A 57,671-nucleotide genomic window follows, 5' to 3' on the forward strand; every position below is an offset into this window, starting at 1 on the left:
TCCTTTTTTGTCAAATCAAGAAATTGATTTCCAACTTTCACCTCCTTTTTATCTGTATCAATCAAAATTTTATCTAATTCAATTACGTTGCTGCTTTCTTGCTTTCTAGTTCTGTAAATCGCTTTTAATCTGGAGGCTAATTCGAGTAGGTGAAATGGTTTCCCCAAATAATCATCTGCACCTGCATCTAGTCCTCGAACTTTGTCATCAATAGAATTTTTAGCTGATAAGATTAATGTACCGATACTTTTTCTGTTGGCTCTTAATGAATAAAGTAAATCCATTCCATTTCCATCTGGTAACATTAAATCAATGATGACCACATCATATTCATAGGCCGCCAATTTATCGGTAGCCGTAAAGAAATCTGGGGCAACACTTGTTTGAAAGCCTTCTTTTTTAAGGTATTCTTCAATATTCTTTGCTAGTTCTATCTGGTCTTCTACAATTAATACTTTCATTTTCCTTTTTGTAGTCTTTAAAACTACTCTAATTTTTATAATTAGAATACGTAAAGTCTGTAAAATCTATATATAAATTACTTTTTTTTGACTTATTATATCCGTTTTAAATGTAAAATTAGGTCTGAATTCTGAAGCAAATTTGAAGATACTAATGTATTAAATATCACATAAGCAAATAGTTACAAAAAATTAAATGGTAAAACAATTGAATAAATCAAAATAAAGTAAGAATTTAATGCTAGAATAGGGAAAAATGAAAGCAAACGATTTATCCATTGCTCGTGAACTGGAGGAAAGCAACCAACGATTACTAAAAGCGCAGCAATTAGCTCAAATAGGAAATTGGGAAGCCAATGTAAACTCTGGTGACATCCACTGGTCTGCTGTTGTTTTTGATATTTTTGAATGTGATCCTACCTCCTATCAACCCACCATTACTTCGTTTAAAGAAATGGTTCATCCTGAAGATGAGGCTATCGTTTATGAAGAAGATGTAAAAGCTTTTAAAACTGGTTATTTTAATCTTGTTCATAGAATCATTACTAAAAAGGGAAATGTAAAATATGTTCATGAGATTGCTTCTAAGGTTGAAAGTGGTAATGAACTCATTTATAGAGGCACCATCCAAGATATAACTCAACTTAAAGAAACTGAAAATGCCCTAGCTAAAGAAAAAAAGAGGTTGGACCTGATTATTTCTAGTAGTAACCTCGGAACTTACGACTGGGACAACACTAAGGCGTCATATATCATAAATGAATATTATGCAAATGCGCTAGGATATAGCTATGATGAATTAAAGCAACTTAGTTTAACTAAGTGGTCTGATTTGGTACACCCTGAGGATATGGATGTAATGACTAATTTTTTTGATAATCAGAAAGATAAACCCGTTATCCATTATGAATTTGAAATCAGGCTAAAGCATAAAGAAGGACATTGGATTTGGGTTTTAAATAATGGAAGAGTAGAAGGTCTGAAACCGGGACTGATGCCAATCTATCAATCTGGTATCATACTGGAAATTTCTGAACGCAAAAAAGCCGAAAAAGAATTAGATAGAACCAAAGCTTTACTTTTACAAACCAATTCAATAACCAAAACCGGGGGCTGGAGTTGGAATTTAATCACAGGCGAAATCGAATGGACTGAAAATACAAGAAGTATTTGTGAAGTAGAAGAAAACTACCAGCCAAGCTATGAAGGTGTGTTCGATTTCGTAGTAGATAGTGCTAGGGTAGAAAATCTTAAATCAACGCTGGAGGAAAGTTTTCAGAAGCATCAACAGTTCGATTTAGAATTGCAAGTGCGCTCAGGAAAAGGAAATGTATTTTGGGCCCGAATAATCGGAATTCCAGAAATTTCTGATAATAAGGTTCAAAGACTTTATGGGACAATTCAAAATATTGATGACCAAAAGAAGAACGAATTTCAATTACAGGAGAAAACGAAGCAGTACAATGAACTAGTTGAGAATATTCCCATTGGGGTTTACAAACTCAATAGAAATGGGGAGCTGAACTATATGAGTCCACCCTTTAAGAAGATGATTGGAGTTGAAGGCAGAGATATAGATACCAATGATTTTGCCCACGATATAGTACACCCAGAGGACTTAGAATTATTTTTAAAAGCGAATAATTATGCTTTAGACAACTATCAATATTTCAATTTAGAGTTTCGCATTGTTGTAAAAGGTCAAACCAAGTGGGTAAAGGCAACTTCACAGCCTAGCAAAGACCTAGATGGAAACTGGTATTGGTTCGGAACGCTGTCTGATATTACTCAAAGGAAAAACACAGAACTCAAAGTTCAAGAAAATGAAAGGCAATTACAGAACATTATCAGTTCAATGAATGAAGCTTTGCTATTTTACGATAGCAAAGGAATTATTCGCTCCATGAATGACAGTGCAGCCAAGATTCTTGAACTAGACAAGTTTGAAGTGGTGGGCAAACGTCTAATGAGTACTCCAATTAAACTTTTAGATGTTAATGGAAATTTTATTTCAGCTGAACAGCATCCAGTAGCAATTGCATTAGAAGAAAAGAAATCACTTAATGATGTTACAGTTCAACTACTCAATACGAAAACTGAAAAAACAATATGGATAGCTGCAAACATCAAGATAATAGAAGAAGAAGATGCGCAGTGGGCTCTTGTTACTTTCAATGATATTAGCAATAGAGTAAAGTCTGAAAAACAACTTTTAGAAGCTAAAAAATCAGCAGAAGCTGCTAATCAAGCCAAATCTACATTCTTAGCCAATATGAGCCATGAAATCAGAACTCCCCTAAATGGCGTAATTGGTTTTTCTGATCTTTTGAGGAAGACTAATTTAAATATTCTCCAAACTGATTATACCCAACATATTTATAATTCAGCGCATTCGCTCCTCGGCATTATCAATGATATTCTGGATTTCTCAAAAATAGAGGCAGGAAAATTAAAACTGCAAATGGAGGAAATCAATGGCTTAGAGCTGGTAGAATCAGCCGTCAGTTTTATTACATTTCAAGCCTCACAAAAAAACCTGGAACTTTTGATTGAGTACGACCCTGATGTCCCAATCTATTTTGAAGCAGATGAATTGAGACTTAGACAAATTCTAATCAACTTATTGGGAAATGCTGTCAAATTTACAGAAAGTGGCAACATCGCGCTCAAAGTAACTAAGCTTCACAAAGAGGACAAACTGAAGTTTGAAGTAATAGATACAGGTATTGGCATTTCAGCGAAACAGCAGAAAAATATATTTCGCGCATTTGAGCAAGCAGATGTTTCCACTACGCGGAAATTTGGAGGTTCTGGTTTGGGGCTCACTATTTCAAATAAATTATTGAAAATGATGCAGAGCCGATTGCATCTTGAAAGTGAAGTGAACAAGGGAAGTAATTTTAGTTTTTCAATCGCTGTAACAAAATCAGCAAAAACCTTAGAGCAGAATAAAATTGAGAAGCCCCTTAGAAAGCTTCAAAAGCTACTAGTGGTAGATGATAACTTACTGCAAATTCGAGCTTTCAAGAAGATTTTGAATGCTTTAAATGTCAAAGTAGACTACTGTCAATCAGCAGTTGAGGCGCACAAAAAAATATCGGATAAAAAGGACTATGATCTGATTATTATTGATGAGGAGATGCCCAATATTAATGGTCTTGAATTACTTAGCATGTTGAAGGAGCGAAATTTGTTAGGAAACTGCTCTGTAATTTTTTTACATAAACATATTGAAAGTGAATTCTTCTATTCTAAATATGTAGATGAACCAGATATGTTTAAACTGCCTAAACCCGTGCTCCCATCTAAACTATTGGAATTAATATATCAGATAGATACAGGAGTTTTACGTGGAGATGCGTTGATAGAAGAAGATTCTACACCGGAATTAGGCTTTCATTTGAATAAAATTCTAATTGCAGAGGATAATGAAGTCAATAAATTTCTAATATTTAGAATACTGGAAAATGCTTTACCGGAGTCTGAATTAATCCATGCTGAAAATGGGGAGAAAGCTATTGAGGAATTCAAAAAGCACCGTCCCGACTTGGTGTTAATGGATATTCAAATGCCAGTTTTAAGTGGAATTGAAGCAAGCGAGATTATCAGAACGCTTGAAGATCCTGATACTAAAACACCTATAATAGCACTTTCAGCGGGCGTTCTGAAGGAAGAGAAAGAAAATGCTTTAGCAGCCGGGATAGACGATTTTCTAGAAAAACCTTTAATTCAGGATGATTTATTGAAAACATTAGAAAAACTCAAGCTAGGCGGAAGAATCAAAAGTAAACAGCCCGTGAAAGAACAATCTCATAAGCTGATGATTTTTAATAAGGAAGAGTTATTGAAACGCCTAAACCACAATGACGCCCATTATATTAGTTTCATCACCTTGGCTCAAGAAAATATGAAAACTTTTGAGCGACAGGTGAATGAAACTATTGAAATTGAAAATTTACAAGCTTTAAGAAATGTATTGCACAAACTAAAAGGTACTGCATTGGCAGCATGCTTTGAAAATCTAGCGCTATTGATTGACCAATTTGATAGGCCGAGCTTTTATAACAAGAAAGTAACCCAATATATGAAGTCCAAAATAATTCCTGAGCTGCACAAATTGATCAAGATTTTGCAAGAGGAGAAATGAGCTTAAAATGGAATCTATTTATTTGCAAGATCGAAAGCTGCAGCATAGAGAATTTAACTAAATAGCTAACTACAATACACTTTCATGTAGATCTTAGTCTACCAAAACATTCGAAATATAAGTGGTCTTGGTCAGCATCCATAACAGAAAAAAAACAATCGCCCATTTCAGGTAAACATCATAATAATCTTTAGTGTTTTTGTATCGAGTTTCTTTGATTTCTGCTTTTTCGTATTGGTCAATTATACTGAATACTTCTTCCAAAGCTTGATTATCTGTTGCTCTATAAAATTGCCCCTCACCTATCTTGGCTATATTTTTAAGTCCTGTTACATCCATTGAATTTTCAATGTAACGGGTTCTCCCGAAGAAATCTTTTCCATAAGGCACTTTACCCTCCTTGCCAATTGCAATGGTATAAATTTTAATACCATAAGCATTGGCCAGTTTTGCAGAAGTTTCAGGATCAATATTTCCTGCATTGTTATCGCCATCACTTAATAAAATCAAGACTTTGGATTTTGAATCAGATTCACGCATTCTGTTTGTTCCCACAGCCAGCGCACTTCCAATTGCAGTGCCTGAAGCTTCCATCATTTTAAAATCAATATCCGTAATCTGATTTTTCAACATTTTATAGTCAGTAGTTAATGGAGATAAGGAGTAAGCTTCACCACTGAAAATGGTCAATCCTATTCTATCTTGAAACCTACCATCTATAAAATCATTGGCTACTTGCTTAGCTGCCTCCAAGCGATTAGGCGTGAAATCCTGAATCTTCATAGACTCTGAGATATCCAATACCAACATAATATCAATACCTTCAGTCCATTGCTCTACACGCTCGTTGGTTTGTTGCGGGCGTGCTAAGGCTAACAACATTAAAAGTGCTGAAAATAATAGTAGAATTAAGGGAATAAATCGGAGAATAGAAGAAAATTGAAAGCCTATTCCTTCACCTCTAAAGGCAACCGGTACTTTGGGACTGAATCTACTTTTTAACCATTCTACCAATAAATATATAATGGGTAGAGCAATCATGGCATAAAAAGCCATAGGAAATTCATATTCAAAAGCCTTAAGTCTTTCAGGAGAAAACCAATCTAAACTAAACCAATTATTACTTTCCATCTGCTATAGCTTTAATTCTTTCTTCTAAAATTACATCAGCATAACTCAATAGGAATTGGAAAGCTTCTGTAGCATTCTCCCTTCCTTTTGAAGAATAAATCGTTCTGTCAATGGACTTTAAATTCTCATATAACTCTTCATTTTGTTTCATTTGGTTGATTTCTTTACTAGTAAGCTTAGCATAAGGCGATTTGGAAATAAATTCAGCATGCTTTTTCCAGGTATAAAGCAATTTTTCGATTTTCCCTACAGGCATTTCTCCTACCGCGGTTAATTTGCTTTCAAATGAAATCCTAAACTTTTTATGTCGTTTATTCAATCGCCAGACTTGCCATTTCTTTCTTAATTTTTTACCAAAGATTATAATTACTAGTAGAATTATAATACCAAGTGCAATTAGAAAAGCAATTAAATAAGGATAATTGAAGTCTTTATCTAGCCGAGTGATGATCGCATCAGTTTTCATTTGCAGAGTGTCGCTCACTGCTTGAATCTGCTCTTGCAAATAGATGGAATCCATTTTGGCATAAACTGCAGTGCTATCATTGCCTTCAACAATAAATACGGGCAGTTTGAGGTTTTGTACTTTATCAATTTCAAATGAGGTTAAAATATAAACTACACTATCAAAGCTTTGAATGCTATCAGATTTCGTTGGAAAAAACTTCTTGCTTGTATACTCGAAAGGAGCATAATCATATAGAGAATCAGGCATTAAAACCTGAAAGTTCGCTGGGTAACGAATACTCAAACTATATTTTACTGGCTCTCCAATCGCCATACTGTCTTGAAGGAATTTTCCTTTCGGCTCGATTTGTTGCCCGAGTAAATTTATGATAAATGCAAGACTGAAAATTAAGCTCAACCCGTATTTCTTCATGCTTTTTTCTTGCTTAAATTCCTGATTTTAAATAGTTTAATTAATTTGGATGTATAGTCTTCCTGCGTGTCAATAAGCAAATAATCTGCTTGATTTCTTTTACAAATATCCTTTAATTCCGCAGAATGATCTTTATTTTTTTGCTGAAAATGCTTTTTAAATGTTGCACTTGAAGTATTCACCCATCGGGTCTTGCCTGTTTCTTTATCTTTGATAGGCACGATGCCCAACATAGGCAAATCAGTTTCCAATTTATCTTTGATATGAATGACAATTAAGTCATGCTTACGAGCCAACGCTTTTAAATGATGCTCATATCCTTCATCTACAAAATCACTGATCAAAAATATAACGCTTCTTCTTTTAACCAATCCCAATAAATAGGAAAGACCTTTATCTAAACTGGTCTTTAAGGACTGTGGTTTTAAGTCAAAAAGTCTTGTTATGGCATAATAACCATGCTTTTGACCTTTACCAGGTTTCACATAAAGCTCCCTTTGATCGGAGAAGCCTACCATCCCAACCTGACTCCCTTCTTTTAAAGCAGAAATGCATAAAATACCAGCTATTTCTTTAGCGATATCAGATTTCTGCTTTCCCTCAAGGCCAATTTCCTGTGATGCACTTACATCTATCAGGAAATAGACATTCTGTTCTTTATCTTCCTTAAAAGTTTTTACAAAGGTCCCATGTCCCTTAGCAGAAACATTCCAATCGATGGTTCGCACATCATCTCCATATTGATATGGACGTACATCATCAAATTCCAAACCTGAACCTTTAAATACAGAATGAAAATCTCCCTGCATTTGGTTGTTTACGGCTTTTCGAATTTTTATTTCATATTTTCGAAGCTTTTTAAAGAGCTCCCTCATAATAGGTCTTTTAAATTGTTAATTTTGCAATCCATAAAACTCAAACGAAAAAGATAACGATAATTGTCATTATCAGTTTACAAAAATATAATTGGCAACGAATTTGATGAAGCCAATTGTAATATTAAGTATAAAAATGAGAAAACTTAGCTACATCATCGCAATATTAATAATAGTTTCCTGTAGTGGAAAAGAAGAGCGGCCAAAAGGCGTAATTCCACCAGAAAAAATGGCCATAATTCTTTCAGATATTTATTTGGCTGAACATAAAGCAAGCAATATTGCTGTGAGACAGGATTCTTCAAGAATAATTTTACGACACTATGAATTGAAAATATTTGAAGATCACGATACCAATGATTCTATCTACAAAGAGAGCTTTAAATACTATTTAGAGCATCCTGAGCAACTGGAAACAATTTACGATATCGTAATTGATACTGTTAGCTTACGGAATCAAGTTAATGAAGCTAATAACTTGAGAAAAGACAGTAATAAAAAATAAACCTCCAATGATTTTATGATATTACCCCTTGATTTTGAACAAAGGATTGGATTTGATAAAGTAAGAGATTTGATTTCTGCTGAGTGTAGCAGTAACTTGGGGCAAGAAATCGTGGAGAAAATGGGCTATATTCGAAAATTCGATAAGCTAGAACCGCTCCTACTTCAAACCGATGAATTTCTTAAAATCTTTCATTCTGGAGAATATTTTCCTTCAGGGAATTTCATTGATGTTAGCCATTTTATAAAAAGGGCTAAAGTCAACGGGGCTTTTCTAACTGAAGAGGAATTTTTTGATTTAAAGTTAAGCCTTAAAACCATCTTGGATTGTATTTCTTTCTTCGATGAATTTGAAGAGGAATATCCTTATCTTTTTAACTTGCGAAAGGCGGTAAATCTAGAGCCTGATTTATACAAAGCCATAGATGCTAAAATAGATGAAAGAGGCAGTTTAAGAAATAATGCTAGTTCAGCTTTACAGCAGATTAGAAGCGATATTTTCAGAGCTCAAGCCCAACTTAGAAGACAAGTTGAGAAGATCTATAAACAAGCATCTGCCAACAAATATACCCCAGAAGATGCTTCTATCACTGTTCGTGACGGGAGGATTGTAATCCCCGTTTTAGCGGAATATAAAAGAAGGGTGAAAGGATTTATCCATGATCAATCTGGTACAGGTCAGACAGTTTATATTGAACCTACAGAAGCCTTAGAATTAAATAATGAGGTAAGAGAGCTGCAATATGCAGAACGTAGAGAAATCGTTAAGATTTTGACCCAATTGACTGCTCTCGTAAAACCTGAACTGGAAAACCTGGAAAAAGCTTATAAATTCTTAGCCATCGTGGATTTCATAAGAGCCAAGGCTCGGTTTGCTCAGAAAATTGGAGCTGTTTTTCCACAACTGGAAAATTCAAGAATAATTGAATTTAGAAATGCAGAACACCCTTTATTAAAACTTAGCCTTGCTGAACAAAATAAAAAAGTGATCCCGCTTTCCATCCAATTGAAAGGGGATAAAAGGATATTGATCATTTCTGGGCCCAATGCAGGTGGTAAATCAGTAGCATTGAAAACGGTGGGACTTTTGCAATTTATGCTGCAATGCGGATTACTCATTCCTGTCCACCCTGACAGTAAATGTGGAATTTTTGCCAATCTATTTATTGATATTGGCGATCAACAAAGTATTGAAAATGATTTGAGTACGTACAGTTCTCATCTCCAGAATATGAAAAACTTCCTTTTGAATTCTAATAAACAAACCTTGTTTTTGATTGATGAATTTGGAACAGGAACAGAACCTAGATTTGGTGGAGCTATTGCAGAATCTATTTTAGAGGAATTGTATAGCCAGAAAGCGTTTGGTGTGATTACCACTCATTATGACAATATCAAAAATTTTGCAGTAAAAAACCAGAATGTCATTAATGGTGCTATGAAATTTGATGAGCGAAATCTGGAGCCACTTTATGAATTGGAAATAGGTAAGCCAGGAAGTTCATTTGCTATTGAAGTAGCGGAGAAAATGGGCATCCCTCCCACTATTTTGAATAAGGCCAAAGGGAAAATTGGTACAGAGCGCGTGAATTATGACAAGCTTCTAAATCAGCTAGGAAAGGAAAAACGAGAACTAGAAGCCAAGATTAAGGAAATTCAGAAAAGAGAAGAGCATCTAGAAAAAAGTGCTCAGGATTATGATGAACTCAATGAGTTTCTAAAAACCCAAAAGAAACAAATCATCACAGAAGCAAAGCAAGAAGCGAAATCTATCATTAAAGAGGCCAATAAAAGAGTTGAGCAAGCGATCAGGGAAATAAAAGAATCTCAAGCAGAAAAGGAACGGACCAAAAAGGCTCGTAAACAGTTGAGTGATTACGATCAAAAGATGGAGCCCCTTGTCGAGAATAAACCCGCTAAATCATCAAAACCAGTCTTCAAAACTGCTGAAGGGGAAATCAAAGTGGGTGATTATGTGAAAATTAAGGGCCAGGATACTATCGGTGAAGTTTTATCATTGGGACAAAAAGAAGCCGAAATCATGCTGGGAGAGCTTAAATCAAAAATTAAGTTAAACCGACTGGAAAGAATGTCTAAAACAGCTATTAAGAAAGAGAAAAAGAAAAGTTTTTCTGGGACTTCCACTGGCATGATAGAACGCAGCACCAATTTCAAGCATCAGATTGATGTAAGAGGAATGCGAGCAGAAGAAGCCATTCAGGCAGTAGACAGATTTATAGATGATGCTATGGTGTTAGGCTATAATGAAGTCAGCATTTTGCACGGAAGAGGCGATGGCATCCTTAGGAAATTTATCAGAGACTACTTAAAGCAGTATAATTATGTGAAGTCATTAAAAAACGAACATGAGGAAAGAGGTGGTGATGGGATTACTTTGGTGGGATTGAGTTGATATGTCAAGTCCTAAAATAGGGTTGCAGTTTTACAATACAAAAATAATTAAATAGCATCAGGAATTTTCTTGATGCTATTTTTCATATTTATCTCTATACTTTAAAGAGATATAAATTACCGTATTAAGCTTTGAATATATACAGGCGGTCTTCCACACAAAATAAGCCTCCTCTTTTTTACTCAGACATGGTAGATAATTGAATCCAGAATTCCTCTATCTGAAGTATTGCTTTTAAAAAATCATCCATATCTAAGGGCTTTTTGACATAACTATTAGCATGGCTTTCATAAGCCTTATCTATATCCTTGGGATTGGAAGAAGTAGTTAACATTACCACAGGTATCTTTTTCAAGACTTTATCCTCTTTTATGCTCTTTAAAACCTCATGGCCATTATAAATAGGAATATTAATATCAAGAAGAATTAGGTCGGGCCTTACTGCATGGGAGTATTCTCCTCTTTGAAAAACATAATCTAAAGCTTGCTCTCCATTTTTAACAACATTAATTTCTGTTTTTATTTTGCTTTCTTCAAATGCTTCTAATGTAAGAATTATATCCCCCTCATTATCTTCTACTAACAAAATATTGGCTTGCTTCATTTTGATTGGAATTATTACGATTCATAAAATATCAAAGCTGTATCAATAAAAAAATTGATTCAAGCAACATAGTTGCGATTTGCATTTCGCGACCTAGTCTATTTCTTATGCTCGTTTAATGTTTACTATTTACTATTCGCAAAATTAAACAATTTATATCATTTAGGGATAGTAAAATAAAATATTGAGCCGTTTTCTTTTTCAGATTTGACCCAAATTTCCCCTCCCCAAGACTTCACATGTTTCTTGGCAATGGGCAAGCCAACTCCCATACCTTCATATTCGTTTCGATTATGTAGTTGTTGAAATATGAGAAATATTTTATCGAAAAATTTAGGATCAATTCCAATGCCATTGTCTTTGATGGAAAAACACCATTCATCTCTATTTTCTATCGCTTCGATTTCTATCTGAGGTGCAATTCCTTCCTTTGAGTATTTAATGGCATTATCTAATAATGAGTGAAGTACCTGAGCCATTGCTACTTTATTGGCACTTAAGGTTGGCAGTTCCCCTGAGACAATAGTTACTGATTTTTCAGAGATAACACTTGCTCTTAAGTCTATAAAATCTGAGACTATTTGATTCACATCAACCATTTCAAGATCTTCAGTTGTTCTGCCTGCTCTTGAATAATCCAACAAATTCAGGATAATCTGCTTCATCCGCATTGCCCCTTCTGAAGCAAAATGGATATATTGGAGTGCCTTTTCATCCAATTGACCTCGGTAATTAGCGTTCAATTTATTCATAAAACTAGATACCAACCTTAAAGGCTCCTGCAGGTCGTGGGATGCCACAAATACATATTCCTCAAGTTCAGCATTCTTAAGCTGTAATGCATCCTGACTTTTCTCAAGTTCATTCCTTAGTCTGTTCTGCTCATTGATATGGTTTTCCAGTCCACTGAAAATTTTAGGAATGAGCGCTGAAGACAAGTAGCAAACGAAAATAACATTAGAACTAACGGCAACCCATTCATTGACAGAACTCATATCAACATTATATTCAAAATCCAGCAACTCGAAATGTATGGTAAGACCAAACATTACCGATATTAACAAAACGAGATGGCTCCACCAATAAGCATATTTATTGTCAAAGATAATGATAGAGAAAACACAAGCTGCATAGAAATAAATCAAAACTGAACCTGAAGAAGGTGAGGTAAAAACATTTAACATGGTGGCAAAAGCATATACGGTTAAAGAAAAAATTAATTTCCTCACCTTTACTTTAACGCTAGGGGCAAATGCAATAAAAAGCATCAGCCCAATAGTGATAAAATGCAGTATTGTTATATACTCTTTATTTTCAAATGTGATTAAAAACAAAGACGGGATTAACGCAATGAAACAAAGGGGCAACACAAAAATCATGGTGGTGGAAAACAGTGTGTTTCTCCAATAATTTACACTGTCTCCAGATTCTTCATTGCTTAGAGAACAGTTCCTTCTAATAGTATCCTTATATTTTTGCCAAATATTTCTCATCAAGCTTTTGGTATGGTAAAATAGAATGTAGAACCTTCTCCTATAGTTGATTCGATTCGAATAGTTCCTCCCCACGATTCTACATGTTTCTTAGCAATGGCCAAACCTATACCAGAACCGGAGAATTCATCTCTGTTGTGAAGCCTTTGAAAAATAATGAAGATCTTTTCAAAAAACTTAGGTTCAATTCCTATTCCGTTGTCTTCCACTTTAAATTGCCAAAAACCGTCAAGATCTTCGGCATCAATTTTTATAATTGGATGTACTCCCTTTCTTGAATATTTAATGGCATTATCAAGTAAGCAATGGATCGTTTGGGTCAAGGGTGCTGGATAAGATTTTACGGTAGGTAAATTATAAACCTCAAGCCTAACATTTTTTTCGCTGATTGCCTTTTTTCTTAATATTTTGTAGTCATCTACAATTTTTTTCGTGCTGACCTTCACTTGAGACATATTCAATTTCCCAGCCCTAGAGTAATCCAATAAGTCCAATATGATCGTTTTCATACGCTTAGCTCCATCAGTAGCAAAACCAATATATTGAAGTGCTTTATCATCTAGCTGATCTTCATATTTTCTCTTTAATAAATCCATGAAACTAGTTACCATTCTTAAAGGCTCCTGTAAATCATGAGAAGCTATATAAGCAAATTGCTCCAACTCCTGATTAGTCAATTCTAATTCATGAGTATGTTTTTTTAGAGAATCATTCAGTTCAATCAATTGCTTTTCAAAATTCTTCCTTTCAGTGATATCCGTCATGGCGCCTATCATTCTTATCGCTTCTCCTTGCTGATTTCTCACTATTAAAGCACGATCTCTTACATAAACTATTTCGTCTTTATTATTAAAAATGCGGTATTGCATTTCCCAGCGCTTGCAAGAAGAATCTTGTAGGGCTGACTGTAAACTCTCTTGCACATTTTTCATATCTTCCTGATGGAAGCTGTCTCGCCAGAATTCTTTTTCTTCTAACCTTTTAACAGTGCCTTCACCAAAGAAACGGTCGATGGCATCAGACCTATAAAAGCTGTCACTTAAAATATCCCAATCCCAGATGGCGTCTGATGTTGCTTCGGTAACTTTTTCAAATCTTTCATTGGCTTGAACTAGACGAAGATCAGCTTCCTTCTTGAATGTCACATCTTTGAAATAGATCGATAAACCCTCTGGAGAAGGATATGCAGATACAGTAAACCATTTATTAACTGTAGGATAATACTCCTCAAACTCTACGTCTTCGCCAGTCTCCATTGCTTTATGATAGTGGCGATAGAAATCAGAATCAATGGCATCAGCATATACATCCCATAAATTCTTCCCTACAATTTCCTCACGCTTTCTACCCAATACGTTTTCTGCTTCTTTATTCCAATAAGTAATCTCCCAATTTCTATCTACGGCAAAGAATGCATCACCTATACTTTCCAGTATATTATTCTTTTCTTGTAATGCAAGCTCAACTTGTTCTTTTGCAATTTTTTCCTTGGTAATGTCCCAATTGGTACCTACCATGCGAATTGCTTTTCCGTTTTTATCTCTTTCGATCAAGCCATTGGCTTGGAGATAATGTATAGAATTATCTTTCCAAATGATACGGAAATTGCTATCAAATTCAGACACTCCATCTATAGCATTTTGGACATCTTTGTTTGCTTGTTGAATATCATCAGGATGCACCATTACTTCAAAAGCCTCGTATGCACCTTTAAATTCAGAAGGATTTATATTGAAGATTTCGTACATTTTGTCATCCCATATCAATTTATTTCGTACAATATCCCAATCCCATATTCCTATACTAGCAGCCTCAGTAGCTAATTGAAGACGCTCAGTTACTGATTTCAATTCTTGTTCTGCAAATTTTTGTTCCGTTATATCCTGAATTGCGCCATATAGCCTTCTTGCTTTTCCGCCTATTACATCAACTTTACCAGAAGTCTTCACCCAAATTTTATTACCCTTTGCCGTGATAAATGGTAGTTCCAAATTATAGGGCGTATGGTTTTCTATGGCTTCTGTAACTGCTTTATTAATAATGGGCTGTGCTTCCTTCGCATAAAAATGGATACCTTTTTCTACTTTGGGAGCCTTGCCCGGAGGCAGCTCATAGATTTGGAAAGTTTGATCTGAAAAATAGGGTGTCATGGTCTTTAAATTTAAATCCCAGCCACCGATTTTCCCCATTTTTGAGACCTGCTCTAATAACTCCTCGTTTTTGGTTTCTGCTGTAATATCTAAAATTACCGAGTTGAACACGACTGTGCCATCAGTCAAATAAGCAGGTGAACCGTAACCTAAATGAGTTTTCAATTCTCCGTTAGGCATCACATACTTCCACTGGGCCGACCACTTTGATTTGCTTGTAACAGACTCATGAATACTATTTTGTACATATTCCATATCACCCCCCAATAGAATTTGATTCCAGACCAATTGATTATTATCCATTACTTCATCAGATGCAAATCCCCAAATCTCTTGTGCGCCTTTGGTTATAGCTTTTAAAGCATCTGTACCATCGGCATAAAGATGATATTGAAAAACCACCCCCGGTAGATTGTCCGCTAGGGTTTGTAATCGGCTTTCAGCTTCTTTACGATCGGTGATATCTTCACAAATTGTTACCGTTTTAAGGGGCTTCCCTTTTTCATCTCTAATGAAGGCTACGTGTAGACGGACCCAAACAATAGTCCCGTCTTTTTTTAGATAACGCTTTTCATTTCTATATTCCCCTTCTCCATGAGCTGCTTTACTGAATAATTCCCAATCCTTCTTCCTGTCATCTGGGTGCGTAAATTCCACAAAAGACATATTCAAGAGCTCATCAATGGTATAACCAGTGATAACTTCGTAATAGGAATTAGCTAAGCTGATTTTTCCTGTTAAAGGATCAACTTGTGCTATTCCCAAGGTAGCAATATCAAAAATAGTCCTGAACTTTTCTTCACTTCTAACTACTCCCAATTCTGCTTCCTTGCGATCAGTGATATCCTGAAAACTGCCAATCAACTTAACGCATTTTCCTTGAATGTACTCGGGACTAGCTATTACCCTGATCCATCGTTCTTTCTTGCTTCTAGAAACAATAATGGCTTCATAATCTAAATAAACTCCTTCATTGATACTTTTATAAATTTGATCTTTAACATATGATTTATGGTCTTCATTATAAAAGTCAATAGCTCTTTCGATAGTTGGCTCAAAAGAATTTGGGTCCGTCTCGTGTAAATGGTGCACCTTTTCCGACCAAAATAGATCGTCTTCAATCAGGTCATATTCCCAGCTTCCAACTTTGGCCAGATCACTTGCTTGCCTATTAAGCTGGCTCAATTTTTTCTCTTGGGTAATATCTTTAGCAGAACAATAAATCAACCCTTCATTGATGTTTACTTTGCAATACCAACTCAACCACAATATTTCACCTGATTTTGTCAAAAAGCGTACTTCAAATCCAAAGTTTCTCTCACCTGCTTCTAGACGCCCCAATTCTTTATAGGCGATATGCAAGTCATTCGGGTGAATAAATTTCTCAAATCCCTGATATAAGATCTCTTCTTCTTCATAGCCTAAAAGCTCACAACCTGCTTGGTTAATGCGCAAGAATCTGCCTTCAAAATCTCCTACGCTCACGATATCAGGAATTGCCTCATATAAATGGCTTAATTCATTTTCTAGCCTTTTACGGTTGATTTCTGATCCTATAAAATGTTCAAGTTCTTCAAAAAGCTGGACGTATGTTTTCAAATAATTCGCTTTGTTCTGAGTCCCTATCAGCAGCACTCCTACAATCTGATCATTGAAGCGTAGAGGAATGCCCAATGCAGTTTGAATTCCCGCCTTTTCTGCAGCCTTTTGCCGAACAAATTCAGATTTCTTGCTAATACCCTTCCAAAGCAATGTAGATTTTTTAGCCCATACATTACCCGATAGTCCTTCTCCAGGTTTGAAAGACCTTACATTTTCACAGGAGTCATAAAAATTTTTTGCCTGAGTAGAGGTAGCAATTTTTGCACTTAATTGAACAAGTGTATTTTCAATATTAGGCAGCCATAATTCCACAAAGTCAAACTGACCATACTCACACATGGTTTTGCATAAGGCTTTTGAAGCAGAAAACAGGTCACTTTCAGAGGAAAAATCCAAACTGATATCCGCCAATAATTCTTTTTGGAGTTCCTTCTGCTTTTGCTCTGTTACATCCTGACAAACCACTAGCATACATTGACGACCGTTGAAATCAACCTTGTGTCCGTTGACTTCCATTTGGATAAGAGTACCATCCTTTTTTTTATGGGTAAATATGCCGATATAGATATTTCCTTCTACTCTTTTTGTATTTAGAAGGGCCTTGATAAGCTTGGGAACTTCTTCTGGCGGTCGTAGGTCTTTTATAGTAAGTGCAAGGAATTCTTTTTGTGAATATCCATAGTGGTCAAGTGCTGCCTGATTAACATCAAAAATCCGAAGATCTTCCAGATCATAAACCCATGACGGGAGCGGGTTGAAATAGAAAAAATTACTATAATCAGGCTTTTTCATGATAAAATGGCAATTAATTCTGAAGTATTATCAAATATGTATATCTAATCAATGGTACCACAGATCAGTTGGAACTTTTAGTTCCTAAAATTTAAAATACGAAGTTTCAAGCAAAAATCTAAAATGTTTAAAGAACTTAAAATATACAGGCAGGAAATAATCATTATTTATGAAATATGACGTATTGAAAGTTTAAAGATATACTGGAGAGCCAGAATAAAAGCTTGACGGTATTAAAATTTGCCTCTAAATATTCTGAATTAAAAGCTCAAAAATAACTTGAACCTGCAAATAAGATTGATATCTTCTAACAACGATTAATAAATTTGATTTGCTTGCATTGCCAGCGTGTACTCAGTGAACACCTTAAAATATAAATCAAAAAAACCGGACACAATTAGTCCGGCCTTTCTGATTAATCAAAATAAGCATTACCACATACTTATGCCTGCTTTGTTGTAGTCAAACAACCTAATACCCAATACAACTTCGTGCGAGCCACTATTATATTGAGAAACTTCTCCCCATTTGTATTCAAAAGCATACCCTATTTTGTATTTTTCTTTAAAATGAATACCTAACATGCTAACCAAAGTATTGTCATTTCTGTACGAAAGTCCAGCCCAAAGATTTCCTTGGTATTGAGAACGAACTCCCAATTCATAAAAAGTTGGCCTTGCTTGATCAATCCTAATAAATGTATTGGGAATGATGTCAAAGTCCTGGTTGATTTGGAATCGATAACCTCCCATGATATGATGCCTCCCTCTACTGATATTATTATTGGTGTCTTCATTCCCTCTTAATTGCAATTCAGAGGCTTCCATTAAACTATAGGAAATATAATAATCAGACGAGTACAAAGAAATCCCAATATTGGTGTGTAAAAACGTGTTGGAATAACCGTTTTCCATCACCGATTGGTAAGTTTCGTCTGTTGACTCATCTTTCACCCATAAATCTGATAAATCAATTTTATTGTTGTAGAAACTTGGTGATAAACCCAGTGAAAAATAGGTCTCATTAAAAACTGGCACATGAACAGCATAAGTAAATGAAACTTCAGTTTGTCTGTAGTAGCCTTGATTTTGCAGAATGACAAAACCTCCAACACCATGCTTTAGGGATTGTGCAAAATCACTTCTCTCTTTATCTCCATCAAACTTAATGGTACTGTAAGCACTTACATAATTGGTTTGAGGTGCTTGTTGAAAACCAACCCATTGTTGACGGAAACCTGCATTAATATCCAGAAAGTCATTTACCCCCGCCAATGACGGATTGTATGCTGGTAAATTTTGAATATATTGGCCCAAAAGCGGGTTAGTTTGTGCCTTTATCAAACCAATTGATAAAGCATGTATTATGATTATTATGATGATCTTTTTCATATCCTTATTTTTTTATCTCTACTATTGATTTATGGATTATTTAATGATCATTACACTGCCTTTGTAAACTTTTCCAGTGTTGTCATTAAGCTGAATGATGTAGTAATAATTACCAATAGACATTAATTTTCCATTGTAGTAACCATCCCATTGTCGCGTATATCCAGTATTTCTGAATACTTCGATGCCATCACTGTTATAAATTCTGATGGTACTATTTGGATAATTACCCATTCTGTCAATTTCCCAGGTATCATTACTTCCGTCACCATTAGGTGTGAAAGCAGTTGGAATACTTAGTTCGACCTCCATATCAGCCGAAACAGTGATATTGAAACTAGCTTCAAATGCGTTTCCTCCACTATCTTCTGTTCTTACTAGAATTTTAAGCGAGCTATTATAGTCAAAATCTAAATTTTTAGTGGTGAATAATTCATCCCCAACAATTTCAAAGTAATCGTTGTCATCATGACCTTCTCCACTAACCAATTTATATGTGAAATGATCGATCAGGTCCGCATCATCCGTTGTAAAATATCCTACCGCTGTTCCGCTTTGATCCGCTTCATTTAGTTGCTTATTACTTAAGCTTAAAGATGTTGGTAGGTTATCATTCACATTTTGAATTGTAATATCAATCTCTCTGACGTCACTAGTGTTAGTACCATCCGAAACAGTAATACCCAAAGTGAACTGACTAATTGTTTCATAATCTAGCGCATCGGAATTATTTATTACAAGCAAACCAGAATTCTCATTTATGTTAAAGGCATTCTGATCATTGCCTGAAATAATTGCCCACTCAGTCAATTCAGTATTTCCGTCTAAATCACTAGCTGTAATAATCCCCAACTCAGTACCATTAGGTTTATTTTCTGGAATTGAAAAGCTAATATTATCCTCGATTGTAGGCGCTACATCGTTCAAATCAGTTAATTGAATGGTAATCTCTGTTTCCCGGCTTTCTAATTCACCATCTGTTACTTTCATAGTCAAAGTAAAACCAACTCTAGTCTCAAAATCCAAGGCAGCGCTATTTTTCACACTCAAGACACCCGTAGTTTGGTCTACTTTGAATGCTTCATCTGTATTGCCGCCCAATATTTCCCAGTTCCCAAGTACCGTAGCAGCATCTTGATCTGCAGCCAATATCTGACCAACAGAAGTGCCGTTTGATAAATTCTCATCAATCGTGAAGCTTTGATTTTCTGCAATTTCAGGTGCATTATCATTGATATTCAAAATATTGATTGTTACTCCCGCACTAAATTCATGCATCCCATCACTCGCTATTACTTCCACCATGAATTGCGTCTTCTTTTCTGCATCTAGCAAAGCAGAATCCAATACTTTGATAATTCCATTGCTCGAATCAATTTCAAAAGCCTCTTCACCTTCTTCGTTGGTCAAACTCCAGATAAGTTGGGTCATACCATCAGCATCTATGGCTTCAACAGTACCTACTAAGCTGTTTTTCACTGAATTCTCATTTATGCTGAAAATTTGATTAGCTGCTATAACTGGTACATTATCATTCAAGTTATTGATATTAACTAGCACATCATTTGTTGCTGAAGTGTTTGCACCATCCTGAACAGTTACAGTCAAGGTATAAGCACCTACTGCTTCATAATCCAAGTCTGTAGTTTTTACTGAAATCTCTCCTGTATTCGCATCAATTTGGAATGCTTCGTTTGTATTTCCAGCAGTGATGGTCCAGTTTTCATAGGTAGTCGCTCCGTCTGCATCGCTTACTGAAAGAATACCTACTATAGTGTTTTGAACACTGTTTTCATCAATATCGAAGGACTGATTTGTTGCGATTACTGGTGCATTGTCGTTTAGATTGTTAATATCAATTGTTAAATCAACAGATGCAGAAGTGTTTGCTTCGTCTTCAACTGTTAAAGTTAAAGTATAAGCACCTACTGCTTCATAATCCAAATCAGTAGTCTTTACTGAGATTTCCCCTGTATTTGCATCAATTTGGAATGCTTCGTTCGTATTTCCTGCTGTAATAGTCCAATTCTCATAAGTGGTTGCACCGTCTGCATCGCTTACTGCAACAAAACCTACTACTGCATTTTGCGCACTGTTCTCATCAATATCGAATGACTGATTAGCTGCAATCACTGGAGCATTGTCATTTAGATTATTGATATCGATTGTAACATCTAACTCATCGGAAGTATTGGCTCCATCTTCTACTTTTACTGTTAAAGTGTAGGCTGCCACTGCTTCAAAGTCTAAGTCTTCGGTTTTTATAGAGATCTCTCCTGAATTAGCATCAATCTGGAAAGCCTCATTGGTATTTCCAGCTGTTATCGCCCAGTTCTGATAAGTAGTAGCACCATCTGCATCGCTTACTGCAACAGTACCTACTGCTGCATTTTGCGCACTGTTTTCATCAATATTGAATGACTGATTCGCAGCGATTACAGGTGCATTGTCATTCAGATTGTTGATGGTTATGGTCAAGTCAACGGCTGAAGAAGTGTTAGCTCCATCTTGAACAGTTACAGTCAAAGTATAAGCACCTACTGCTTCATAGTCCAAGTCTGTAGTCTTTACTGAAATCTCTCCTGAATTGGCATCGATCTGAAATGCTTCGTTCGTATTTCCTGCTGTTATCGCCCAGTTCTGATAAGTAGTAGCACCATCTGCATCGCTTACTGCAACAGTACCTACTACTGTACTTTGAGAACTATTCTCATTAATATTGAATGATTGATTCGCAGCGATTACAGGTGCATTGTCATTCAGATTGTTGATGGCTATGGTCAAATCAACAGCGGAAGAAGTATTCGCTCCATCTTCAACACTTACAGTCAAAGTATAAGAACCTACTGCTTCATAGTCCAAATCAGTCGTTTGTACTGAAATCTCTCCAGTATTCGCATCGATCTGGAATGCTTCGTTTGTATTTCCGGCAGTGATAGCCCAGTTTTCAAAAGTGGTTGCACCGTCTGCATCGCTTACTGAAACGCTACCCACTACAGTATTTTGAGCACTGTTCTCATCTATATCAAAGGACTGATTTGCTGCAATTATTGGTGCATTATCATTTAGGTTGTTAACATCAATTGTCAAATCAACCGCAGAGGAAGTGTTCGCTCCATCTTGAACTGTCAAAGTTAAAGTATATGCATCTACAGTTTCATAGTCCAAATCAGTAGTTTGTACCGAAATCTCTCCTGTATTCGCATCAATCTGGAATGCTTCGTTCGTATTTCCATCCGTGATGCTCCAGTTTTCATAAGTAGTACTGCCATCTGCATCACTTACGGAAACACTGCCGACTACTGTGTTTTGACCACTATTTTCATCAGTATCGAAGGACTGATTTGTTGCGATTACTGGTGCATTGTCGTTTAGATTGTTAACATCAATGGTTAAATCAACAGATGCAGAAGCGTTTGCTCCGTCTTCAACTGTTAAAGTTAAAGTATAAGCACCTACTGCTTCATAATCCAAATCAGTAGTATTTACCAAAATCTCGCCAGTAGCAGCATCTATTTGGAAAGCCTCGTTGGTGTTTCCAGCAGTGATTGTCCAATTCCCATAAGTAGTTGCACCATCAGCATCACTTACTTCAACTATACCTACTACTGTACTTTGAGAACTATTCTCATTAATATTGAATGATTGATTTGCAGCAATTACTGGAGCATTGTCATTCAAATTATTGATAGTGATTGTCAAATCAACTGATGCTGAAGTGTTGGCTCCATCCTGAACTGTTACAGTTAAAGTATAAGCACCTACTGCTTCAAAGTCCAAGTCAGTAGTTTGTACTGAAATCTCTCCTGTATTCGCATTGATTTGGAATGCTTCGTTTGTATTTCCTGCCGTGATGGTCCAATTCTCATAAGTCGTGGCTCCGTCTGCATCGCTCACTGAAATAGTACCTACTACTGTGTTTTGAGTACTGTTCTCATCAATACTGAATGATTGGTCTGCAGCGATTACTGGCGCATTATCGTTAAGGTTATTTACGCCAATTACTAAAGCTTTTTCAAAACTTGCTCCATATTCATCTTCAGCACTAATTCTGACTGATAAACTGGACTTATTTTCATAATCTAAAATGCTTGCCGTAACTAATTTACTATCTACAATAGAAAACAAATTATTATCAGTATCACCATCACCATTTATCAATGTAAAACTAATATCCATTCCCTCCTCAATTCCACTTAATTCTAGTAAAAACAAGACAGTACCTGATGCACTATTTTCGTCAATACTGTTTACAGACATAGTGAGATCTGCCTCTTGATTGAATGAAATAACTCGGCTATGCTGAATAGTAGGTGAAACTTCATTATCGTAACCTCCATATTCTACAACAAAACCATTTAGAGAATATCCGCCCGGTAGATCATTCCACTTACCATTCTGAGTGGAATATAATTGCATATAATGCTCTCCAGAAGAATTATTAGGTTCATTAGGATTCCAATTCATAAGAGCACCATCCACTGCTACGGGCGAACCATTGCCACTTGAAATGGCCGTTCCCTTTTCAGGCCCTGTCACCCAGTACCAATTTCCTTCGGCACTTGCTTGATTTGCATAAAGGATAGATCCAGCAGCAGCATTGATATAGTTGTAGTCATCTGAACCACCAACCCATCCATCGCTTGCCAATTTCTCTTCAATGAAATCATTTTCTTCTTGAGAATTAACAGTTGCTAAATAACCTTGCATACCTAAAAATGTCATACCCTCAGCAGCTGTTTTCGCTTGAGCCCATGTTTTATTACCTGTTATGTATTGATAGAAATGATCCTTTCCATCCACTTTAAGGCTAATACCGTTCTCTAAAATGAAAGAGATTGTTCGATCATCGGTATTTGAAGATGTTGAAGAAAACATCACATTTCTAAATATCTCTTGCCATACTGCTGTGCTTGCGGTACCTGTGAAATTCAAACTACCGCTATTCGTATCGAAGCTAGCTGATATTCCTGATGGCAATTCAATACCTGTTTTAAGCTGATCACCTTGTTGATATCCTGCATCAATATAAACTTTTGGATTTGTTATTTCCCCACTACCTGCAATGGTGATTGTCTGATCAACTTTGCTATTAATAGCATAAAGACTACTTTTTGAATTGCTCGAACCTGCAACTTCATAAGGAAATTCCACAGTTACCGTGAGCTTCGCTCTGCCAGATTCACATCCATTCACAGTTTGACTAACCCAATATTCCGTTACTCCTACATTATTCGTTTGAGGAGTGATTTCATGTACTATACCGGCACCACCTGTTGCTGCATCATAATATGTTAAATTTTGACCAGTAATGTGTGTACTTAAAGCTGAGGCAGTTTCTTCCAGAATGTAAGTAACATCCGTAGTTAGAGGTGCATTTACAAAATTGATGCTTAAAGTTGCATTTTCAGAAGTTGAAGAAGTATTACATGAGGTAGAATTGATAACACATCTGTATAAGTAACCATCCATTCCAACGGTTGCACCCGTGATATTCAATGTGCTACTTGTCACATTATTGTAAATGTCATCATTTGCTAAATCCACAAATCCTGACCCTTCATTTACTTGCCATTGATAAGATAATCCTCCACCGGTTGCAGTCACACTAAAAGCTGTATTTTCTAAATCGCAGATGGTAGAATTGGAAGGCTGTGATTGAATTTCTGGATCATAACTCAAATCCTGAAAATCCTTTATGCCATCTTCATCACAATCGGGGTCTACAGTATTCTCACTATCAGTTACTCCATCATTATTAGAATCAAGATCTCGGTAATCAGGGGTTCCATCTCCATCAGTATCTTTACTAGCATCTGAAGTCGCTATTTCATCTCCATTAGTAATACCATCTCCATCACAATCTAAGTCGGGATCTAAAGGCATCGCAGAAATTAAAGGCGAATAAACGTAAAAATACGTACCCGATACATTTTGTAAGTAATAAGTTCTTACATAATGATCTTTGAATTCGTTTGCAGGGTCCACATTTACCGTATAATTGAAGGCCTCGTTTTCGAAATCTGTTGCATTACCGTTCCATAATGATTGTTTCGTAACATCTGCATCATCAACTGAAGGTAACTCATTAGTCAAAGAATAAACCAATCCATATTCTTCTACACAAGTTTGAGTTAAACTTGCATCAATTTCTAAAGTCTCCCCACAAGTGCTTTGCGTGGTAAGAGAACCAATGAAATTGGTTGGTGTGTAATTTAAATCAAAAGGATTAGTATATCCTATGGGACTTTCAACCATAGATGATGTAGAGGTTGAAGATTTGTATACCCCAGGAGAAAGAGGCTTGATGGGAGCGACTAATGCTTCATACCAAGTACTTGAATAACTACCAGCGTCAATCGCAACATCTATTGAATAGTTTTTCCCAAAGTTTTTATTGCTGTTAAGCCAATTCAAAACTTCAGCTTGAGTAGCTGCATTATTTGCAAATCCATTAGCCGACATTGACTTGTCCGTGAGGTTAATCCAATTAGTAAATCTTTGAAAGTCGCCATTAGAAGTGGTAAATCCTGCAGCATTAGTATAGGCGTAAGTTTGTCCATTTACATTGAATACTCCGTCTTGATCATAGTCGATATAAAGACCAGCTCTAGCCGAACTAGAAATGGAGCCTGCACTTCCATTATTGTGATAATGAAATACGATAGCGTACCAGTGGCCACATCCATCATTGGCAATCCATACACCACCAGAATGGGCTTGCACGCCTACCCAAGAAAGGATTAGAATAATTGTGAATAGTAATTTGTTTTTCATGGTATAATTATTTTGATCACCACAAAAAACTAGATTATATCAATATATAATGTATGTGTTACCCCTAATTTTTTAAATAGGTAATATACTTATAAAAACCACTAAAACATCCTTTAAACGGCTTTAATAGACTTTAAATTCCAGTAAATATCTGAAATATTACGTCTAAAAACGATCCGCTATTTGTATTATATTAATGTTAGTCTAGATCAAATATCCATGTATATGAAAAAAGATACTACTTATCGTTAATCAATACTTAGGTATAAGATAAACTAATCCTTCAACATAGACATTGCACCCAATAGGTGGATTTACTATATAATTATCTTTAGTCGATAGGTTCAAAATGAAAATTCATGAACGCAAAATAGATTTAAGCTACCTCCCCCCTAACAATTAAAAATCTCACACCCACGCGGGGATGAACTTTAAAGCAAATGACTCTTTTATAAATCTAGGGTGAGCTTGAGGTCAGACTAAAGCTTTTAGAAAAACAAAATGCAGCATTGGAGAACCAATTAGCCATCAGCAATAAAAAGGCTGTTTTATTTATACTATCATCAATATAGATGAAGAATAGTTTAAGATACCCATCCGAAAAAAGGACTACATCGAACAATTGAAGGATACAAAATCAAACAAAAAAGCCCTAAATCATAAGATTTAAGGCTTTTTGAAGCTAATTAAATTAGCTAAGTGATCCGTTCAGGATTACACCTTAATTTTATAAGTTACTGTTTTACAGTTATTTACTTCCAATCTTGTTTTAATGGACACTAATTGGACACCAAAATAATATTCTAAATTGCTGTCTTTTAATGACTTAATTTCCACTACATACTGCCAAAGAACGTTTCTTTGTTATACTAAATATACACAAAAAAGGGCAAATTTTATGAATAAAAGGCGGGAAATTTCTGGATTAGAACCTAATAAATTGGCTTAATCGGTGAGGTATTCTTGGACTGTTTCAGCATCTATTCCAGTGTAATCTGCGAACTCGGAAACTGTTATGAGCTGGTGTTTTTCTTTCCCTCTTCTTTCTCGAATCTTCTCTAATAACCTTCTTCCAGTGCGCTCGCTTTTACCTGTAATGCGCTGTATGTCCTTTGGATAGATAACGGTTCTTTTCAATATCATAATCTTATACTTTATCTATACTTTATCCATAAGGATGCTGTATACTAATATAGCCAATTTCTTGAAAGCTATAACGACAATAATTACCAATTAAGACAACACGACCTTTAACGGAAGTCAGTTTTTGACAAACGCTCATTTGAGGAATACTTTGCCTGCTCATCAAATATATTTTTCAATTATGGCAAGACAAAAAGGAATTATCAAATTGAAAGGAAAGATCGGGGATCTGTCTTTTTACAAAACCAAAGATGGCTATCTGGCCAGAGAAAAAGGCGGCATTGACAAAGAGCGTATGAAGAATGATCCTGCCTTCCAAAGAACTCGAGAAAATGGCGCTGAATTTGGAAGGGCTGGAAAAGCTGGTAGGCTTTTGAGAACTTCGGTTAGACCGTTGCTTTTGAAAGCTGCTGATGGTAGAGTGGCCAGCCGAATGACCCGAGAAATGGTGAAGGTTGTGAAAAGCGATACAGCCAACGATAGAGGGGAAAGAACGGTTTCTGATGGTGATATTGAATTGCTGAAGGGTTTCGAGTTCAATCAAAATGGAAAGCTTAATGCAACCATGTATGCACCTTTTACAGTAGCTATTGACCGTGCAGCTGGTGAAGCTACTGTGAATATTCCTAGCTTCATTCCTCAGAATACTTTTGCTGCTCCTGGAGGGGCAAGTCATATGCGACTGGTGGCTGCCACAAGTAAAGTGGATTTTGCAGAGGAAACTTTCAATCTTAATACAGATGAAAGCAGTGAAATTGCTATTGGTCCTCAAACTGAAGCTGCCATTACTTTAACAGCTACAGTTCCTTCTGGTGGAAAAGAACCTATCTTTTTGCTTTTTGGAGTAGAATTCCTTCAGGAGGTGAATGGGACTATGTACCCGCTTAAAAACGGTGCATTCAATGCCCTTGCATTGGTGGAGATTGACAATACCATTCCTGGACCTTTATAGAATTGGGTAATGAGTTTTGAACTTATTCGAAATTACAGGTCAGACGGAACTAATGGAACTCTTTGGTATGATGGATCTCTGATCTGTCATACCATTGAACTTCCTTGGAAGGAGAATCAGCCTTTTGTCAGTTGTATTCCTGAAGGGAGATATCTAATGGAAAAAAGAATAACTCACGAAAGGGGATTTCATCTGATATTGAAAAGTGTACCAGGAAGGAGTTGGATTTTAATCCATCCTGCGAATGATGCCCGAACAGAACTGGAAGGCTGCATTGCACCAGTCTCGGAGTTGACAGGAATAGGTAAAGGAATCCGATCGGGTGAAGCCATGGACAGGCTTTTGGAAGTCTTTGAAGAGGCTCAAGAGAAACAGAATCATATTTACATCACTATTAAAGAGAAATCAGCTATGAATATTTTAGAAAGAGTAAAAAAGCCCACTCCAAAGTTGTTTAGAAAATTGCGGACAGTCGGTTTGATATTAGCAGCTGCAGGAGGCGCTATTTTAGGAGCGCCCATCACATTGCCAGCTGGCTTGATCACAGTTGCAGGATATCTAACCGTTGGCGCTAGTGTCCTTACAGCAGTGAGTCAGGTAACCGTAGAGGACGAAGAAAAAATCCCTCCACTGCCAGAAGTTAAAAACAAGGGAGATGCAAGTCCACGGTAAGGCGGGCACAGCTGGAGGCACTATTCTCACAGTGCTCGTCAATTTGCAAAGTGCTGATATTGTCAAGACTTGCATTTTGGCAGCTGTTGGAGCATTAGTTAGTTTTTGTATGTCACTGGCCATGAAATGGGTGGTCAAGAAAATCAAGAAGAAAGGCCGTAGTTCATAGCTACGGTTTTTTTGTGTCCAGTCCACTGGGGAATGATCAAAAAAATAAAAACCTGGCAGGCAAAACCCACCAGGCAATAAAACTAAAATGGCAATGGAGAGAAATTAATCTCAAACCACAAAAACCGAAGGAAATAATAACCTTCAGACTGAACACGAAACCGCGTTAAACTAAACGCTGGACGAAGACGAACGTACGCCACCAACCACCGGCTGGCGATGCGCACTCTAAAAATTAATTTAAACATAGTGCGCATCCACACAGGAACGGTGAGATAGATGCCAGAGCGGCACATAAAAAATACAACCGCTTGCGGTGGAGATTTTTTTTGTAGCCGGCAAAGCGAACTCTTGCATCTTTCTCATCCGCATGCCTGTAAATTTCACTATGTTTGGATTGATTTTTCTACTGTCCTGACGCAGGAAAGCTGGTAAAGAGCTTTTTGCAAATTTTGCTTACACTGCAAAATCTAGCTATGAAATACTACCTTATCTCGTTTCAATTTCTTATCAGAAATCCTGATTATAATAATAATTTAAGCAAACAATTTTCTTAAAAAGAACTATCTGCGGAATCCCATTTGTTTGAATTGAGCTATGAAATGCAACCGCTCACTAACGCACACACCCAAGGGGAATATTTTCAAAAGAGAAAAGAAAAAAAACAAAAAAAGAAAAGAGAAAGCTTTTCTTTCAGGGGGAATTGCTTCGGGGGCAAGTCTTTTTTGAAAAATACTTCCGCTGGTGAGCGGAGGAGATTTTTACAAAAACCCGAAGGGCTTGGACTTGTGGCCGAAAAAGCAATTCATCCCTAATTTGCTTTCCTCTTTTATTTAATTTTTGAAGAAATATTTACCTGCGATACTTATTAAAATCTTCCATCCAAATTCCTGGGGCTAACTCAATGCGGCCAAAAGCCGCACCTTTAACGGGTGGTGGGGAATTTGGGAAAGGATGTGGAATGCTGTCCTATCGTATTAGCACAACAGTTTGATCAAGGCACCATGCGGGAAGATGTGGGAAGGTGAACGCAGGAAGAGCGGTTGCAAATAATGGAGTTTACGGAATGGTTTGCAATCCGCTGTGTGTCGAGCCGTCTGCGAGTGCGACCCTGGGTGGTAGACCGAGAGTGACCTAAGGGAACGGGGGCTAGCCACGAGCGGAGAGTAACGGAGCGAACAAGGCTTGGCGTGGTTTTTAGTTAAAAAAAGCTGTAGCCGATTTAATCATAAACTCTAACAGCTTTTTTTAAAAACCATGACAAGCCGCAGCCCAGGGGCGCCCGCAGGCGAGCCTAACTCTGGCAACCGGGGGCTGTTGCTTTTAAATGGAGTTTACGGAATTTTAAAGGAACAGACCAGGTAGGTTGCCGTGCTGCACTTGGGCTAAGCTGCAAGGGGCATGACAGCACTTGCCCCGAAGGGGTTGGCTTTTGGCTTTAAATACCTTAAAAATTAACACTTATTTAAAGCCTGAAGCCAATGCTGGCGAGACCCTTTGCCGCAGCCCAAGCGCAGCACACCATAGTGCCTGGCCGTGCGGCTGGTATATCAAATAACAGCTTTTTGGCTTGGGAGCCAAAAAGACCGCTTCCTTTTGCTTTTTTACCTCTTTAACTGCTTAACAAAAAAAAAGCAAAAGCTATGAGGGAAGGATTGTGCGGGTAAGTGCGGTTGGTTAGCCGAGTGCCTTTGAATTACCCTTTAGGGAAATTAAAGGCTTTCGGCTGAGGGAGCCATGGGCTTTGGCTAATTTTTGTGGATCGTGGAAGGGTTGTAACGAAATTAGGCAATGCGCATGGTGGGGCATTGTGAGAAAGAACGTTCAGTATATAAAAATAGAGGCGATTACGTAGCACTTATTTATCAAATTAAACAAAAGTTGAAGCGAGCTGGAGCACTTTTAACCCCTACTGTTTTGCCAATTTTTTTATATATTGTTAGGCTGACCTGCTTTATTTATCAATCTACTGTCGCAAGTCTATATTTAATTTTTGCTGCATTATCAATTTTCTCAATTATTTCAACTAGATATACAAGCTTGTCGCAAAACTCTTTAATATTTATCTGATGTTCTGAATTTAAAACATATTCACCAGTAAAATGCTGTAAAAACTTTTCATCTACAATTCCATTTCTGTGAGCGTATAAGTGGCGAATTTGTAAAATTTTCTCAATCTCTGTTTGTTCATGGTTATCAATAATATCCAAATCTTTAATTTGCTTATTATCCTTAATAAAACCTTTCACACTACCTTTTTGTAGTTTACTAATTTTCTGCTTACTCCAATAATGAACAAACTCCTGAATATCTGAACAATTCAATACTTCCTCAATTGTTACTTTTTGTTGAGATTTTAACGATTCAGGATTTGCAAGATAGATCTCATATAATAGGTCAGATAAATAGGCTTCAAAACTATCAACGTACGAGGAGAAAAGAATTCGAGATAAAATCTTTCCTTCTTGATTATCTGTTGGTTCTTCTACTCCTTGCGGATATAAAATAGTTCTTAAATCATCAATTAATTTTAATACACTTTGATAGTGTTCTATTAGCCTAAGTTTTGAACTTGTGCCATTTTGAGTGTAGCTAACAATTAAGTCATTTATTTCTGAAATTCTTGCATAACCGCTTGGATTAAACAATAGCTCCTGTGGTGTTTGCAGCTGGGTTGAAGCTCCAACTCTTATATAAGCATTGTTTTCTAATAGAATTACAGAATCGGACTTCTCAATTTTTATTACATAAAGCTTTTTCCCCTGGTGCATAAAGTACTGATAATGAACAGCGGGTTGTGGTGATAGTAAATCTAAAGCTTTATGCATTATAGAATTAGCACGAAAGTCTTCGCTTAAACCATTTATTTCTTTGTTATCAGACACGCCTAATATGACATATCCTCCAGATGTATTGGCAAAAGAACAAATTAATCTGGCAAGGCTTTTAGATGGTAATAAAACAGCCTTATACTCTAGCTTTTCATTTTCTTCTGAGCCTATTATATTTATTATCTCGTTTGATATATCCATTTTTTAAACTGGAATTTTATTAATACCTGTTGTCCTAAGAATTTTACCTAAAGTTAAGTGTCTGGGAGAATCACTGCCATTATCTATCCAGAGTTCAGTATTTGCCAAATCTAGTGTATCCTTTTCAGAGGAGTAGTACACTATAACTTCACCATAATCTGAAGGACGTACTACAACTTGTATTTCCAATCCTTCTTTCTTTATTCCACCGATTACAGTTGTTGCTAAGTCCTCCATTTCAGAACAGTCATATTTTGAAAGCGACTCAAGATGCTTTTTCACATTGGATTTTGCTCTTGAAATAAGCCTTTGTGCCTTTACAAACATTTCACTATTGGGCATTGAAGTGTGTTTAAATGCAGCTGACATATGTTTATCTTCAAGAAGTTCTTCTAATTCTTCAGGAGTCGTAATTGCTAGGTTCACCAATATATCAGGAGTAATTTCAATTTGTGCACGACTGCCTGCTGAATTTGTGTTTGTCAATAAATCCCGAAGTTCTGTAACAGTATCCACATTAAAGTCTGAAAGCAGAATATCAAGTTCCTCACCTTTCTTTATTTCAGTGATTAATGACGGATTTGTTTCAAGGGCTTCTGCAACTTCAGAAAGTTTTGATAATTCAGTTTTGCTTCGCATAACCTTATACAAACTCTCTTTATCGTTTATTGTGTTCATAAACAGTTCTGCCCGTTTTCTATACAAATCAGCAAATATCTCTTTAGATTCTTTAGAATTATTCTCAAACCATTCAGATAGTAAACTTATTGCTTTTACTATATTTCCATCTTTTTTTTGTGCTTTATTAAGCATTTGGGTTATTTCTCCTGCTATATCTTTTCGATGTTTAGCATAGAATTTACCTTTACCAACCCCAGTTATTAATAAGATTTCTTTCCAGTCTTCGCCCAATAATTGTAATATTTCAATCAATTCCTCATTGTCAATCTTATCAATAAAAAGCTCTCCATTTTTCTTGAAATGACCATTTTGATTTGGTGTGATTTCATTTCTTTCAAAAAGGGCAATATTAGAATCTTCTTCTAATAGAAAACTACATAAATTATTATACCATTTATAAGTTTCAAACTCCTCTTTTTTAAGAGCTTTTGATAATTCGGAGATACTTCCAATTTTTGATAGGTCAGAAACTAATTCTGAATATGTAAGTTCGTTCCAATTAGAATATGACTGTAAACTCCATTTATAAAAATGCTTTTTACAACACACGGAATCTGGGTAAAGGTCATAATTATATTGCCAAATACTTTGTTGAACTTCCTTTGTATATTTACTTGAAGGAAACCAAATATCATTAATTTTTCCTTTCTTTTTTTATTCTCTAATTCAACTATATTCTGATGGATAATAAAATCTCTCAGCACCTTTTGAATATTGTTGGAATACCAATCTGCATCAAGATATTTTTCACTTATAACGGGCATTTTAGTATTAACAATATTATAAAAACGGAAGTATTCTAATTCTGCAACTTCCGCAATCAGAGTCTTATATAATTCAGTTGCATTCAAAAGCAATTGTTTGTTTTCTTTAACTTCCTCGTCTGTATCACCTTTTAACCAGATACCATCCCTTTCGGTTAATGGATTAAAATAAAAACTATTTACGACCATAGGGAAATGGAAATTCTCTGTCCCAATTAAAGGGAAATCACAAAATAGCTTTGGAACTTTTGATATGTTTTTAAATTTATACCCATCTTCATCTTTTAACAATTCCGCGGCAATAGCTACCTTTTCATTGGAAGAGTTTAGTATGTATATTTTCTCTTTGTCATTATTTTCAGTTCTTTCAATATAGGTTACTTGCTCGAAAAAATCAGCATGTGATTTAGTATTATATGTAACTTCTGTCTCCTTTACCTTATTAATGATAGTGACATCTTCTATTGCAGGAATAAAAGTGAGGACATATGGTATTAATTGTGAGAACTCTTTAATGCCTTTTTCAGCAATTGCTTGTTGAAATTCAGAATCTAAAACATATGTAAAACTTGTATTAAAATCATTTCTATCATAGTCCTGAGTAATTTTAGTTACTGACTCATGGAAGCTACTCCATGCTTTTTCAATTTTGGGGACTAATTGAGTAGTTGTTTTTCCTTCTCTGTCTAATGGGAACTTAAATTTATAAAAATCACCATTTTCAGTTTCTAATATTCCTTGAATCGTTATAACCTTTGAGAGGATATGAGTTGTTAAAAAGCCTGTACCAAATCTTCCTGTTTGTTTGGTTTCTTCATCTTCTTCAATTTCTTTTGAAGATATTTGATTAATAATACCCCTAACATCTGTTTCAGTAAAACGCCTACCATTATGCTTGAAAACTATTTTTCCATCATAGAGCTTAATCTGCACTGATACTTTTCTATCATTTTCAGTTGCAACACTATCCTTTGCATTTTGTAAAAGTTCCCATGCCCATCTACCATGATTAGTTTCGACAGTTTTTTCTAAATCGTGTAGTCTTTTTATTATTTTATCAGCAATAGAACGATTACCATCTTCTTTTCTGCCTTTTTCTATTGATTCAATCATGTTCAATAATTATTTGTAGCATTGGGTATTTTTGCATGAAGCCAAACTGGTGGCTAAGTACACCTTTAGAGGTACTTTCTTTAGGATAAACTTATGAAAAATAATATAAATTAAAGGTAAATATTGGAATTTGGTACGTGAAATAAAATGATACTAGGCTTAAGAGATAATTTGGTTTGCTCCCGTGGTGCGGCAGGTTTGCCGAGGACCTTTGATTTACCCTTAAGGGAAAATAAAGGCTTTCGGCTGAGGGAGCCGAGGGCTTTGGCTAATTTTTTGGATTGCGTAAGGTATGTAGGGAAATTAGGCAATGCGCATGGTGGCTGTTATTTGTTTTTATAGATATCAAAAACATATCGTCTTAACATGTCTATCTTCGATTCATATTTTCGATTCCTATATTCTTTAATACAATTCGTTAGATATTCCTTGTCTGATGATAGGACGTATCTATGAGCTTGATAAATTTGAATCATATCCTGCCAAACTATATTATGATGGAAATGACCTAATTCTTTATTTATACGTATTATGGTTCTTGTTTTTCCAATTGGAATGATAGCACAACTTCGATAGTCTTCTACTACTTTCGGATGATTTTCGAATATTATAGGATTATCAGAGGTTAAGTTCGGCTTCTGAGTATTTTGGTCAATTAACCTCCATTCAAGTTTATCATTGATGGGATGACTTTTACCAAAAGAAGACATTGCTAAAGCAGGTCTGAGAGTTTGTGGCATATTGCTCTCTGATAATATTAATTTATGTAATTCTAAATCTGTTGAAGGCTGGTTACTATTTCCTTTGTAAACAGAAAGTCCAAATTCTTCTAATCGCTTAGCATTTTCTAGTTTTATTTGAAATTCGGCATCAGATGCAGGAGATCTCCAATATTGTAATGGAACAAATTCTTCGAGTGAACTAACTACCTCCATAGACCATATATTAGATTTTAAATCGCATTCATTTAAAAGATGAAAGGTTTTAGCATGACGGGTGTCAAAGTGACCATATGTATTAGTTTCTAGTACAGTTATTTCTTCGCCTTTGGGAAACTTCATCAGATACCTATTGTATTCGTAGCAGATTTGGTTAGGTGTTTTTTGTAGAATTTCTTTAGATCTATATCTTGCCTGCTTATCAAAAACGTATATTAGCCCTTCTTTATTTGTAAAGTGCTTTAAATACCAAACTGGGACGTAATGGTTTTTTCTATGACCTTTATCTATTCTCAATTGATTTGTTTTTATATTGTATTGTCCTAAAATACATTTATGAAGGTTTCGCTATTTATCAAACAATGGTAAAAATTGTATGTAAAGTTTAAAAATAAGTTCTACTAGAGCATTAAGTTTTATGACGCCATTCACATTTCTGAGTAAAAAGGTCAGGCTTAAAGTAATTTCTATTAATTATGTCCAAAAGTCTATTTGATTTTAAAAGACCACCGCAATGCTCTGGTTCGGTTGCAATCGTAAAGCCGCTAAGTCTCGAGAATATCCATTGAATAAGTGGATTTTTAACGGAAAGTAGATTTACAATTTCATTCCTAGTCATGTATGTAAAAGATTTGCCTTTCCCATTGTATGGATTATTGATAGTGAAAAAGTCAAGATCTATATCAAAATACACTTTAGTTTCAGATGTTGCCAATAGATGTTGTTCTAATCCTGATTGTGTCTTAAATTTTTTAATGTAATGAATGTTTCCATTTATATCAACAAACTCTTCATCTTGCCAGTCCCTTTCAAATGCACCTTGTCTGCAGTAAACATATATATTACCAATTAAATTGAGATAAGCCGCTGATAAAATTTGCCCATCATTATTGCCTGCTAGTTTTGACCAAGAAAACAAGGCGATTTCACCGTCATTTGATAGATCGAGTTGAGACAACCACTTCTTCTCAGTAGAACATGGAGAGCATAAATCTTGATGCCAGTCCAAAGTCACTAAACATGGAGGGTTGGTTGTTTTGTGTTTTATTGACCACTTTAACCAATAGAAAAAAGCATAACGGTGTTCTTGAAAAACAGCTAATTCAACTACACCATTTCGTTCTTTAGGGTGCGACAAAATTTGTTTGTTTGAGCCTGGAGGTATAATATAGTATGGATTTCTAAACTCGATCATAGTTTTTGTATAATGACTTATCAGAGTATTTATTGATTTGAAATATTTTGAACTAATTTCTTCATGATTGAATTAATCTGTTTTAATGGTATATGATTAAAGCCGACACTTGTTTATATCACTAAAAGATTGAATTATAAAATTCCGTTCTTTGTCAGTGAAATCGTCACTTACTCTGTTGTTAACTGAGAATTTATTTTTGTCAATGGCCATTTGATATTTTTCTTCAAGGGTTTTTGCAATACCATCTACATTATTGCCCAAATTATTCGCTATTTTTGTTAGAAATAGATTTGACTTTGAATTATTTGGTAGTTTAATAAATTCACCAGCAATTCTTAATTTAGTTTCATCTCGAATACCTAAAATCAAGTCATTTAAATCTTGACAGTAAGTAATATAAATATCAACTTCTTCTTCATTATAAAAAATATCATATATTAATTGCTTTACATCTTGTTTTTCTCTAAGTCCAGGCAGATATTGTTGACTTCCAATAATAAAAGGAATTGTAAATCCATTATTACCTTTTGCTCTCCAGTCTTTAAGTAATTTATGCCAGTATTTCATTGAATTATGATTATATAGATTGCTGTTTTAAAAGTCTAATTTATTCTGAGATGAATCAGTTTTTGAAGTATGTTCAAGAACTTTCTCTATTACATAAGAACTTTGATCAACTAGATATGTCCCTAATTCCTCATCAAAATGCCTTTTTCTTGTAAGAATAACTTTCATAGTGTCACCCTTCCTAAATGCTTCACTGCTTAGTTTTTGTAGAAATTCCTTATCCTTAACAATCGCTTTAATTGGATAGCCTCTATAAATAAAAGCCCATTTCGCATTTCCTTCAAAGTGGATTGTTTTTACTATTAGAATCGCCTCTTCAGTTAAATTATCCTCTTTAGCTGCCTTAGTTAAATCTATTGATGAAGTATCTGTAATATATTCTTTCATTTTATCCTTTGGGATGTCAATAATATTTAAACTATCCTGTTGGATTTTGAGACCTGTAATTTTCTCATCGCTATCAACAATCTGAAAAGTTTGATTGATAGTTTGATTGGCACCTGAATTATGGTAAATGTTGTATACGTTTTTAGAAATCTCTTTATCGGTAATTCCTTTCTCTTCTAATAACATTTCGATTTCATTTGTAGTAGCTGGCTTTATTGGTTTGGTCATATGATAAACTATTAATCCAGATAAAGTAGATGCCACAATTGTTCCAACAGTCTTTAATAATGCATTTTCGTATTTTGGAGAAAGGTTTATTTTAAAACTTCCATTTGCAGGTGGAGAGACTTCTATTAATAAATCTTCAGGAGTGTATCCTAATTTATTGTTTATTTGATACAATAGGTCCTCATACTTATTAAGAAAATCGGTTAAAGTTTGGATTTTTATATTTCCAGACCCGTTGAATTTAATTTTTATTTCATTTTCCATTAATGAGCTTGATAAATTTTGCTTTTAAGAGTACTAGCTATAGATCCTATTCATTTTTTATAATTTGGTATGAAATGATAATATTTTCATACCTGGTTATAAGCATATAAATACCATTTGGTAATTTCCTGATTTTATCTATTGCTTTTGCTCTTTTCAAATTTTTATATATCCCTAGTCCTTGTGAATTGACTATATTGAATTTAGAGCCTTCTGGTGCATCTATTGTGAAATTTGAAGTAACAGGATTTGGGTAAAATTTAAATTCGTTTTTGATTTTTTCATCGGAAGATAATATTTCTTCATCCTCCACATCGTCTGCTTTTTCTCCTCCCCAGATTAAGCCTACAAATGCGGGATGATCTATGAATGGATTGCGGTTTTCCTGAAAGGAATAGATGACATTATTTCTTTCTCTTTCTATTTCATCTACTGGATCTGCTTCGTGCCATTCGAGCAAGGCTGAAAGTCGAGCGTGGTAGGGTTCATTGCTATCATTACTTAATAGTTCTTCTCTTAATTCTAAATCAGGCTCACCGCTTGTTCCTTCATAGCGAGTAGCCATGTAGAAAAGGATTCGTGCTACATCTCCTTTTACTTTGTCTCTTGGTTCCCATATCCATTCTGAGGAGCTGGTATAGCTTTCTGTTTCTCCTTGGTATTGCCCTGATTCATCTATGTATTGAACAGTGGCTTCATCAAAATTGCGGTTATTGCGGGCTGAATTGGTTGATATGTCTGCAGCTCGTAGGTTATGAACGTCAGTTCCTGGGCCTCTATTTGTACCCAAACTTCCACGGCTTTTAGCCCAAACGTGTTCTCTGTTCCAGCCATCACCATTATTGTACTCCTCAGAGGCATCCATTTTGAAGCCTGAATAGAAGCCAATTACATAGGATTCGTCTTCTGGGTCTTTATCGGTTTGCTTTAGGATGTCCCAAGTATCAGTATTGGAACTGGTGTAGGTGAAAATTACGTGGTCATTAATGATTTCATGTAGTTCTGTTTTTAATTCTTCACCATCAAGACCAGCTGTGGTTTCATAATAGCCTTCGGGGATTTGAGCTGAAAGCGAAAATACAAGAAATGCTAAAAATAAGGTTAGTTGAGTTTTCATGTTGGTTGAATTTTAGTTAAGGTATAATTTTATGTCGTTTAATTCTAGGTTTATTTTATCTATGAAAATTGATTGAGTGGGTATTCTCTGATATTTCATTCTTTTATTTTAAAATATAGTTATGAAGTTAGGAAATTTAATTTAATATCTAAAGTAAGCTTTTGATTTCCATTCCTTATAAATACTAATTAAATTAGCTAATACTAATATATTTAGTATTATGAGAAGTTTAGGAAGTTTACTTAGAGGAGGGTTTGTACCCAATAGAGAACAGGTGTTTTTTCAGGCATATTCAGAAGTGCCAAGCTTGAAGTTTGTGGATATTGAAAAGCGCAAGCGCAGACCAGTGGATTATATATTTAAACCTCATGAGCATGATGATTTAGATAAGTATTATTTGTGGCCGTACTTTCCTGGAAAAAGAATTGAGGCCGTGATATTGACTAAACCTATACCGTTTTTCCCGCAAGGGAAAAAGCTTCAGTTAGTAGATGGAGCTTTGAGGTATAAGGATTTGATCATCTATAATGAGGAAATGATTTATATGTTTCCTACTTTTTTTAGGCCTGTTTATATAGGAGACTATTAGTGAAGGTAGTATTCCAAAACTTGAAATGAATAGATTAGATATAAGGAACAAGAGAACAATTATAATTAGTGCTGAATATATAGTTATAAGATTTTGAGCAAAAGAAATTGAGTATTATTTAATAAATTGCGTGAATTAAAATGAAAGCCAAATTAATGAAGCCAGAAGAAAGAATAAATCTAAAAGACTTTTTTGAAAAATCTTCTATCTCGAAAATAGTTGGTGAATCCGAATACGGAAATGCTGTATTAACTCATTACTTACATAATAATAAAAATGGAGTTTCAAGTTTTTACAAAAACGATGCAAGAAAATATCTAGAAACAATATTGCGACACCTTAAACCATCAAATGTGATGGATCCCATAGATTTTAAGGAGATTGAAGATATATTGAATATTGATGATATTGCTCGAATTCCATTTCCAAGTCCTAATAAGCCAAAATTTAAATTTATTGATTTATTTGCTGGAATTGGGGGTTTTAGGATTGCAATGCAAAACTTGGGAGGAAAATGTATATTCACCAGTGAATGGGATAGTAAAGCAAAAGTAACATATAGGGCTAATTTTGGTGAAGAACCATTTGGAGATATTACTAAGGAAGAAACTAAATCATATATCCCTGATAATTTTGATTTGTTATGCGCAGGATTCCCGTGTCAGGCGTTTTCAATTGCTGGAAGAAGAGGTGGATTTGAAGATACTAGAGGTACTTTATTTTTTGATGTGGCTGAAATAATAAGAAGGAAAAAGCCAAAAGCTATATTTCTTGAAAACGTTAAAGGATTGAGGGGACATGATAAAGGCAAAACGCTTGCTACTATATTAAACGTTTTGAGGAATGAACTTGGGTACTATGTCCCTGAACCAGAAATTATCAATGCAAAGGATTACGGTGTGCCTCAAAAAAGGGAGAGGATTTTTATCGTTGGATTTAGGAAAGATTTAAAAATTGAGACTTTCGAGTATCCTGAACCATCGAAATCGCCTGTATCATTCGAAGATGTGAAGGAAGAAGAGCCTGTATCTGTAAAGTACTATCTTTCAAATACTTATTTAAACACATTGAAAAAACATAAGGCTAGACATTTGGGGAAAGGAAATGGTTTTGGTTATGCCGTGATTGCAGATGATGAAATTGCAAATTCCGTTGTTTGTGGCGGTATGGGTAGGGAAAGAAATCTTGTTTTAGATCACAGGATTACAGATTATACCCCTGTAACACATATCAAAGGAGAAGTCAATAGAGAAGGTATAAGAAAAATGACACCTAGAGAATGGGCAAGATTACAAGGTTTCCCCGATAATTTTTTAATACCAGTTGCCGATGCGTCCGCTTATAAACAATTTGGTAATTCAGTTGCCGTTCCTGCAATTCAGGCTACCGCTGAGAAAATCATTGAAATAATTACTTGAGATGTTCTTTAAAAATATTGCTGACATTCAGCTTAAGAATAATACTATAGTAACTGGGAGAAAATTTGAAAAAACAGCTGGAGATTTTGAGGATGAAATTCGAGATTTAGATTACAACGGCAACGGCCTTAAAAAAGATAAAGCTGTAGAAAATGCTAACATCCCGAATTTTGCTCAGGTTTTTTACTACAAGATTTATTCAAGATTAGCAATTCCAACACAGGAGGAATTCTTAAAGACATATTTTGATTCTTTTGTAATGGAAAGGAATAATGGAAATATACTTATAGAGAATAAATGGTATTCTGAGGAGGGGGTAAAAAGTAGAATGCTGAGAACTTACCCATCATTAATAAGGGATTTTCATTTTTATTTATTAGCTGAAAATTCGGAGAAGTTTGATCAAGTTAGGTTTTCACTTTTTAGAGATGTTGCTAAAGGGCTTGATTTGGAGGTTAAATATAAGGGGTATTTTTTTTACATTTCCCTATATATAGATACGAAAAGAAGTAGAGAATTCAAGATAAAGAAAGGTGATAGACATGATTACAGCCAAGTAGTTGAAATAGAAATGCCTGTGAAATTTAGAGAGCTAAGGGAAGTTGGTCGTTTTTATTTATTAGGAAAAGAGCATGTCAAATTATTAATAGAAAGAATTGATAAGTATGTACAAGGGCAATAAAGGAGAATGGAGTGAGCTTTATGTTTTTTTTCAATTATTAAGTGAGGGGAAACTATATTCAGCAGATGAAAAATTGGAAAGAAATGGAAATTTTGTAGAAGTACAATCTATTAAGAGAAATGATTTTGGGAAACCAAAGGACTACAAAATTGAGACTTCAGGAAATGTCAACATTGTAGATTCTGAAACTGGCAACATTTTAAGAGCAATACCACGAGCTGAAATTGTTGATATAACAAGAAATCTGATACGTGAATTAAAACAAGGAAAAGGGAAAGCATTTGGAGTTTCAAGTAGCTTGGAAGCAAACATAAATAGTTTCATGATCGAAAAGGTTAGTGAAAGTTATGGGTTAAAAGGGGATATAAATTTATATATCTATGATCCTGTAAATTCAATATTGACTGATCAAAAATTCAGTATAAAATCTTTACTTGGGAGCAATCCTACAGCATTTAATGCAAATCCAACTACTAACATAATTTATGAAATATTAACTAAGGACGGCAAACCTTTAGAAGAGAATGAAATTATTGAGATCAATGAAATTGATACTAGACATAAATACATAGATAGAGTTAGATTTATCTTAGATAATTATAGTATTCATTACAGGGATTACCAAGGTGAAGTATTTAAGTTGAACTTACAATTAATTGATAGTTCGCTACCAGAGATCATTGCAAGTGCAGTGTTAAACAAATATGCTTTTGGGATTACAAAGTTTAATGAAGTTATAGAAAAACTTAATGATGCAAACCCTTGTAATTACAATCTTAAACACGGGCATTCATTTTACGAGTATAGATTGATCAACTTTATGGTTGAATCATCTTTGGGAATGACATCAGCAACTGTGTGGTCAGGAGAATATGATGTTATTGGAGGGATTATAATTGTAAAAGGTAATGAGGAGGTGGTTTCTTATCATTTAATCGATTTTAATAAATTCAAAAAGTACTTATTGGATAATTGTAGGTTGGATAATCCTTCTGGATCTAAAATGGGATATGGAACAGCATATATTGAGGAAGGTAAGTCTTATATAAAATTAAATTTTCAGGTTAAAGTATAATTTACCGTAGTATGTGAATCTTTCTTCGTTCAAAGATTTGATTGGGATTTCATTGGCATTAAGCGTATTCTAGAAATGAAGCTGTTCCTTTAACGATTTCCATTAAAAAGGGATCCAACCTTCAACCAAATGCTATTAATTTCATCTACAGCTTGCTTCGTAGATAACTTGTTAATTAGCAGTTATTTAATTAAATTTATTATTGTAAAATTATATATCTATGAAGGTGAATAAAAATCTTGAAAACGACAAAATTGATTATAATGTGCATTTTGAGGCGAAAGAAGTAGTTGGGAAAGGAGCATATGAGGTGTTTTATCAAACAAATAAATTTAAATCATTTATCGAAATTACTGGACATTTAATTCAATTCCATAGCGGTAAATCTGAAGATTATAAATTTGAGCCAGATGAAATTGAGAAGGAATATGAAAAAGTTTATGATCAAAACTGGGAACAGATCGAAGAAGATATATTGAACGGGTTTGCTGAATACGCACTTACCAAGGGGGGTATTGATAGAATTTATTAAAGAAAACAGTATTATTCAACCTTATAGCCTTACTTACTCATGAACCAGGTAATTAAGCGAAAAATCAAGGATGAAATCCATGATTCTTTTGCAGTGACTATCGGCAAAAAATAAGACAAATTAATCTTGTGCAATTATCATGGAAAAACCGTGCGGGTTTAGAGAGTGAACTATTTGATTCAAATAGTACTTTTATTCGTCCGATAATAGGCTAATAATAGCTATTGCCGCTACACCACCAAGAATCCATCCTAAAGCATTTTCATTATTTTTTCTGTCGTATAAATTATTAGCATTTTTTATTTGATTTCTTACCTTATTCAACCCTGATTGTGGGTAATGTCGATTGAAAATTAAAACGTTCGGGTGATTGGATAATTGTTGATTAATTGTAACAGTGTCTTCTACTAACAAAAGACTTGGTATTTTCTTTTCAACAGCTAAATTCCACTCACTAAGTACATTCGTGTTTCTATTTCCGTATTCCGTAATTAATCCAATGAATAAAGAAGACTCGTTGATTTTCTTAAATGCAGATTGACTGACAATATTGCTATAGTCATCAAAGCTTGAGTCGATTTGAAAGTTTTCAGTTCTTAACAAATCAGCAATAAGAGTTAGGACATACTGCTCAGTGTCCTGCATTGCGTATGATATAAATGCTTTCCTTTTCATTGCTTTGCTTTAATTTGAGTCATTTTTGCTTCCATCTCTTTTGTGTAAACATAGTACTTAGGAAAAAATTGTTGGTGTAAATTACCTACAAAAATAAGCTTATTTATAAAATGATTGCCGTTCCAAACTTCATATTGGTAACCATCCCTACAATTGTTTCTTAAATTTTCAAATGTTTGTGTTACTCCAGCCTGAACAGAATTTTTAGCAATTAGAAGATACCCACTTGCATCATATTCCCGAATTAATGTAGGTATATTTATCTTATCAAGATTACTCTTATAAAGAGTATCATAAAATTTGCATTGTATAACCCATTTTCTTTCAAATGTTACTATGGAATCATCAACTAATGAAGTAACTAAAATGTCTCGCCCACCATCAGGACCTTCGCCCGATGATTCAACTTTTACACTAACAATCTGGTTGTCGTCAAGATTGATACATTCTCGAAAATAGGCAGCTGCCAGGTCTTCAAACTCAGCCCAATGATCTATTTCAGAGAAGTCTATTTTCATTATTTTATATTTAGCTAACGCTCTTTCTGATATAAATTATTAACATATTAATGATAGCCAGAAAATACTAAGGCTAGCAAGAACTCTGATTTTCAACACTACAAATTAATGGATTATTTTGGTGAACAAAAGCCTTAACCCTGAAATAAGTTAACTTCTTTTATCCTGTGAAGAAAATGCAATCAAATTAAACATTTCCCTCATTCTTGACCTCACTCTGTTTCCGTATAGATTTTCCAATTCATCAGGATTCAGGTTAGTGGTTGCATGAGTTATCATGCCTCTATTGGTGAAAAGGCTATAGCGATTAAGGAGTATTTCAGCTATTGTATTGGTTTCATTTCCGAAGTGTTTGATGGTTGATTCTAGGCCGAGGTCATCGAGGCATAGGGTGCGTGGCACCATTTGGACTTGATAGCGTTGGAAATGGGCTTTTGAGTATTTGTTAATAATGGAAAAGCCGTGGTCTAGAAATTCGTAAGAAATTTCTCTGGTGGATTTAACTGGATATTTGTGGACTGTGTGGAGGAAGTGGCGGAATAACATCATTAGGGTTGTTTTGCCACAACCTACAGGACCGGTTAACAAAAGCCCTTTTCTTATGGAAAGTTTGTATTGCTCACAAAGCTTTTCATCCTCGAAAAAATACGCTAGTATTTTGAAGATAATTTCGTAGTCTGCAGGGTAAACCTTAAAGTGATTTCCGAATTCTGATTGACCTGCCTTTTGCAAGAAATCAATGCATCTTGCGAATTGGAATTTGTTGCTTGAGTAGTTTTTTGGTTGCATTTTGTTTGAGATTTTGATTAAACAAGTGGAGGTCGGAGACCTCCAGCGTTGAAGCTTTGGAGGTCAAAGCGGAATGTCATAGCTTTTATCCTCTTGATTGTGGAGTTTGCCAGCTTCATTTTTTTTATCCTCAATGCCATTGAATTTTTTAAAATTCAGGAGCCAGTTTCGGACAGCTGCTTTCCAATCTATCATGGGCGATTTTGAGCCTACTTTCCAGCCTTTGGCGGAATAGTAATTGAAAAATTTTTCAGCCTCCACGGGAGCGAAGCGAACCGGAATTGAATATTTTTCGGTTTGCTGTTCAAAAAATGCTTTTAGCTCTTTTTTTGATGGTGGTGTGAAACGTGAACCTTTTGGTGATGCGTTTTTGCCAGTATCCGAGACTGGAGCTGAAGCTCTTGAATTTGTGCTGCTTTTAGTTTTTCCTTTTTTCTTCTTTTTAAATTTTTCTTTTTCATCATATATATTGTTTTTAATGTTTGTATAGTTTGTATTGTTTAATGAAGGGTGCAGTACTTGCCTACTACTTGGCTCACTACTATGCCCACTTTTGCACCTCTTATTTTGGCTAAGTGGTGCAGTACTTGGGTCACTACTTGTCCCGAAATTGCACATGTAAATCAGGCTTCCACGGACTGGATTTTTAGAAGGATGGTATTCAATGAAGCCCAATCTTTCTAGGTCTTTCAAACATTTCAAATACGTATGTTTTGAACCTATTTTTGAGACTCTTAACATCTGTGCTCTGTTGATTGAAATAGGGTTTTTGAAATGGTTAAGATTCCACATGATGAAAAGCCCAAGGAATAAGCTTACATGCGTTGGATTCAATCCATCCTCTTCTTGAATTTTGTCCACGGCCAAGAGGAACTGGTGAATGAAATTCACCGGTTCCTTTGCTGAGTTTTCATGAGTATCCATCAGCTTATTTTGTTTTGTTCCAAAATGCTGTGAATGTCCTGAGAATCGTAGTATAAAACCCCGCCCATTTTGGTGAATGGCAAGGTGCCGTTTACTCTGAGGTTTTGCAGTGTTCCTGGACTAATGCCCAGGAGTTTTCTAACCTCATCTGATTTCAACCATTTTTTGGTTGAAACTCCCTTTTGCTCCGAAAGGAGCTTTCTGAATTCGTCCATAAGTTCAAGTTTGAACTCGTGTAAGTCGTCTGTTGTGATTACTTCTGCTGCCATAAATTTTAGTTGTTTTTGTTGTCAGGACAAAGCTGGGGAAATGATGAAAGTGAAAACAGTTGCAATGGGGGTTGCAACCCCTTGCAACCCCCATTAATTTTCGTTAAATGAGGTTTTTAGTATGAAAAAAAATCAAAATTGTTTTAAAGTGAAATTTTAGATTGAGATGAAAAGATTTTAATTAACTATATTTGAGGCAGAAAATAATGAACGAAAAATATTAAAGCGAGAGCTTTAGAAGTGTACTAGAAAACCGCCAAAATTAAACTAATCACACTACTAAAAGCTGGTCGCCTGCGCAACGCGTAGGCCCGGCATAGTAGTGTGATGGGCACTTGGCGGTGCCTCTAGTGCGCTTTGTCGGTGTCCTGCGCTATTTTATAGCGGGGATGAAAAGAAATTATGAAGGAATCCCCGTTAAATATATTGAACACCCCTTTAGAGGAACTGCAAATGAGTAGTGAACTCTTAAGGTTTGCAGAAGCTCACAAACTCCATTCACTATCGGACATGATTTCAATAGGCACCAGAAATCTCGAAGGATTACCTGGCTTTAATAAGAGACTACTATTTGAATATCTTCAATTACTTGAAAAGCATGGACTGGATGAATTTATGGAAAGTTGACAGCCCCATCCTGAATCCTTCCCCAAAAGGGAAGGGAATTTTATAATTTAGTTTTATCAACCTCGGCATTACTTATCAAATCACTCATTACGTCTTGGACATGCTCAATAGTGGAATGCTCAGCCATGTAGAATTTGTTTTTTAAGCTTGCTTTGGAAATTTGTTTTTGGTTTACAGTTGAGAAATTTTTGGTAATGAAATCTAGTAAATCTTCCGTTGAGGAGGCATTGATAAGTTTTGATTTCACCAATAATTTCATGGAATAGGCTAGTTGAGCTACTGAAAGTTCACAATGGATTTTATCAGATTTGCTTATTTGTCGGTCTGCATTATTATCATTGAAATCAAAATGTATTTCTATTTGTTTTTGCTTTGTAAAATATTCAATTTCTTCAGTTATCCATTTTATTAATTGATCCTTGATACTTTCTGCTCTAGGGATATATTCAAAATCGGGCTTGACTTGACATTGGTTGAGCAACTTTTTGAAAAGTTGAAGACATCCCAATTGTTTCTGGATTGTGGGCTTTGTTTGATAATGTGCTGTGATTTTTTTTGCTACATAATTGTAGAAGGGATAGGTATTAAAATTGATATAGATCAATGAAAGTATCAGTTCCCTTTCCATTTTTATCCCAGAAACCTCAGTATTCAATGTGTTTTTAATCTCCCTTAGATAGGATTTGCAATAAATTAATTCCTTAAATGTTGTGCCTTTAGGCGCAATTAGAAAATTTTCTAAAGGCATCATTAAAACGGTGATAAACGACTTATCAATATTTTTACTATTGCAAACTTGTTGAAAATCCTGAATTTGTTGAGATACAAAAGCTTTCGAATTGTAGAAGTAAGCTGATGGAATGATTTCACTCTCAGCAAAATATTTAGAGAAGTGTTTTTCTATAAATGTTAGCAAATCCATCAAAGTATTCAATAGCAAAACTTTAAATCGAAGCAATTGATTATCTCTTTCGATTTCATCTAGTTTAGGGATATCCTTGCCCTCAATTTTTTTGGTAAGATCATTTGATAGGAAAATGAGTTTACTTTGATAAGTCTGTATGATTCTTTCTACTACCTTTTCTTTCAAGTCACTAAAAACTAGTTTCATTAGAGCTTTTTTAATCCTTTGTTCCTCCTTCGGAATAGCTCTTAATAAATCTGAAATTTCTGTAGTATTAAAATTTAGGTTGTTGTTTTTCAATTTGTTTGAGACAAAGTCTTCAAACATTTCAAGTTCATATTTCACTTTAAGCCTAAGGTTTCAGTTTTTAAATTTAAAAAAGCACTCTAATTACTGGGGAGTATTGGTTCAATTTGGCTAAAATATTTTTTGTTTTTAATTGATTTAAAATGGTACTATTTCAACGCAATATTATACAAATGATTATAATTGACAATAAATTAATGTAACTATTTAGCTGTATGCACATGCAATATATATTATAGGTTCAATGTGAAGAAAAGGCAGATTAGTCTGCCTTTCTCATCTGTTCTGAGCTTGAAAGCTTTTCCTTGAGTGCTGCCATGTCAGTACCGATTTTATTCTCTACTACCTTGGCATAGATTTGAGTGGTTGATAATTTGGTATGACCTAACATTTTGCTAACTGTTTCCATTGGGACACCATTAGTTAAAGTAACTGTAGTAGCGAATGTATGCCTTGCAATGTGAAATGTTAGCTGCTTTTTGATTCCGCAAAGGTCTGCTATTTCCTTTAAATAGGCGTTTGTTTTTTGGTTGGAAACCACTGGTAATAATTGGTTTTCTTTAGCCTTGGGATGATCTTCGTATTTTTCGATCAATTCAAGTGCTTTTGGTAACAAAGGGACTGAAAAGGGGGTGGAGGTTTTCTGACGTTTATATTGGATCCATTTTTCGCCATTAATTCCAATTACAATATGATCTTTGCTTAAATTGAATAGGTCAATATAAGAAAGCCCTGTATAGCAGCTGAAAATAAATATATCCCTGATTTGTTCTAGTCTGGCAATGTCTAATTCCTTTACCTCAATTGCTGACAGTTCTTCTACTGTTAGATAAGTTCTAGTAGATTTTTCATAAGAGATATGATACTTCTTAAAAGGGGTATCGGTTATCCAGTCCATTTTGTAAGCATAATTCAACACTTTTCTAAACCGGCACATGTGTTTCATTATCCCATTATGACCTATTGGTTTTTGATGGTCTTTTGGTTTCCATGCTCTCAAAAACGCTTCGAAATCAAGTAGAAACTTATAATCTACTTTTTCAATGGCTATATCTGAAAGGTTCTTTTTTGTACTTAAGAACCTTTCAAAGTAGCGCTCAGTCACTTTATAGTGCTGTAAGGTTCCTGTTGAGAAATTATGGATGTTTTGATCATAGTGATACTTTGAGGCTGACAGAAGTGTAATTTGCTGTTCTTCCTCGAGGTTGAATAGTTTGTTTCGGATAATTTCTGCTGAGATCAATTCTTCATCAAGGATTAAATCTTCAAAGATCTTATGAACCTTATTTAATAATTGATCAAGAAAACGGTTGAGTTGCTTTACATCTTGTGCTGTTCCGTTTAATCTCTGCCTTTTTGAATTCCATTTTTTGAATTCTACTTTCTTACTCAGGGAGGATTCTACTTTTGAATTTCCTGTAGAAATTCTTAAATACAAAGGAGCTAAGCCGTTTTTGATTCGGTGTTTCTTTACGTAAAGTAAAGTGGTTAATGAATAGTTTTTTGAATTGCTCATGATTGAAACTGTTTAGATTAACTATACAGCATGAGCAGAAATATGACACAACAGACAACAATGCAAATCTGGTAATTATGGTTACCAGAATTAGTGTCCAAAAATATACATTTTCAAAATGGACACCAAATGGACACTTTTTAATTGTATTAGTTTGATATCCTTTGAATAAAGGAACATAAAAAAAGCCTTAAACAGTTAAATTTAAGGCTTTTTGAAGCTAATTAAATTAGCTAAGTGATCCGTTCAGGATTCGAACCTGAGACCTACTGCTTAGAAGGCAGTTGCTCTATCCAGCTGAGCTAACGGACCTAGACAACCCTTTTATTTGCAGGTTAGGGATAACAACCTGAGGCCTTCCCCACTTTGAAAGTCGGAATGCTCAATCAACTTGAGCGAAAGGACTAAATCTATATCAAAGTTGGGAAAATTAACCGCTTTTCCCTTAAGCGAGTGCAAAGAAAAGCAATTCTATTTTTTTATACAAAGCTTTTCCTATGAATTATTTTAAAAATATTCCAATATATTGTTTAAGTACTGATAATGAATAAGTTCTATTCACCCGTCAGTTCCCTTACTATTCATGCTCCTCACCGCTCTTTCTATTCCTGCTGGAGTTAATGGAAACATAGGTATTAGTTGCTTTATAAGCTGAATGGTATAAGTATGCGGCCAATATTTGATAGGTTCTGGATTTAACCAAACGCATTTCTTGAATTTCTGTGGGATGGCTTTCAAGCTTTCTATACTTAATGAATTGATTTCATAAGGGGCCATGGCGGCATCACCCATTATAAAGACTCGATAATCTTTGTTGTGACTTAATAGCTTTTCAATAGAAATGGGTTTCGTTCTTCTTTCATCAGTATAAACCCTATCGTAAATAGTATTGTGGAAATAATACACTTCCAAGTCGTGGGCGAAGCGCGTTCGCATTTTCCTGAAAAGGTTTTGTACTGAGCGTACATAAGGTGCCATTGAATAACCACCATTATCAATCAAAACTATGATTTTCAATTCCTCATTTTTTTCGCTCGACATTTCCGGAATAAACAATCCACCACGCTTTAAACCTGATTTAATGGTTTGAGGAACATCTAATTTTTCGGTGGCGCTTTCCTCTATAACACCTTTAATGGAAGCTAAAGCCGCATCAATATTATTATCGTTTAAAGTGGAGTCTCGATCAATTGGGAAATAATTTTTATCGCCCATTACTTTCTGGGCCATCTTCCCTCCTCCTTGACCGCCAACACGAATACCATTTTTAGCAGCTCCTCCATGTCCATAAGGAGAAATTCCACCGGTTCCAATCCAGTGACTACCGCCACCATGTCGAGTTTTTTGCTGTTCACGAACCTTTTCCATACGCTCCAGCAATTCTTCCAATGACAATTCAGAATAATCAGCCATTTTATCCAGTTTTCGTTCTGCAATCTCATCATCCTCATTAATTGGGTCAGTATCTTGCTGATCTGGATTATCCTTATCCCATATTTCTTTACCGGAAACCACTTCTTTTATATCATAACTAGTCAAGTGGACTTCATCCAGAAAAGTATTGACCAATTCCTCATCCGTAATATCTCGATCTGCTTCTTCCACATAATCGGTTTTCCATTTTTGAAAGGTTTCAGATCGCTTTATGGCATCTTCTAGGGTTTGGCCTGGCTTGATAGGTATATGTAGAAAATAAGCATAATAAGCTTTTGTGAAAGGCCCCATATCCTCAGAATCCTTCACAATAATACCTTTTAAAACATTGTAAATATCTCCTAAGGTTTTCACCAGCCCTTTTTGCATAGCTTTTCTGAGTAAAAGCAAAGTGCGGACATCGGCTTTTAAGCCATGTGATCGGAAGTGTTCTGGTAATGTGCTGAGCATAGTAAATCAATTCAAATTAGCACCAAAGCTTTCATCTGCACCAATCATTCTGCTGACTCTTTCCATATCAGCTTGAGTTTTGATTAAAGCACCTATTCCTTCCAAACCAGCAATTTTCTTTACAGCTTCATTTGGTGCAATTTCACTCATATATTTAAGCCAATTCAGGATTTCCCGAGTTGTTGGTGCTCTTTCCAAACCTAATCTTCTCAAATGATAAAATACATCTAAAGCCACCCTTACAACTTTCTCGTCCATTTTAGGATGGTGTTTACTAATGATATTATTCATCGTATCCTGATCAGGAAAGTCGATATAGTGATAAATACATCTGCCTTTAAAAGCGGTTGGCAATTCCTGCTCACGATTAGACGTGATCACGATAGCGGGCATATCTTCTTCTGAAACTTCAATTACCTCTCCAGATTCAGGCATAATGAACTTTCTATGACTTAAGGCATACAATAAATCATTTGGGAATTCTCTTGGTGCTTTATCAATTTCGTCAATCAATAAAACCGAATTAGGTTTGCTGTAAGCCACTGCAGCTGGCCCTTTCACCACATAATCATTTAATGATTCTGGATTTCTATCACCTGTGGTTAATTTGCTATCTAAACCTTTTTCTTCTCTTTGAGCATTCAAGATTTCAATTTGAGAGTCACGCAAATATTTAACATGATCAAAGCGAGCCACAAATTGCTCCACATTACTTTTTGAACCAACAGGATAGACTTCTAAATCTAATCCTCTATCTTTTGCATAGTGAATGGGTAATTCTGTTTTACCTGTTCCTGGTTCGCCTTCAATAAGAAGCGGCATTCCTAAAGTTCTTGCCATGTGAAAAGCTTGCGCCAATGCTGGGTCGCATAAATATTTTTCGGATCCTGTCCAATGAGATGTTTCTGCCATAATGTTTAAAACTGACTGAAGTGATTATAGTTCCAAAATGAATCGGCAAAATTGAAATTAAATGTTTGGACTTGCAAGTTTGCAGGTGTTGAGGTGTTGAGGTTTTTATGTGTTTAGGTGGCTATTTTTTCAGACCGATTCTTATGAAGCCCAGTTCATCTTCCATGTTTAAATGAAAATGGACTTTGCTATCCTTTACAAACAAAGGTTCGGCATAATTATCGAATGTCATGATTTCCTTTTCACCGATTAGATCGAGCTCTTGATCATAAACCATCATAGAGACCTCCCAAGTTGGCTCATCACTACCTTCAGCATATTTTGCTTGATTGGAAAAACGATAAAATTTATTCTTCTTTTCATCAAATAAAAATCGAGTAAAGGATACCTCTTCATTCATGTCAAATACCGTTTGAACCACTTCCTCCCGCGATTCAGACCTTTTTTTGTAAATCTTCTCCTTTCCTTCTGGAATTAATCTATGTTCGAATGATTTATGCGTTAGTTGATCTGATTTGTAAATATATGTACCATTAAAATGGTTATTTGAAATCAGCATGCTATCCCCCAGAAAATCAATGAAAATTTTTGGGTTCACACTAGTCAAATAAGTTTCATTTCTATGCAACACAATTTTGTAGTTTTCCAGCCTTTGAAATTTAGGCAATGGAATACTTTTCTTTTTTTGTTCCTCTATATCCAAAATAAACATCATGGCTTTATATTGATCAAAACCAAAATGTATACCGGCAAGTGCTGTACCTTCATCATTTACATTTACCAGTTCAAAGCTTTCCAATTCTTGTAAACCATTCTTTATCCATTCTTCTTCAAAAACTACTTTTTTGAATAAATTCCCTTGCACATCATGAATTTTAAATGAGGAATTATCTTCAAAACCAAATCGATTATTTGGTAAAGATTTGGTTGAAAACAAATAATCCGATTGCAATCCTTTTGGTCCGTCCTTCTCAAAATAGATTTTGTCCTTTAGCCTATACTTTTCAATATCAATAACTTCTAAAGCATAATTATTTCTGTCCCAATTATAGAATTTGGTTTTATCAGTTGATACAGCAGAATTATTGGTATAGGCTCCTGCCATCAAAATTTCCTTCCCCGGGTCAACTTGAACCGTATCAATTTCTAATTCAAAGTCATAATAAGCTGATTTGCTTTCTTTGCTTTCTGACGATTCGCAAGACCAAAACACCATGCTGGAAATCAGTAACATCAATAGATTCTTCATTGGAATAGATTTAATTTGATCCTTAACGGCTGAAAGAAATGAAAATTTGATTTTAATTGCTGAATATATTAATAAAAGGCCATCATTAAAGCTTGAACTCTAATTTTTCATATTAGGCAATATAAAACTAACAGTAGTTCCTTCCTTCGGTTTGGATTCAATTTGAACTTCTCCTTTTAACTTGCTTACAGTTTCTTTTACAATGTAAAGCCCCAGACCTGAACCAGCATTGTCATCCGTTGCTCTATAAAACATCTGAAACACTTTGCTAATATGCTCTTCTCCTATTCCTCGACCATTGTCCTTGATATTAATTATAGCCTGTTCCTTTTTAGTAGAGATATCAATATCAATTTTAGGTGATTTTCCATTTCGGTAGCGAATAGAGTTTGAGATTACATTATTCATAATCACTTTTAATCTCCATGGGTCAGAGTAAAAAGGATGCTTCAAATCAATATTTAAGCTTTTTTCTACGCCATCATTGGTATTCGAATATTTCAACTGTTCAAACGATTCATTTATTATTTTCTCAAAATCTATAGGCTCCTTTCGAACCTCTAAACGGGCATTTCTAGATTGATCTAATATTTCAGTAATGAAGGTGTCTTGCAGTTTAGCACTTTGCTCAATTTTGTTTAAATAGGTAGCTTTTAATTCAGAATCAGCATCAGATTTTGCAAGATTTAACAATCCTAGCATACTGGCAATTGGAGCTCTTAAGTCGTGTGACACCCTGTAGACAAAATTATCTAATTCAGCATTAATTTTCCTTAACTCTAAATTGGAAGATTTCAATTCTTCTTCCGCCTTCTTTCGTGTAGCATTTTCTTTTTCAAGCTCTTTCGTTCTTTTTTGTACTATTTCCTCCAGGTTTGTATTTAGACTCTTCAACTCATCTTGCGCTTCAGTCCTTTCTCTTTGCGTTGCGGATAAAATGATGGTGGAAACGCTGATTACCCCTAAAAAAGTCTGTAAAATCAACATGGCATTATTGGAAGTTTCCATCACAAAAGGACCAATATCCTGGGTGGTCATATAAACAGAAATCAATCCAATAATGATTGTTCCTGTCATAGCAACAGCTAAATGAAATCGAAAGGCTAACCATAGCAACATCGGCAAGACTAAAAATGGGATTGACTGCTGTACGGGATATCTTAGGCTTTCTTGATTGAGAAGGATAAATACAATCAGGATAGCAATACTAAAAAATATCACTTCCATTAAATGCCCTTTCTTAAAGTTTTTGGTAATAGGCTCTTTAAAGGATAAAATAAACGGAGTAAAAAGAAGAATTCCTACTAAGTTTCCCACCCACCAGGTAACAAAGCGAGTCAAAAATTCATCTGTGGATACCAATTCCTGGTAATAAAGTGCTCCCGTTCCAATGATGGCACTGACTAAGGCAATAATAAACCCTATTCCTAAAAATCTAAAAACATGAATAGACTTATTGAAAAGCTGATCTCTATGAATCCATTTCTCAATCAAAAAATTCCCTAAGAGTGCCTCCAAAGTATGTCCAGCTGCAATAACAGAAGATAGTAAGATCACTGAATCAGAGGATAAGTCACCAGTATTCCAATAGGCCAAAATATTAGCTAAAAGTGCTCCTATGGTGATGCCTGGCCAAGCTTTTCGCCCCAGTAAAATTAGAAAAGCCAATGCTAAACCTGATGGAGGCCATGTAGGTAAAATGTAGATATCCTCAAACACTAGAAAGTAGCCTAAACGGGCAAAAAAGAAATAGCCTAAGGCTACGAATAGTATTATTAAATCTTGTTTATATTTAACTATAGCTTTTAGCTCCATCACTTAAGTCGCTTATTATTAGTTAAATATGATACTTTTTTCTGAATTTATTTCTATGAAACATGATTTTTTGTCGATTAAAAACATAAAAAAGGCGATATAAGTGTGATTGCTAAACATATACCGCCATTAAATGAAAATAAATAATATTACTTTGCGGCCTTTATGGCATCAGACAATTCTTGAGCTATTTGTCTTATTCCTTCTTCAGAATTCAAATAGGTTACAGATTCTGGATTAGAGATATAGCCCATATTAAACAATATGGCAGGACATTTTGAATTCTTAAGGACATAAAAACCATTATTATAACCTAATTTGAACTTTCTGTTAATTTCATAAAATTCATTAGATAATAAATCAGCAAAATATTGAGATGCATTGGCATTTTCGTTTTGGTCATTGTAAATAGCCACCATTATATCTTTATTTTCATCTTCATGAGATTCTATGTGCAGAGAAATAAACAAATCCGCAGTTTCTGTTTTTTTCACCCTATCTTTTAATGTAATAAAATCATCTTTATTTCTAGTTAATATAATTTCTATCTGATTTGAATTTTTGAAGTATTCGGCTACTTGATTGGCCACATTTAAAGCGATTTCATTTTCTGACAGTCCGGACGATTTAATACCTGGATCTTTTCCACCATGTCCAGGATCAATAACTACCTGAAGTTTTCCAGTGGGCTTTCCTAATTTTATATTATCCATTTTATCAATTGTAGTATTCCTTTTAAAATCAAAGTCATTAATAAAATTGACAGGATTCAAAAATCCATTAGTAGGTTCTTTAACTTCATAATGGAGGTGAGGGCCAGTAGATTTGCCAGTGGTTCCAGCATTTCCAATGATGTCTCCTCTTTTGACTTTATCACCAGATTTCACTTTAATATCAGACAAATGAGCATAAACTGTTTCATAAATACCATTATGGCTAATTCTAATCAATTTACCCCAAGAATTGGCATGAATCGAACCTGCCTCTGTAATGATTCCATCAGCAGTGGCTAACACAGGATTTCCTTGATAAGTCTTTAAATCTATTCCCTCATGTATACTTTCTACTTTTAAAATGGGATGCATTCGTTTACCAAAGCTTGCAGTAAGCTTTACCCCTTCTGTATCCTTAAGTGGAAAAATAGATGGTGTATAATTATCAGATGGCATTTTCACATAGTCAAAAACATCTGATATATCGTTTTTTAAAGGCGGAATGAATTCACTACGATCTTTGGAGGCAAAAGAAAATGTAACTAGAGCAAATACGGGCAATATCATAAGATAGTACCAAGTCGATAGTTTTGGGTTTTTGTTGATCATTTTAATTCTTGTTTTTATGGTGTTCAATTTGAAATAATTAGCTGAAGCGATTGCCTTTTGGGTTTTGATTTGTTGAAAAAGTATTTCTTGATATCCAATAGGATTTTTCTTTAAGGCTATAACCTCTGCATCAGCCTGAAATTCATGGATTTCTATTAATCTGTTCCTGAATAAATAGAGCAATGGATTGAACCAGAATATGGACAGTATAATTTCCATCAACACCCTATCAACAGAATGCTTCTTCCTTAAGTGTACCAATTCATGTTCTAAGACTGTGTCAAATGAAGGTTCACTCAAAAGATCATTAGGAACAAATACTGCATTGAAATAGCTGAAAGGACTTTCAAATTCACCACAATAAATCCTATAGCCGTTTTCTATAATCTCTTCTGATTGCTTTTTTAATCTAATGATTTGAAAATGGCTATAAATCAATTTGATTAAAAATAGAATACTGATCAATGAAATTCCCAAAACAATCACTTCTATTGTAAAATCTGATCGATTTGATCTTTCTACCGGTATTAATTCAATGTTCGTCTTTGAATATTCAGTTATATCCCCTAATTCATACCAAATAGGCGTATCAGTTCCCACTAATTCGTCACTAGGTTGGAAGTCGGGAAGCGTTACAAAAGGAATTGTAAAACTAAATATTAACGCTACGATTATATAAAACCTATTAATCGTATGTCTTCCGCTTTTATGAAATACCAAGTTGTATATCAAGTATAAAATTGCCTGAATACCAACTACCTTAAGAAAATATATCAATAGAGCATTCATTTGCCTTTCTTTTTAATTTCGTCATCAATCATTTTTCTAATTTCCTTTAATTCATCAACTGATAATTCTTTTCTGGAAGTAAAAAAGGAAGCAAACTGTTGGTATGAGTTATTGAAAAAATTACTGACCAATCCCTTTATGGATTGATTAGAATAATCTTCTTTGCTAATAAGCGGATAATAATGTTTGGCTTTTCCATGCAAATCAAATCCAATAATCCCTTTTCTCACCAAAACATTCACTACAGTACTGATGGTAGTGTATGCTGGCTTGGGTTCATCATATTCATCTACTATATCTTTTAGATAGGCTTTTTCAAGCTTCCATAGATGTCTCATGAGCTGCTCTTCTGCTTTGGTTAATTCTTTCATGTCACAATTATATTACTATTAAGGTAGTAATACAACTATTTATTAAATTACTTTACTATTT

The 57,671-nt window shown here is 35.0% G+C and carries 45 protein-coding genes and 1 tRNA gene (1 of these 46 only partly in view); 13 read left to right on the plus strand and 33 right to left on the minus strand.

All coding sequences use genetic code 11. The annotated features are described in order from the left end of the window. Positions 1-461: the 5' portion of a response regulator transcription factor gene (locus FTRAC_RS02005; RefSeq protein ID WP_013452556.1), read on the minus strand. 217 nt of this gene lie to the left of the window's left edge; the window shows 461 of its 678 coding nt (coding positions 1-461); the start codon lies at positions 459-461; the stop codon falls past the left edge of the window. Positions 462-717: 256 nt separating this feature from the next. Here FTRAC_RS02005 and FTRAC_RS02010 point away from each other — a divergent pair, with 256 nt between their 5' ends. Beyond that, the gene (locus FTRAC_RS02010; RefSeq protein WP_013452557.1) at positions 718-4,608 is read left to right on the plus strand and encodes a PAS domain-containing hybrid sensor histidine kinase/response regulator; all 3,891 of its coding nucleotides are present in this window, start codon (positions 718-720) and stop codon (positions 4,606-4,608) included. Positions 4,609-4,701: 93 nt separating this feature from the next. Here the strand turns inward: FTRAC_RS02010 and FTRAC_RS02015 are convergent, their stop codons facing one another. The 3 genes from FTRAC_RS02015 to FTRAC_RS02025 are packed head-to-tail and all read right to left on the minus strand — an operon-like array spanning position 4,702 to position 7,494. Further along, positions 4,702-5,739 (minus strand): vWA domain-containing protein, encoded by a 1,038-nt coding sequence (locus tag FTRAC_RS02015; protein ID WP_013452558.1) that lies wholly within the window; start codon positions 5,737-5,739, stop codon positions 4,702-4,704. Next, positions 5,729-6,619, minus strand: coding sequence for a hypothetical protein (locus FTRAC_RS02020; RefSeq protein ID WP_013452559.1), 891 nt, complete (start codon positions 6,617-6,619; stop codon positions 5,729-5,731). The genes FTRAC_RS02015 and FTRAC_RS02020 overlap by 11 nt, the downstream gene beginning before the upstream one ends. After that, positions 6,616-7,494, minus strand: coding sequence for a DUF58 domain-containing protein (locus tag FTRAC_RS02025; protein ID WP_013452560.1), 879 nt, complete (start codon positions 7,492-7,494; stop codon positions 6,616-6,618). Before FTRAC_RS02025 ends, FTRAC_RS02020 begins: the two co-directional genes overlap by 4 nt. 136 nt (positions 7,495-7,630) lie before the next feature. Here FTRAC_RS02025 and FTRAC_RS02030 point away from each other — a divergent pair, with 136 nt between their 5' ends. Then, positions 7,631-7,999 (plus strand): DUF4296 domain-containing protein, encoded by a 369-nt coding sequence (locus FTRAC_RS02030; protein ID WP_041649417.1) that lies wholly within the window; start codon positions 7,631-7,633, stop codon positions 7,997-7,999. Between the two features lie 15 nt (positions 8,000-8,014). Further along, positions 8,015-10,411, plus strand: a complete 2,397-nt coding sequence (locus FTRAC_RS02035) for an endonuclease MutS2 (protein ID WP_013452562.1) — start codon at positions 8,015-8,017, stop codon at positions 10,409-10,411. A gap of 178 nt (positions 10,412-10,589) precedes the next feature. On the opposite strand, the gene FTRAC_RS02040 is transcribed toward FTRAC_RS02035, so the two are convergent. The 7 genes from FTRAC_RS02040 to FTRAC_RS19750 form a co-directional block, all read right to left on the minus strand. Continuing rightward, positions 10,590-11,015, minus strand: coding sequence for a response regulator (locus FTRAC_RS02040; RefSeq protein WP_013452563.1), 426 nt, complete (start codon positions 11,013-11,015; stop codon positions 10,590-10,592). Between the two features lie 158 nt (positions 11,016-11,173). Continuing rightward, positions 11,174-12,508, minus strand: coding sequence for a sensor histidine kinase (locus tag FTRAC_RS19070; RefSeq protein WP_013452564.1), 1,335 nt, complete (start codon positions 12,506-12,508; stop codon positions 11,174-11,176). Then, positions 12,508-17,052 (minus strand): PAS domain-containing protein, encoded by a 4,545-nt coding sequence (locus FTRAC_RS19075; protein ID WP_013452565.1) that lies wholly within the window; start codon positions 17,050-17,052, stop codon positions 12,508-12,510. The genes FTRAC_RS19070 and FTRAC_RS19075 overlap by 1 nt, the downstream gene beginning before the upstream one ends. A 431-nt stretch (positions 17,053-17,483) precedes the next feature. After that, on the minus strand, positions 17,484-18,443 hold the full coding sequence (locus FTRAC_RS02055) for a PorP/SprF family type IX secretion system membrane protein (protein WP_013452566.1): 960 nt from the start codon (positions 18,441-18,443) through the stop codon (positions 17,484-17,486). A 36-nt stretch (positions 18,444-18,479) separates the two neighbouring features. Then, entirely contained in the window at positions 18,480-25,220 is a 6,741-nt protein-coding gene (locus FTRAC_RS19080) for a cadherin domain-containing protein (protein ID WP_013452567.1), read from the minus strand. A 945-nt stretch (positions 25,221-26,165) separates the two neighbouring features. Beyond that, complete coding sequence (locus tag FTRAC_RS02065; protein ID WP_013452568.1) at positions 26,166-26,363, minus strand: hypothetical protein; 198 nt, start codon at positions 26,361-26,363, stop codon at positions 26,166-26,168. Positions 26,364-26,385: 22 nt separating this feature from the next. Beyond that, positions 26,386-26,526: a hypothetical protein gene (locus tag FTRAC_RS19750; protein ID WP_185094424.1), complete on the minus strand. Its 141-nt coding sequence runs from the start codon at positions 26,524-26,526 to the stop codon at positions 26,386-26,388. Positions 26,527-26,544: 18 nt separating this feature from the next. Between FTRAC_RS19750 and FTRAC_RS02070 the strand changes: the two genes are divergently transcribed. The 4 genes from FTRAC_RS02070 (at position 26,545) to FTRAC_RS20090 (ending at position 29,771) form a co-directional block, all read left to right on the plus strand. Then, complete coding sequence (locus tag FTRAC_RS02070; RefSeq protein WP_041649419.1) at positions 26,545-27,315, plus strand: hypothetical protein; 771 nt, start codon at positions 26,545-26,547, stop codon at positions 27,313-27,315. Between the two features lie 9 nt (positions 27,316-27,324). Next, a complete protein-coding gene (locus tag FTRAC_RS19550) occupies positions 27,325-27,987 on the plus strand; it encodes a DUF5675 family protein (protein WP_013452570.1) in 663 nt (220 codons plus the stop codon). Further along, positions 27,971-28,156: a hypothetical protein gene (locus tag FTRAC_RS02080; protein WP_013452571.1), complete on the plus strand. Its 186-nt coding sequence runs from the start codon at positions 27,971-27,973 to the stop codon at positions 28,154-28,156. The genes FTRAC_RS19550 and FTRAC_RS02080 overlap by 17 nt, the downstream gene beginning before the upstream one ends. A gap of 1,480 nt (positions 28,157-29,636) precedes the next feature. Next, positions 29,637-29,771 carry a hypothetical protein gene (locus FTRAC_RS20090; protein ID WP_013452572.1) on the plus strand — a complete coding sequence of 45 codons (135 nt, stop codon included), beginning with the start codon at positions 29,637-29,639 and terminating at the stop codon, positions 29,769-29,771. Positions 29,772-30,116: 345 nt separating this feature from the next. On the opposite strand, the gene FTRAC_RS02090 is transcribed toward FTRAC_RS20090, so the two are convergent. The 8 genes from FTRAC_RS02090 to FTRAC_RS02125 all read right to left on the minus strand — a co-directional run bounded on the left by FTRAC_RS02090 (position 30,117) and on the right by FTRAC_RS02125 (position 38,444). Further along, positions 30,117-31,187 (minus strand): AlbA family DNA-binding domain-containing protein, encoded by a 1,071-nt coding sequence (locus tag FTRAC_RS02090; RefSeq protein ID WP_013452574.1) that lies wholly within the window; start codon positions 31,185-31,187, stop codon positions 30,117-30,119. A gap of 3 nt (positions 31,188-31,190) precedes the next feature. Continuing rightward, the gene (locus tag FTRAC_RS19880) at positions 31,191-32,417 is read right to left on the minus strand and encodes a PIN domain-containing protein (RefSeq protein ID WP_221405916.1); all 1,227 of its coding nucleotides are present in this window, start codon (positions 32,415-32,417) and stop codon (positions 31,191-31,193) included. After that, positions 32,339-33,745, minus strand: coding sequence for a sacsin N-terminal ATP-binding-like domain-containing protein (locus tag FTRAC_RS19885; RefSeq protein ID WP_013452576.1), 1,407 nt, complete (start codon positions 33,743-33,745; stop codon positions 32,339-32,341). Before FTRAC_RS19885 ends, FTRAC_RS19880 begins: the two co-directional genes overlap by 79 nt. A 326-nt stretch (positions 33,746-34,071) precedes the next feature. Beyond that, a complete protein-coding gene (locus FTRAC_RS02105; protein WP_013452577.1) occupies positions 34,072-34,980 on the minus strand; it encodes a DUF4238 domain-containing protein in 909 nt (302 codons plus the stop codon). 112 nt (positions 34,981-35,092) lie between these two features. Then, positions 35,093-35,878, minus strand: a complete 786-nt coding sequence (locus tag FTRAC_RS02110; RefSeq protein ID WP_013452578.1) for a hypothetical protein — start codon at positions 35,876-35,878, stop codon at positions 35,093-35,095. Between the two features lie 96 nt (positions 35,879-35,974). Further along, positions 35,975-36,448, minus strand: coding sequence for a hypothetical protein (locus FTRAC_RS02115; protein WP_013452579.1), 474 nt, complete (start codon positions 36,446-36,448; stop codon positions 35,975-35,977). A 27-nt stretch (positions 36,449-36,475) separates the two neighbouring features. After that, on the minus strand, positions 36,476-37,327 hold the full coding sequence (locus FTRAC_RS02120; protein ID WP_013452580.1) for a hypothetical protein: 852 nt from the start codon (positions 37,325-37,327) through the stop codon (positions 36,476-36,478). Between the two features lie 46 nt (positions 37,328-37,373). Next, complete coding sequence (locus tag FTRAC_RS02125; protein ID WP_013452581.1) at positions 37,374-38,444, minus strand: endonuclease; 1,071 nt, start codon at positions 38,442-38,444, stop codon at positions 37,374-37,376. A gap of 220 nt (positions 38,445-38,664) precedes the next feature. On the opposite strand from FTRAC_RS02125, the gene FTRAC_RS02130 reads away from it, so the two are divergent. From FTRAC_RS02130 to FTRAC_RS02150, 5 genes are all read left to right on the plus strand, one after another. Continuing rightward, positions 38,665-39,033: a hypothetical protein gene (locus FTRAC_RS02130; protein ID WP_013452582.1), complete on the plus strand. Its 369-nt coding sequence runs from the start codon at positions 38,665-38,667 to the stop codon at positions 39,031-39,033. 140 nt (positions 39,034-39,173) lie between these two features. Next, on the plus strand, positions 39,174-40,451 hold the full coding sequence (locus FTRAC_RS02135; protein WP_245546013.1) for a DNA cytosine methyltransferase: 1,278 nt from the start codon (positions 39,174-39,176) through the stop codon (positions 40,449-40,451). 1 nt (position 40,452) lies between these two features. Further along, the gene (locus FTRAC_RS02140; protein WP_013452584.1) at positions 40,453-41,133 is read left to right on the plus strand and encodes a hypothetical protein; all 681 of its coding nucleotides are present in this window, start codon (positions 40,453-40,455) and stop codon (positions 41,131-41,133) included. Beyond that, positions 41,117-42,208, plus strand: a complete 1,092-nt coding sequence (locus FTRAC_RS02145) for an HpaII family restriction endonuclease (RefSeq protein ID WP_013452585.1) — start codon at positions 41,117-41,119, stop codon at positions 42,206-42,208. Before FTRAC_RS02140 ends, FTRAC_RS02145 begins: the two co-directional genes overlap by 17 nt. A gap of 220 nt (positions 42,209-42,428) precedes the next feature. Beyond that, the gene (locus FTRAC_RS02150; RefSeq protein WP_013452586.1) at positions 42,429-42,740 is read left to right on the plus strand and encodes a hypothetical protein; all 312 of its coding nucleotides are present in this window, start codon (positions 42,429-42,431) and stop codon (positions 42,738-42,740) included. A 192-nt stretch (positions 42,741-42,932) separates the two neighbouring features. On the opposite strand, the gene FTRAC_RS02155 is transcribed toward FTRAC_RS02150, so the two are convergent. From FTRAC_RS02155 to FTRAC_RS02175, 5 genes are all read right to left on the minus strand, one after another. Further along, positions 42,933-43,415 (minus strand): hypothetical protein, encoded by a 483-nt coding sequence (locus tag FTRAC_RS02155; protein ID WP_013452587.1) that lies wholly within the window; start codon positions 43,413-43,415, stop codon positions 42,933-42,935. Next, positions 43,412-43,933, minus strand: coding sequence for a restriction endonuclease (locus FTRAC_RS02160; protein ID WP_013452588.1), 522 nt, complete (start codon positions 43,931-43,933; stop codon positions 43,412-43,414). Before FTRAC_RS02160 ends, FTRAC_RS02155 begins: the two co-directional genes overlap by 4 nt. A 150-nt stretch (positions 43,934-44,083) precedes the next feature. Continuing rightward, complete coding sequence (locus FTRAC_RS02165; protein ID WP_013452589.1) at positions 44,084-44,722, minus strand: AAA family ATPase; 639 nt, start codon at positions 44,720-44,722, stop codon at positions 44,084-44,086. A gap of 63 nt (positions 44,723-44,785) precedes the next feature. After that, on the minus strand, positions 44,786-45,646 hold the full coding sequence (locus FTRAC_RS02170) for a hypothetical protein (protein ID WP_013452590.1): 861 nt from the start codon (positions 45,644-45,646) through the stop codon (positions 44,786-44,788). Continuing rightward, positions 45,646-45,915, minus strand: a complete 270-nt coding sequence (locus tag FTRAC_RS02175; protein WP_013452591.1) for a helix-turn-helix domain-containing protein — start codon at positions 45,913-45,915, stop codon at positions 45,646-45,648. The genes FTRAC_RS02170 and FTRAC_RS02175 overlap by 1 nt, the downstream gene beginning before the upstream one ends. A 402-nt stretch (positions 45,916-46,317) precedes the next feature. On the opposite strand from FTRAC_RS02175, the gene FTRAC_RS02180 reads away from it, so the two are divergent. Beyond that, a complete protein-coding gene (locus FTRAC_RS02180; RefSeq protein WP_041649427.1) occupies positions 46,318-46,542 on the plus strand; it encodes a hypothetical protein in 225 nt (74 codons plus the stop codon). A 40-nt stretch (positions 46,543-46,582) separates the two neighbouring features. Here FTRAC_RS02180 and FTRAC_RS02185 read toward each other — a convergent pair whose 3' ends face one another. The 9 genes from FTRAC_RS02185 to FTRAC_RS02225 form a co-directional block, all read right to left on the minus strand. After that, positions 46,583-47,773: a hypothetical protein gene (locus tag FTRAC_RS02185; protein ID WP_013452593.1), complete on the minus strand. Its 1,191-nt coding sequence runs from the start codon at positions 47,771-47,773 to the stop codon at positions 46,583-46,585. 241 nt (positions 47,774-48,014) lie between these two features. Beyond that, positions 48,015-49,268, minus strand: coding sequence for a site-specific integrase (locus tag FTRAC_RS02190; RefSeq protein ID WP_013452594.1), 1,254 nt, complete (start codon positions 49,266-49,268; stop codon positions 48,015-48,017). A 238-nt stretch (positions 49,269-49,506) separates the two neighbouring features. Beyond that, positions 49,507-49,580, minus strand: a tRNA-Arg gene (locus FTRAC_RS02195). Positions 49,581-49,826: 246 nt separating this feature from the next. Next, positions 49,827-51,152, minus strand: a complete 1,326-nt coding sequence (locus FTRAC_RS02200) for a hypothetical protein (protein ID WP_013452595.1) — start codon at positions 51,150-51,152, stop codon at positions 49,827-49,829. 6 nt (positions 51,153-51,158) lie between these two features. After that, a complete protein-coding gene (locus tag FTRAC_RS02205; RefSeq protein ID WP_013452596.1) occupies positions 51,159-52,064 on the minus strand; it encodes an AAA family ATPase in 906 nt (301 codons plus the stop codon). A gap of 121 nt (positions 52,065-52,185) precedes the next feature. After that, positions 52,186-53,313: a DUF4221 family protein gene (locus tag FTRAC_RS02210; protein ID WP_013452597.1), complete on the minus strand. Its 1,128-nt coding sequence runs from the start codon at positions 53,311-53,313 to the stop codon at positions 52,186-52,188. A 99-nt stretch (positions 53,314-53,412) separates the two neighbouring features. Next, the gene (locus FTRAC_RS19085) at positions 53,413-55,128 is read right to left on the minus strand and encodes an MASE1 domain-containing protein (RefSeq protein WP_013452598.1); all 1,716 of its coding nucleotides are present in this window, start codon (positions 55,126-55,128) and stop codon (positions 53,413-53,415) included. Positions 55,129-55,277: 149 nt separating this feature from the next. After that, positions 55,278-57,239, minus strand: coding sequence for an N-acetylmuramoyl-L-alanine amidase (locus tag FTRAC_RS19090; RefSeq protein ID WP_013452599.1), 1,962 nt, complete (start codon positions 57,237-57,239; stop codon positions 55,278-55,280). Then, the gene (locus FTRAC_RS02225; protein WP_013452600.1) at positions 57,236-57,610 is read right to left on the minus strand and encodes a BlaI/MecI/CopY family transcriptional regulator; all 375 of its coding nucleotides are present in this window, start codon (positions 57,608-57,610) and stop codon (positions 57,236-57,238) included. The genes FTRAC_RS19090 and FTRAC_RS02225 overlap by 4 nt, the downstream gene beginning before the upstream one ends. Between the last annotated feature and the right edge of the window lie 61 nt (positions 57,611-57,671).

This window comes from Marivirga tractuosa DSM 4126, from assembly GCF_000183425.1.
Taxonomy (GTDB): domain Bacteria; phylum Bacteroidota; class Bacteroidia; order Cytophagales; family Cyclobacteriaceae; genus Marivirga; species Marivirga tractuosa.

Coding starts and splice junctions, on each gene's coding strand:
- FTRAC_RS02010 (WP_013452557.1), top strand. CDS start 718: ATGAAAGCAAACGATTTATCCATTGCTCGTGAACTGGAGGAAAGCAAC.
- FTRAC_RS02015 (WP_013452558.1), bottom strand. CDS start 5,739: ATGGAAAGTAATAATTGGTTTAGTTTAGATTGGTTTTCTCCTGAAAGA.
- FTRAC_RS02020 (WP_013452559.1), bottom strand. CDS start 6,619: ATGAAGAAATACGGGTTGAGCTTAATTTTCAGTCTTGCATTTATCATA.
- FTRAC_RS02025 (WP_013452560.1), bottom strand. CDS start 7,494: ATGAGGGAGCTCTTTAAAAAGCTTCGAAAATATGAAATAAAAATTCGA.
- FTRAC_RS02030 (WP_041649417.1), top strand. CDS start 7,631: ATGAGAAAACTTAGCTACATCATCGCAATATTAATAATAGTTTCCTGT.
- FTRAC_RS02035 (WP_013452562.1), top strand. CDS start 8,015: ATGATATTACCCCTTGATTTTGAACAAAGGATTGGATTTGATAAAGTA.
- FTRAC_RS02040 (WP_013452563.1), bottom strand. CDS start 11,015: ATGAAGCAAGCCAATATTTTGTTAGTAGAAGATAATGAGGGGGATATA.
- FTRAC_RS19070 (WP_013452564.1), bottom strand. CDS start 12,508: ATGAGAAATATTTGGCAAAAATATAAGGATACTATTAGAAGGAACTGT.
- FTRAC_RS19075 (WP_013452565.1), bottom strand. CDS start 17,052: ATGAAAAAGCCTGATTATAGTAATTTTTTCTATTTCAACCCGCTCCCG.
- FTRAC_RS02055 (WP_013452566.1), bottom strand. CDS start 18,443: ATGAAAAAGATCATCATAATAATCATAATACATGCTTTATCAATTGGT.
- FTRAC_RS19080 (WP_013452567.1), bottom strand. CDS start 25,220: ATGAAAAACAAATTACTATTCACAATTATTCTAATCCTTTCTTGGGTA.
- FTRAC_RS02065 (WP_013452568.1), bottom strand. CDS start 26,363: ATGATATTGAAAAGAACCGTTATCTATCCAAAGGACATACAGCGCATT.
- FTRAC_RS19750 (WP_185094424.1), bottom strand. CDS start 26,526: ATGAGCAGGCAAAGTATTCCTCAAATGAGCGTTTGTCAAAAACTGACT.
- FTRAC_RS02070 (WP_041649419.1), top strand. CDS start 26,545: ATGGCAAGACAAAAAGGAATTATCAAATTGAAAGGAAAGATCGGGGAT.
- FTRAC_RS19550 (WP_013452570.1), top strand. CDS start 27,325: ATGAGTTTTGAACTTATTCGAAATTACAGGTCAGACGGAACTAATGGA.
- FTRAC_RS02080 (WP_013452571.1), top strand. CDS start 27,971: ATGCAAGTCCACGGTAAGGCGGGCACAGCTGGAGGCACTATTCTCACA.
- FTRAC_RS20090 (WP_013452572.1), top strand. CDS start 29,637: ATGCTGGCGAGACCCTTTGCCGCAGCCCAAGCGCAGCACACCATAGTG.
- FTRAC_RS02090 (WP_013452574.1), bottom strand. CDS start 31,187: ATGGATATATCAAACGAGATAATAAATATAATAGGCTCAGAAGAAAAT.
- FTRAC_RS19885 (WP_013452576.1), bottom strand. CDS start 33,745: ATGATTGAATCAATAGAAAAAGGCAGAAAAGAAGATGGTAATCGTTCT.
- FTRAC_RS02110 (WP_013452578.1), bottom strand. CDS start 35,878: ATGATCGAGTTTAGAAATCCATACTATATTATACCTCCAGGCTCAAAC.
- FTRAC_RS02115 (WP_013452579.1), bottom strand. CDS start 36,448: ATGAAATACTGGCATAAATTACTTAAAGACTGGAGAGCAAAAGGTAAT.
- FTRAC_RS02120 (WP_013452580.1), bottom strand. CDS start 37,327: ATGGAAAATGAAATAAAAATTAAATTCAACGGGTCTGGAAATATAAAA.
- FTRAC_RS02125 (WP_013452581.1), bottom strand. CDS start 38,444: ATGAAAACTCAACTAACCTTATTTTTAGCATTTCTTGTATTTTCGCTT.
- FTRAC_RS02130 (WP_013452582.1), top strand. CDS start 38,665: ATGAGAAGTTTAGGAAGTTTACTTAGAGGAGGGTTTGTACCCAATAGA.
- FTRAC_RS02135 (WP_245546013.1), top strand. CDS start 39,174: ATGAAAGCCAAATTAATGAAGCCAGAAGAAAGAATAAATCTAAAAGAC.
- FTRAC_RS02140 (WP_013452584.1), top strand. CDS start 40,453: ATGTTCTTTAAAAATATTGCTGACATTCAGCTTAAGAATAATACTATA.
- FTRAC_RS02145 (WP_013452585.1), top strand. CDS start 41,117: ATGTACAAGGGCAATAAAGGAGAATGGAGTGAGCTTTATGTTTTTTTT.
- FTRAC_RS02150 (WP_013452586.1), top strand. CDS start 42,429: ATGAAGGTGAATAAAAATCTTGAAAACGACAAAATTGATTATAATGTG.
- FTRAC_RS02155 (WP_013452587.1), bottom strand. CDS start 43,415: ATGAAAAGGAAAGCATTTATATCATACGCAATGCAGGACACTGAGCAG.
- FTRAC_RS02160 (WP_013452588.1), bottom strand. CDS start 43,933: ATGAAAATAGACTTCTCTGAAATAGATCATTGGGCTGAGTTTGAAGAC.
- FTRAC_RS02165 (WP_013452589.1), bottom strand. CDS start 44,722: ATGCAACCAAAAAACTACTCAAGCAACAAATTCCAATTCGCAAGATGC.
- FTRAC_RS02170 (WP_013452590.1), bottom strand. CDS start 45,646: ATGGATACTCATGAAAACTCAGCAAAGGAACCGGTGAATTTCATTCAC.
- FTRAC_RS02175 (WP_013452591.1), bottom strand. CDS start 45,915: ATGGCAGCAGAAGTAATCACAACAGACGACTTACACGAGTTCAAACTT.
- FTRAC_RS02180 (WP_041649427.1), top strand. CDS start 46,318: ATGAAGGAATCCCCGTTAAATATATTGAACACCCCTTTAGAGGAACTG.
- FTRAC_RS02185 (WP_013452593.1), bottom strand. CDS start 47,773: ATGTTTGAAGACTTTGTCTCAAACAAATTGAAAAACAACAACCTAAAT.
- FTRAC_RS02190 (WP_013452594.1), bottom strand. CDS start 49,268: ATGAGCAATTCAAAAAACTATTCATTAACCACTTTACTTTACGTAAAG.
- FTRAC_RS02200 (WP_013452595.1), bottom strand. CDS start 51,152: ATGCTCAGCACATTACCAGAACACTTCCGATCACATGGCTTAAAAGCC.
- FTRAC_RS02205 (WP_013452596.1), bottom strand. CDS start 52,064: ATGGCAGAAACATCTCATTGGACAGGATCCGAAAAATATTTATGCGAC.
- FTRAC_RS02210 (WP_013452597.1), bottom strand. CDS start 53,313: ATGAAGAATCTATTGATGTTACTGATTTCCAGCATGGTGTTTTGGTCT.
- FTRAC_RS19085 (WP_013452598.1), bottom strand. CDS start 55,128: ATGGAGCTAAAAGCTATAGTTAAATATAAACAAGATTTAATAATACTA.
- FTRAC_RS19090 (WP_013452599.1), bottom strand. CDS start 57,239: ATGAATGCTCTATTGATATATTTTCTTAAGGTAGTTGGTATTCAGGCA.
- FTRAC_RS02225 (WP_013452600.1), bottom strand. CDS start 57,610: ATGAAAGAATTAACCAAAGCAGAAGAGCAGCTCATGAGACATCTATGG.